Annotated in this window: 53 protein-coding genes, 2 tRNA genes and 1 other RNA gene (2 of these 56 cut by a window edge); 27 read left to right on the top strand and 29 right to left on the bottom strand. The window is 67.5% G+C overall.

Features of this window, described 5'->3' with window-relative positions; translation table 11 throughout:
• A tRNA-Ser gene (locus G8760_RS05655) sits at nt 1–52 on the bottom strand; it reaches 33 nt to the left of the window's first position.
• Between the two features lie 115 nt (nt 53–167).
• Here G8760_RS05655 and ffs point away from each other — a divergent pair.
• The 7 genes from ffs to G8760_RS05620 all read left to right on the top strand — a co-directional run bounded on the left by ffs (nt 168) and on the right by G8760_RS05620 (nt 6,745).
• Nucleotides 168–265, top strand: an RNA gene (gene ffs, locus G8760_RS05650) — signal recognition particle sRNA small type.
• A 95-nt stretch (nt 266–360) separates the two neighbouring features.
• The gene (locus tag G8760_RS05645) at nt 361–2,562 is read left to right on the top strand and encodes a DNA polymerase III subunit gamma and tau (RefSeq protein ID WP_207782045.1); all 2,202 of its coding nucleotides are present in this window, start codon (nt 361–363) and stop codon (nt 2,560–2,562) included.
• A gap of 133 nt (nt 2,563–2,695) precedes the next feature.
• The gene (locus G8760_RS05640; RefSeq protein ID WP_166347696.1) at nt 2,696–3,106 is read left to right on the top strand and encodes a YbaB/EbfC family nucleoid-associated protein; all 411 of its coding nucleotides are present in this window, start codon (nt 2,696–2,698) and stop codon (nt 3,104–3,106) included.
• A 14-nt stretch (nt 3,107–3,120) separates the two neighbouring features.
• A complete protein-coding gene (gene recR, locus G8760_RS05635; RefSeq protein WP_166347693.1) occupies nt 3,121–3,720 on the top strand; it encodes a recombination mediator RecR in 600 nt (199 codons plus the stop codon).
• Nucleotides 3,713–4,312 (top strand): DUF5063 domain-containing protein, encoded by a 600-nt coding sequence (locus tag G8760_RS05630; protein ID WP_166347690.1) that lies wholly within the window; start codon nt 3,713–3,715, stop codon nt 4,310–4,312. The genes recR and G8760_RS05630 overlap by 8 nt, the downstream gene beginning before the upstream one ends.
• Nucleotides 4,313–4,406: 94 nt before the next feature.
• A complete protein-coding gene (locus G8760_RS05625) occupies nt 4,407–5,684 on the top strand; it encodes an aspartate kinase (RefSeq protein ID WP_166347687.1) in 1,278 nt (425 codons plus the stop codon).
• The gene (locus G8760_RS05620; RefSeq protein WP_166347684.1) at nt 5,681–6,745 is read left to right on the top strand and encodes an aspartate-semialdehyde dehydrogenase; all 1,065 of its coding nucleotides are present in this window, start codon (nt 5,681–5,683) and stop codon (nt 6,743–6,745) included. The genes G8760_RS05625 and G8760_RS05620 overlap by 4 nt, the downstream gene beginning before the upstream one ends.
• Nucleotides 6,746–6,855: 110 nt before the next feature.
• Here the strand turns inward: G8760_RS05620 and G8760_RS05615 are convergent, their stop codons facing one another.
• Nucleotides 6,856–7,311 carry a GatB/YqeY domain-containing protein gene (locus tag G8760_RS05615; RefSeq protein ID WP_166347681.1) on the bottom strand — a complete coding sequence of 152 codons (456 nt, stop codon included), beginning with the start codon at nt 7,309–7,311 and terminating at the stop codon, nt 6,856–6,858.
• Nucleotides 7,312–7,331: 20 nt separating this feature from the next.
• A complete protein-coding gene (locus tag G8760_RS05610; protein ID WP_166347678.1) occupies nt 7,332–8,834 on the bottom strand; it encodes an MFS transporter in 1,503 nt (500 codons plus the stop codon).
• Between the two features lie 70 nt (nt 8,835–8,904).
• On the opposite strand from G8760_RS05610, the gene G8760_RS05605 reads away from it, so the two are divergent.
• The 4 genes from G8760_RS05605 to G8760_RS05590 all read left to right on the top strand — a co-directional run bounded on the left by G8760_RS05605 (nt 8,905) and on the right by G8760_RS05590 (nt 12,219).
• Nucleotides 8,905–9,795 carry a metallophosphoesterase gene (locus tag G8760_RS05605; RefSeq protein ID WP_166348208.1) on the top strand — a complete coding sequence of 297 codons (891 nt, stop codon included), beginning with the start codon at nt 8,905–8,907 and terminating at the stop codon, nt 9,793–9,795.
• A gap of 75 nt (nt 9,796–9,870) precedes the next feature.
• Nucleotides 9,871–9,944, top strand: a tRNA-Pro gene (locus G8760_RS05600).
• Between the two features lie 440 nt (nt 9,945–10,384).
• Nucleotides 10,385–11,071, top strand: coding sequence for a hypothetical protein (locus G8760_RS05595; RefSeq protein WP_207782044.1), 687 nt, complete (start codon nt 10,385–10,387; stop codon nt 11,069–11,071).
• Nucleotides 11,072–11,739: 668 nt separating this feature from the next.
• Complete coding sequence (locus tag G8760_RS05590; protein ID WP_166347672.1) at nt 11,740–12,219, top strand: hypothetical protein; 480 nt, start codon at nt 11,740–11,742, stop codon at nt 12,217–12,219.
• A 36-nt stretch (nt 12,220–12,255) separates the two neighbouring features.
• On the opposite strand, the gene G8760_RS05585 is transcribed toward G8760_RS05590, so the two are convergent.
• From G8760_RS05585 to G8760_RS05510, 16 genes are all read right to left on the bottom strand, one after another.
• Complete coding sequence (locus G8760_RS05585) at nt 12,256–12,555, bottom strand: hypothetical protein (protein ID WP_166347669.1); 300 nt, start codon at nt 12,553–12,555, stop codon at nt 12,256–12,258.
• Nucleotides 12,552–12,851 (bottom strand): hypothetical protein, encoded by a 300-nt coding sequence (locus G8760_RS05580; RefSeq protein WP_166347666.1) that lies wholly within the window; start codon nt 12,849–12,851, stop codon nt 12,552–12,554. Before G8760_RS05580 ends, G8760_RS05585 begins: the two co-directional genes overlap by 4 nt.
• A gap of 90 nt (nt 12,852–12,941) precedes the next feature.
• A complete protein-coding gene (locus G8760_RS05575) occupies nt 12,942–14,630 on the bottom strand; it encodes an alpha-amylase family glycosyl hydrolase (protein ID WP_166347663.1) in 1,689 nt (562 codons plus the stop codon).
• Nucleotides 14,627–15,985 (bottom strand): amidohydrolase family protein, encoded by a 1,359-nt coding sequence (locus tag G8760_RS05570; protein WP_166347660.1) that lies wholly within the window; start codon nt 15,983–15,985, stop codon nt 14,627–14,629. The genes G8760_RS05575 and G8760_RS05570 overlap by 4 nt, the downstream gene beginning before the upstream one ends.
• 4 nt (nt 15,986–15,989) lie before the next feature.
• Complete coding sequence (locus G8760_RS05565) at nt 15,990–16,943, bottom strand: 2-hydroxyacid dehydrogenase (RefSeq protein ID WP_166347656.1); 954 nt, start codon at nt 16,941–16,943, stop codon at nt 15,990–15,992.
• Complete coding sequence (locus G8760_RS05560; RefSeq protein WP_166347653.1) at nt 16,940–18,142, bottom strand: enolase C-terminal domain-like protein; 1,203 nt, start codon at nt 18,140–18,142, stop codon at nt 16,940–16,942. Before G8760_RS05560 ends, G8760_RS05565 begins: the two co-directional genes overlap by 4 nt.
• Nucleotides 18,139–19,005, bottom strand: a complete 867-nt coding sequence (locus G8760_RS05555; RefSeq protein WP_166347651.1) for a carbohydrate ABC transporter permease — start codon at nt 19,003–19,005, stop codon at nt 18,139–18,141. Before G8760_RS05555 ends, G8760_RS05560 begins: the two co-directional genes overlap by 4 nt.
• Complete coding sequence (locus G8760_RS05550; RefSeq protein WP_166347648.1) at nt 19,002–19,934, bottom strand: carbohydrate ABC transporter permease; 933 nt, start codon at nt 19,932–19,934, stop codon at nt 19,002–19,004. Before G8760_RS05550 ends, G8760_RS05555 begins: the two co-directional genes overlap by 4 nt.
• A gap of 51 nt (nt 19,935–19,985) precedes the next feature.
• Complete coding sequence (locus G8760_RS05545) at nt 19,986–21,317, bottom strand: ABC transporter substrate-binding protein (RefSeq protein ID WP_166347645.1); 1,332 nt, start codon at nt 21,315–21,317, stop codon at nt 19,986–19,988.
• Between the two features lie 17 nt (nt 21,318–21,334).
• Nucleotides 21,335–22,699 (bottom strand): amidohydrolase family protein, encoded by a 1,365-nt coding sequence (locus tag G8760_RS05540; RefSeq protein ID WP_166347642.1) that lies wholly within the window; start codon nt 22,697–22,699, stop codon nt 21,335–21,337.
• Nucleotides 22,693–23,811 carry an NAD/NADP octopine/nopaline dehydrogenase family protein gene (locus tag G8760_RS05535; protein WP_166347639.1) on the bottom strand — a complete coding sequence of 373 codons (1,119 nt, stop codon included), beginning with the start codon at nt 23,809–23,811 and terminating at the stop codon, nt 22,693–22,695. The genes G8760_RS05540 and G8760_RS05535 overlap by 7 nt, the downstream gene beginning before the upstream one ends.
• Entirely contained in the window at nt 23,808–24,737 is a 930-nt protein-coding gene (locus tag G8760_RS05530; RefSeq protein WP_166347636.1) for an LLM class flavin-dependent oxidoreductase, read from the bottom strand. The genes G8760_RS05535 and G8760_RS05530 overlap by 4 nt, the downstream gene beginning before the upstream one ends.
• A 20-nt stretch (nt 24,738–24,757) precedes the next feature.
• Nucleotides 24,758–25,606, bottom strand: coding sequence for an FAD binding domain-containing protein (locus tag G8760_RS05525; RefSeq protein ID WP_166347631.1), 849 nt, complete (start codon nt 25,604–25,606; stop codon nt 24,758–24,760).
• The gene (locus G8760_RS05520; protein WP_166347628.1) at nt 25,603–26,058 is read right to left on the bottom strand and encodes a (2Fe-2S)-binding protein; all 456 of its coding nucleotides are present in this window, start codon (nt 26,056–26,058) and stop codon (nt 25,603–25,605) included. The genes G8760_RS05525 and G8760_RS05520 overlap by 4 nt, the downstream gene beginning before the upstream one ends.
• Entirely contained in the window at nt 26,055–28,316 is a 2,262-nt protein-coding gene (locus tag G8760_RS05515) for a xanthine dehydrogenase family protein molybdopterin-binding subunit (protein WP_166347625.1), read from the bottom strand. The genes G8760_RS05520 and G8760_RS05515 overlap by 4 nt, the downstream gene beginning before the upstream one ends.
• Nucleotides 28,313–28,990 carry a GntR family transcriptional regulator gene (locus tag G8760_RS05510; RefSeq protein ID WP_166347622.1) on the bottom strand — a complete coding sequence of 226 codons (678 nt, stop codon included), beginning with the start codon at nt 28,988–28,990 and terminating at the stop codon, nt 28,313–28,315. Before G8760_RS05510 ends, G8760_RS05515 begins: the two co-directional genes overlap by 4 nt.
• A gap of 64 nt (nt 28,991–29,054) precedes the next feature.
• Between G8760_RS05510 and G8760_RS05505 the strand changes: the two genes are divergently transcribed.
• Entirely contained in the window at nt 29,055–30,356 is a 1,302-nt protein-coding gene (locus G8760_RS05505) for an MFS transporter (RefSeq protein WP_166347619.1), read from the top strand.
• A gap of 301 nt (nt 30,357–30,657) precedes the next feature.
• Here the strand turns inward: G8760_RS05505 and G8760_RS05500 are convergent, their stop codons facing one another.
• Nucleotides 30,658–30,951, bottom strand: coding sequence for a WhiB family transcriptional regulator (locus tag G8760_RS05500; RefSeq protein WP_166347616.1), 294 nt, complete (start codon nt 30,949–30,951; stop codon nt 30,658–30,660).
• A 225-nt stretch (nt 30,952–31,176) separates the two neighbouring features.
• Between G8760_RS05500 and G8760_RS05495 the strand changes: the two genes are divergently transcribed.
• On the top strand, nt 31,177–33,654 hold the full coding sequence (locus G8760_RS05495; RefSeq protein ID WP_166347613.1) for a transglycosylase domain-containing protein: 2,478 nt from the start codon (nt 31,177–31,179) through the stop codon (nt 33,652–33,654).
• A 787-nt stretch (nt 33,655–34,441) separates the two neighbouring features.
• Here G8760_RS05495 and bagB read toward each other — a convergent pair.
• The 4 genes from bagB to G8760_RS05475 form a co-directional block, all read right to left on the bottom strand.
• On the bottom strand, nt 34,442–35,587 hold the full coding sequence (bagB, locus tag G8760_RS05490) for an ArsA family ATPase (protein WP_166347610.1): 1,146 nt from the start codon (nt 35,585–35,587) through the stop codon (nt 34,442–34,444).
• Nucleotides 35,584–36,564, bottom strand: a complete 981-nt coding sequence (gene bagA / locus G8760_RS05485; RefSeq protein ID WP_166347607.1) for an ATPase BagA — start codon at nt 36,562–36,564, stop codon at nt 35,584–35,586. Before bagA ends, bagB begins: the two co-directional genes overlap by 4 nt.
• Nucleotides 36,565–36,786: 222 nt before the next feature.
• Nucleotides 36,787–38,445: an ABC transporter permease gene (locus G8760_RS05480; RefSeq protein WP_166347604.1), complete on the bottom strand. Its 1,659-nt coding sequence runs from the start codon at nt 38,443–38,445 to the stop codon at nt 36,787–36,789.
• A gap of 11 nt (nt 38,446–38,456) precedes the next feature.
• Nucleotides 38,457–39,392 carry an ABC transporter ATP-binding protein gene (locus G8760_RS05475; RefSeq protein WP_166347601.1) on the bottom strand — a complete coding sequence of 312 codons (936 nt, stop codon included), beginning with the start codon at nt 39,390–39,392 and terminating at the stop codon, nt 38,457–38,459.
• A 205-nt stretch (nt 39,393–39,597) separates the two neighbouring features.
• Here G8760_RS05475 and G8760_RS05470 point away from each other — a divergent pair, with 205 nt between their 5' ends.
• Both G8760_RS05470 and G8760_RS05465 read left to right on the top strand, forming a co-directional pair.
• Entirely contained in the window at nt 39,598–40,209 is a 612-nt protein-coding gene (locus tag G8760_RS05470) for a GbsR/MarR family transcriptional regulator (protein WP_207782043.1), read from the top strand.
• Nucleotides 40,210–40,303: 94 nt separating this feature from the next.
• Nucleotides 40,304–41,884 (top strand): cation:proton antiporter family protein, encoded by a 1,581-nt coding sequence (locus G8760_RS05465; RefSeq protein ID WP_166347598.1) that lies wholly within the window; start codon nt 40,304–40,306, stop codon nt 41,882–41,884.
• Here G8760_RS05465 and G8760_RS05460 read toward each other — a convergent pair.
• Nucleotides 41,881–42,768 (bottom strand): DMT family transporter, encoded by an 888-nt coding sequence (locus tag G8760_RS05460; RefSeq protein ID WP_166347595.1) that lies wholly within the window; start codon nt 42,766–42,768, stop codon nt 41,881–41,883. The genes G8760_RS05465 and G8760_RS05460 overlap by 4 nt on opposite strands.
• Before the next feature lie 103 nt (nt 42,769–42,871).
• Between G8760_RS05460 and G8760_RS05455 the strand changes: the two genes are divergently transcribed.
• Nucleotides 42,872–43,477: a GbsR/MarR family transcriptional regulator gene (locus G8760_RS05455; protein WP_207782042.1), complete on the top strand. Its 606-nt coding sequence runs from the start codon at nt 42,872–42,874 to the stop codon at nt 43,475–43,477.
• A 63-nt stretch (nt 43,478–43,540) separates the two neighbouring features.
• Here G8760_RS05455 and G8760_RS05450 read toward each other — a convergent pair whose 3' ends face one another.
• Both G8760_RS05450 and G8760_RS05445 read right to left on the bottom strand, forming a co-directional pair.
• Complete coding sequence (locus G8760_RS05450; RefSeq protein ID WP_166347592.1) at nt 43,541–44,533, bottom strand: alpha-ketoacid dehydrogenase subunit beta; 993 nt, start codon at nt 44,531–44,533, stop codon at nt 43,541–43,543.
• Nucleotides 44,530–45,651 carry a thiamine pyrophosphate-dependent enzyme gene (locus G8760_RS05445; RefSeq protein WP_166347589.1) on the bottom strand — a complete coding sequence of 374 codons (1,122 nt, stop codon included), beginning with the start codon at nt 45,649–45,651 and terminating at the stop codon, nt 44,530–44,532. Before G8760_RS05445 ends, G8760_RS05450 begins: the two co-directional genes overlap by 4 nt.
• A 168-nt stretch (nt 45,652–45,819) precedes the next feature.
• Here G8760_RS05445 and G8760_RS05440 point away from each other — a divergent pair, with 168 nt between their 5' ends.
• The 5 genes from G8760_RS05440 to G8760_RS05420 all read left to right on the top strand — a co-directional run bounded on the left by G8760_RS05440 (nt 45,820) and on the right by G8760_RS05420 (nt 48,617).
• Nucleotides 45,820–46,377, top strand: coding sequence for an Lrp/AsnC family transcriptional regulator (locus tag G8760_RS05440; RefSeq protein ID WP_166347586.1), 558 nt, complete (start codon nt 45,820–45,822; stop codon nt 46,375–46,377).
• A gap of 55 nt (nt 46,378–46,432) precedes the next feature.
• Complete coding sequence (sp36, locus tag G8760_RS05435; protein WP_166347583.1) at nt 46,433–46,591, top strand: Sp36 family protein; 159 nt, start codon at nt 46,433–46,435, stop codon at nt 46,589–46,591.
• Nucleotides 46,592–46,627: 36 nt separating this feature from the next.
• A complete protein-coding gene (locus G8760_RS05430) occupies nt 46,628–47,116 on the top strand; it encodes a RidA family protein (protein WP_166347580.1) in 489 nt (162 codons plus the stop codon).
• Entirely contained in the window at nt 47,113–47,841 is a 729-nt protein-coding gene (locus G8760_RS05425; protein WP_207782040.1) for an NUDIX hydrolase, read from the top strand. The genes G8760_RS05430 and G8760_RS05425 overlap by 4 nt, the downstream gene beginning before the upstream one ends.
• Nucleotides 47,842–47,912: 71 nt before the next feature.
• Nucleotides 47,913–48,617 carry an MBL fold metallo-hydrolase gene (locus tag G8760_RS05420; RefSeq protein WP_166348196.1) on the top strand — a complete coding sequence of 235 codons (705 nt, stop codon included), beginning with the start codon at nt 47,913–47,915 and terminating at the stop codon, nt 48,615–48,617.
• Here the strand turns inward: G8760_RS05420 and nhaA are convergent.
• Nucleotides 48,552–49,982: a Na+/H+ antiporter NhaA gene (gene nhaA, locus G8760_RS05415; RefSeq protein ID WP_207782038.1), complete on the bottom strand. Its 1,431-nt coding sequence runs from the start codon at nt 49,980–49,982 to the stop codon at nt 48,552–48,554. The two genes, G8760_RS05420 and nhaA, sit on opposite strands and share 66 nt — an antisense overlap.
• 5 nt (nt 49,983–49,987) lie before the next feature.
• Complete coding sequence (locus G8760_RS05410; RefSeq protein WP_246222441.1) at nt 49,988–50,665, bottom strand: Crp/Fnr family transcriptional regulator; 678 nt, start codon at nt 50,663–50,665, stop codon at nt 49,988–49,990.
• A gap of 254 nt (nt 50,666–50,919) precedes the next feature.
• Between G8760_RS05410 and nth the strand changes: the two genes are divergently transcribed.
• From nth to G8760_RS05380, 6 genes are all read left to right on the top strand, one after another.
• A complete protein-coding gene (gene nth / locus G8760_RS05405) occupies nt 50,920–51,630 on the top strand; it encodes an endonuclease III (RefSeq protein ID WP_166347577.1) in 711 nt (236 codons plus the stop codon).
• Nucleotides 51,627–52,295 (top strand): NUDIX hydrolase, encoded by a 669-nt coding sequence (locus G8760_RS05400; protein ID WP_166347574.1) that lies wholly within the window; start codon nt 51,627–51,629, stop codon nt 52,293–52,295. Before nth ends, G8760_RS05400 begins: the two co-directional genes overlap by 4 nt.
• A 28-nt stretch (nt 52,296–52,323) precedes the next feature.
• The gene (locus G8760_RS05395) at nt 52,324–53,517 is read left to right on the top strand and encodes a MarP family serine protease (RefSeq protein WP_166347571.1); all 1,194 of its coding nucleotides are present in this window, start codon (nt 52,324–52,326) and stop codon (nt 53,515–53,517) included.
• 226 nt (nt 53,518–53,743) lie between these two features.
• The gene (mbhE, locus tag G8760_RS05390; RefSeq protein WP_166347568.1) at nt 53,744–56,536 is read left to right on the top strand and encodes a hydrogen gas-evolving membrane-bound hydrogenase subunit E; all 2,793 of its coding nucleotides are present in this window, start codon (nt 53,744–53,746) and stop codon (nt 56,534–56,536) included.
• The gene (locus G8760_RS05385; RefSeq protein WP_166348187.1) at nt 56,533–56,862 is read left to right on the top strand and encodes a sodium:proton antiporter; all 330 of its coding nucleotides are present in this window, start codon (nt 56,533–56,535) and stop codon (nt 56,860–56,862) included. The genes mbhE and G8760_RS05385 overlap by 4 nt, the downstream gene beginning before the upstream one ends.
• Nucleotides 56,859–57,526, top strand: the start of a protein-coding gene (locus tag G8760_RS05380) for a monovalent cation/H+ antiporter subunit D family protein (RefSeq protein ID WP_207782037.1). Its footprint extends 829 nt past the window's final position; the window shows 668 of its 1,497 coding nt (coding positions 1–668); its start codon is at nt 56,859–56,861; its stop codon lies off the right edge, out of view. The genes G8760_RS05385 and G8760_RS05380 overlap by 4 nt, the downstream gene beginning before the upstream one ends.

Below are 57,526 nucleotides of genomic sequence, written 5' to 3'. Positions count from 1 at the left end.
GCTCCCAACACGCTTTCCAAGCGTGCGCCCTAGGCCACTAGGCGAATCCTCCGCCGAAGAGCGTATCCGACGAGCCCGCTCCAGCTGAAATCGGCTGGCGCGGCCGGCCCCGGTCCTCAAACGTGGAGGCCCCGTTGGTTCTCGCCGAGTCATGAGTACACTGGGTGACCGACCCCTCGTGTGGCGGTATCCCTGCCGAACTCCCCCAGGGCCGGAAGGCAGCAAGGGTAGGTGGGCTCTGCCGGGTACGCGAGGGGTCCTTTCTTTTCCCGGCCGTCCGTCCACAACGGGTGGCGTCTGTCCACAGCGTGCGACGTCCACGGATGCGCGGTGCCGGTCCGGGCGACTATGGTTCCCAAGGTGTCGTCCCTCGCGTTGTACCGCACCTATCGGCCGGGGCAGTTCTCCGACCTCGTCGGGCAGGAACATGTCACGGTGCCGCTCATGCGCGCGCTGGAAAACGACCGCATCCACCACGCCTACCTGTTCTCTGGTCCCAGGGGTTGTGGCAAGACGTCGTCGGCGCGCATCCTCGCCCGCTCCCTCAACTGTGACGAGGGCCCGACGCCGCAACCGTGCGGCACCTGCCAGTCCTGTGTCGCACTGGCTCCGAACGGCTCCGGCAGCATCGACGTCGTCGAACTCGACGCCGCCACCCACGGACTCGTGGACGACGCCCGAGAGCTGCGTGAGAAAGCGCACTTCGCACCCGTGTCGTCCCGCTTCAAGATCTACGTCATCGACGAGGCGCACCAACTCGGTCCGGGCGCGGCCAATGCCCTTCTCAAGCTGATCGAGGAGCCGCCGGCCCACCTGAAGTTCATCTTCGCTACCACCGCACCGGACAAGATCCTCGGCACTATCCGGTCGCGCACGCACCACTACCCGTTCCGGCTGATCCCCAACAAAACTCTTCAACAGAACCTGGCCTGGATCTGCGAGCAAGAGGGGGTCACCATCGAGCCGGGCGCGCTGGCGCTGGTAGCCCGGGCCGGCGCGGGTTCGGCGAGAGATGCCCAGTCGGTGCTCGGCCAGCTGATCGCCGGCGCTGGGGACGACGGAGTCACCTACGATCTCGCGGTGCAGTTGCTGGGTTTCACCGATGCCGCCCTGCTCGACGAGGTCGTCCAGGCCATCGCCGATCACGACCCCGCCACCATGTTCACCGCCGTGGACCGCGTGATGGATTCCGGCCATGATCCCCGGCGTTTCCTGACCGACCTCCTGGAACGGCTCCGCGACTTGGTGGTCGTGCGGGCCGCTCCCGACGCCGCCACCCACGGACTCATCGACGCACCGGAAGACCAGGCCGAACGGATGGCAGCCCAGGCCGCCCGCTTCGGTCCCGCCGATCTCATCCGGTTAGCCGACGTCGTCGACGAAGGCATCACCGCCATGAAGGGCGCCACCCCCACCCGGCTCCAGCTCGAGCTGGTCTGCGCCCGGTTGATGTTGCCCGGCGCGGACCACTCCACGTCCGGCGTGCAGGCTCGCCTCGACCGCATCGAGCGCCGTTTGGCCGGCGCCGCGGGTACCGCGGTCGCACCAGCCGCTCCTGCCTCTGCCACCCCGACGAGCACTTCGGCCGCAGCCGCCCCAGCGGGTCCCGCCCGGCCGTCGCGGCCCACCGAACCAGCGCCGCCGGCTGACCCGGTTCCGCCGGCGGAACCGGCGCCGCCGCGAGAGCCAGTGCCGCCGGTCGAGCCTCCACGGCCCACCGAGCCGGTACCACCGGCCGAACCGCAGCCACCGGCCGAACCGATCCCACCTCGCACGTCCTCCGGCTCCACGACCACCACGCCGGAGCCCACCACAGCGGCCGCCGGTCCAGTCACTACTCCAGTCACTACTCCGGCCGCCGGTCCAGGAATCGCCGACGTCCGGCGCATGTGGCCGGAGGTCATGGTTCGGCTCCGGGAGATCAAACGAACCCCCTGGAGCCTGATCTCGCAGGAGTCCGCCGTCATGGAAGTGGCCGACGGGGTACTCACCTTGGCCTTCCGGCAGCCCACCTTGCGCGATACGTTCGCCCGGCGGGAAGACTTTCAGGCCAACCTCCAGCAAGCCATCAAGGACGTGCTGCTGGTCGACCTCCGAATCAATGCCATCGTCGATCCTTCGGCCGATCCTTCGGCCGCGACGGGCCCAGGAACCGCTGGTAGCCGGTCAGGTCCGGCGCCGACGCCACCGCCGCAGGCTGCGACCACGGCGGCCCCGGCGTCGGCCAGCCACGACGCTCCCGCTCCCGGCCCGAGCACCCCTGGCGCCGGCGCCTCTCCGGACCCCGCCGAGCGGCCGGGCCCCGCACCGACCGCACCAACGCCGGATGCCGCGGCCTCCGTGCAACCCACCGGTGCGGCCGCCGCGCGGGCCGCGATCCAACAGCGCGGGACCGGGCCGGTTGAGTCCAGCGAGCCGACGCCACCGACCGACCCGTACGACGCCCGCGGACAGGGTGCCGACCTCGACGACGAGAACCTCGACAGCTCCGGTGAGTCGGAGCAGGAACTGCTGGCTCGAACCCTAGGCGCCACCGTTATTTCCGAGTCCGATCCCGCCTGACGACACCGGCCGCGCGCCGACACCCGGTTCGCTTCAGCGCGGAGGACCCGCGTGCCGTAGGCTCGAACCGTTCGGCATGCCCGTATGGAGGAGTTCCACAGTGTTTCCGTCTGGTGGTTCGGAAGGTATCGACATGAGCCAGCTGCTGCAGCAGGCTCAACGGATGCAAGAACAGCTGGTGTCCGCGCAGCAGGACCTGGCTGAGAGCGAGATCACCGGCACCGCCGGCGGTGGGCTGGTACGCGCCACCATGACCGGTGGCGGGGAGCTGACGGCCCTGCAGCTCGATCCTTCGGTGGTCGATCCGGAAGACACCGAGACTCTGGCCGATCTGATCGTGGCCGCTGTCCGCGACGCTCATGCCGAGATCCAGCGGCGGGCCAGTGAGCAACTCGGCTCGATCGGAGCGGGCGTGGAGGGGTTGCTCGGTGGTGGCGGACTCGAAGGACTGCTCGGTGGCGCGGCCATCCCCGGCGCCACCGTCGACGATGACGACGACACCCCGCCTGGTGGTCCTGCGCAGCAGCGCGATCACGGCGCGTAGAACGCGGTCCGGGCATGTACGAAGGTGTCGTCCAGAGCCTCATCGACGAGCTCGGGCGGCTGCCGGGCGTCGGCCCTAAGAGTGCGCAACGCATCGCGTTTCATATTCTTGCCGCCGACGCCGACGACGTTCACCGGCTTGCTACCGCGTTGAACGAGGTCAAGGAGAAGGTGCGGTTCTGTGTGGCGTGCGGCAACGTCGCCGAGGCCGAACAATGTCAGATCTGCCGAGATCCACGCCGTGACCAGTCGATACTGTGCGTGGTGGAGGAGCCCAAGGACGTCGTCGCGATCGAACGGACCCGTGAGTTCCGCGGTCGCTACCACGTCCTCGGCGGGGCGATCAGCCCCATCGAGGGCATCGGGCCGGATGAGCTGCGCGTCAAGGAGCTGATGACGCGGCTGGCCGATGGCAGCATCACCGAACTCATCATCGCCACCGATCCGAACCTCGAAGGTGAGGCGACGGCCACCTATCTCGCCCGGTTGGTCAAACCGATGGGACTGCGTGTGACACGCTTGGCGAGTGGACTACCGGTCGGAGGCGATCTCGAATACGCCGACGAGGTCACCCTAGGCCGGGCTTTTGAGGGTAGGAGGCAGCTCGATGTCTGACGATGTGACCGCCGAAGCCGGCACCGGCGACGAATACGCCGAGTTCGGTGCCGAGATCGCCGACCAAGTGGAGAGCTTTCTGCTCGCCCTACGTGAAATCGCCCGGGGCGACGACCCAGCGAGCACCCTGTCGCTGCTGCTCCTGGAGGTCAGCCAGCTGGCGCTGGCCGGTGGTCGGCTAGGTGCCATCAGCGATGTTGTTCCGCATGGCCATTTCGAGCCCGACGCCGGCCCTGACGCCGACGTCGACGAGCTACGCGAACGCCTGGCCAAGCTGCTCGATCCCGTCGATCCTTACGTCGAGGTCGTCGACCCCATCGATCCTGACCGTGGTGTCACCGGATTCCGGCTGTCCGACGATCTCGCCAGCATCGCCGCCGAGCTCCTCCATGGGCTGTCCCATTACCGGGATGACCGCACCGTGGAGGCGTTGTGGTGGTGGCAGTTCTCTTACCTGTCGTCGTGGGGGTCTACCTGCGGCGCGGCCCTGCGTGCGCTGCATTCGCTGATCGCACATACCCGGCTGGATCATGAGCGAAACGACGCCCGAGGGGACGAGGAACGTTCGCTGCTGGCCGAGGTCGACACCTGATCGCGGCGTTCCGCGATCCGGACAGTCGCCGGTCTCGTCGATGCCTCGAATAGACTGCCAAGGCACGAATCGACGCTGACACAAGGAGCACGCCGTGGGCCTCGTCGTCCAGAAGTACGGCGGATCGTCCGTCTCCGACGCCGCGGCCATCAAGCGGGTGGCTCGGCGGATCGTCGACACAAAAAAGTCCGGCCACGAGGTCGTGGTCGTCGTGTCTGCGATGGGTGATACCACCGACGAGCTGATCGATCTGGCCAAGGAGGTTTCGCCGGTCCCGGCCGGTCGGGAACTCGACATGTTGCTCACCGCGGGTGAACGCATCTCCATGGCGGTCCTGGCGATGGCCATCGGCGATCTCGGCCACGAGGCCCGGTCGTTCACCGGGAGCCAGGCCGGCGTCATCACCGACTCCACGCACGGCAAGGCTCGTATCATCGACGTCACCCCGGGGCGGATCAGGCAGGCGCTCGACACCGGCGCCATCGCTATCGTCGCCGGCTTCCAGGGCGTCAGCCAAGACAGCAAGGACATCACCACGCTCGGGCGCGGCGGATCGGACACCACGGCGGTCGCGCTGGCCGCGGCGTTGAACGCCGACGTGTGCGAGATCTACAGCGACGTCGACGGCATCTTCACCGCCGACCCCCGCATCGTCTCGACTGCGCGTCGTATACCGCGCATCAGCTATGAAGAGACCCTGGAGATGGCGGCCTGCGGCGCTAAGATCCTCCACTTGCGGTGTGTGGAGTACGCCCGCCGGTACGGCATCCCCATCCATGTGCGCTCCAGCTTCTCCACGCTGGCCGGCACTTGGGTTTCAGATCAGAACGAAGGACGTGACACCACCGACATGGAGCAGCCGATCATCTCCGGAGTCGCCCACGATCGAAGTGAGGCGAAGATCACCGTCGTCGGCGTGCCGGACAAGGTCGGCGAGGCCGCGACCATCTTCCGTGCCGTCGCCGACGCAGACGTCAACATCGACATGATCGTGCAGAACGTGTCCGCCGCGGACACCAACCGCACGGACATTTCGTTCACGCTGCCGGCCACCGACGGACCCAGCGCCATGTCCGCACTGACCGCCGTTCAGGGCGAAGTGGGCTTCGAGGCGCTGCGGTATGACGACGGAGTCGGCAAGGTCTCCCTGATCGGAGCCGGGATGCGCAGCCACCCCGGGGTCAGCGCCAAGTTCTTTGGCTCGCTCGCCGAGGCCGGAGTGAACATCGAGATGATCTCTACGTCGGAGATCCGTATCTCTGTGGTGGTCCGAGGCGAAGACGTGGACACTGCTGTAGGGGCCATCCACCACGCATTCGATCTCGACGTGGCGGAGGTCGAGGCTGTCGTGTACGGAGGAACAGGCCGATGACCAACCAGAATCTTCCCACTCTCGCCATTGTTGGCGCTACCGGCGCGGTCGGCACCGTGATGCGACAGATCCTCTCTACCCGGCAGAACGTATGGGGTGAGATCCGTCTGATCGCCTCGGCGCGGTCGGCCGGGCGCAAGCTGTCGGTGCGCGGCACGGAGGTCGAGGTCCAGGCGCTCGCACCAGAGGTATTCGACGGCGTCGACGTCGCGATGTTCGATGTGCCCGATGAGGTCTCCGCCGAGTGGGCGCCGGTGGCCGCCGCGCGAGGCGCCGTCGCGGTGGACAACTCCGGGGCGTTCCGGATGGACTCCGAGGTGCCGCTGGTGGTGCCCGAGGTCAACGCACCAGCAGCGCGCAACCGGCCCAAGGGCATCATCGCCAACCCGAACTGCACCACCTTGTCCATGATCGTGGTGTTGGGTGCGTTACATGCCGAGTTGGAGCTGACGCAGCTGTTCGCCGCGTCCTATCAGGCCGCGTCAGGTGCTGGCCAGTCCGGCATCGACACCTTGCACGACCAACTGAGCAAGGTTGCCGGCAACCGCGAGATCGGCTCTCAGCCGGGTGATGTCCGCCGAGTGGTGGGCGATGATCTCGGGCCGTTCCCGGCGCCGCTGGCCATGAACGTGGTGCCGTGGGCGGGTTCGCTCAAGGACGGCGGCTGGAACTCTGAGGAGCTCAAGATCCGCAACGAGTCGCGGAAGATCCTCGACCTGCCCGACCTTTCGGTCTCGGCGACGTGTGTCCGGGTACCCGTCGTCACCACTCATTCAGTGGCTATGCATGCCACCTTCCAGCGCGAGGTCTCCACCGAACTGGCCTGGGAAATCCTGCGTGACGCCCCGGGTGTGGTGTTGTACGACGATCCATCTCGTGGCGAGTTCCCCACCCCGGCCGACGTCGTCGGCACCGATCCGACCTGGGTTGGCCGGGTCCGTCGGGCGCTCGACGACCCGCACTCACTGGACCTGTTCGTCTGTGGCGACAACCTGCGTAAGGGCGCGGCCTTGAATACGGCCCAGATCGCTGAGATCGTCGCGGCCGAACTCGTCTCCTAGTGTGTCGGATCGGGGATACGCGACCCTAGCCGGCCACCGGTAGTTGACTACTCCGGCGGCCGGCGCGGGTCGATCATGGCGGGTTCTTCCGGCGTACGTCGGGAAGACCGTCAGGAGGTCAACCGCTGTTTGACGGCGTCGGCCACCATTCGACCTTCGGCGCGGCCGGCCACCTTGGGCTGCAGGAGTTTCATCACCGTGCCCATGTCGCGTGGTGTCGTGGCGCCGGCTTCGGCCACCGCCTGCTCAACCAGCTCGGCGAGTTCGGCCTCGGACAGCTGGGCCGGTAGGTACTCGGCGATGACGGCGGCCTCTGCCTCTTCCCGTTCCGCGCTCTCGGCCCGGCCGCCGGTGCGGAACGCTTCGGCGGCTTCACGGCGACGCTTGACCTCTCGGGTGAGCACCGTAATGATCTCGTTATCGCTGAGCTGCTTAGCGGTGTCTCCGGCTACCTCAGCGGTGCCGATAGCGGCCAATGTCATACGCAGCGTGCCCTTGCGGAGATCGTCACGCGCCCGCATGGCGGCGGTCAGATCGCTCTTCATCCGATCCTTGAGGGAGGTCATGGCCCCAGTGTCGCGTATAGTCACCGCCCGTGCACGGGCGGCGTGCCGGGAGCCGTACAAGGAGCAACGGTGTCAGGCACCTCTTCCGCCTCGGCAGCTTCGGCGAGGTCCGACGCTGGCCCGGCCGTCACGCGGGGCAACAAGACACCCGCGATCACGCCGCCGGACGCCAAGAGACCCGCGCAGATCACCATGGCGCTGCGGTAGGCGTCGGTCATCATGGTGGGGTCGGCATAACCATCTCCGCCTAAACCAACCACGGCGGGGATGGCAGCCACCGCGATCAGCCCTGCGGCTCGCGACACGCCGTTGTTGATGCCGCTTGCCACGCCAGCTTGGTCACCGGGCGCCGCTGCCATCACTGTCGCGGTCAACGTCGGGACCAGGATCACCAGGCCAATGCCGAGCAGCGTCACCCCGGGTAGCACGGCGGGAACGTAGCTGTCTCCCGGGCCGACTCCGCTGAGCAACGCCACGCCGGCGCCGCCGACTAGGGCGCCCACCACGAGCGGGGCTCGTACCCCCAACCGGGTGGCGAGATCGGCGCTACGACCGGAGAGGACCAGCATCAGCAGTGTCGCGGGCACGCTGGCGAGCCCGGCAGCGAGTGGGCTCCAGCCGAGTGAGGTTTGTAGCTGGATCACGAGGAAGAACATCACCGCGGACAGACCGGCGTACACGACGAAGGTCATCACGTTGATCACGCTGAACGTCCGATGGGCGAACAATGACAGCGGCACCATCGGCGAACGGGCCGTGGCCTCGCGACGCAGGAACGCCGCCACCGCGGCCACCGTCACAACTCCGGCGATGATCACCGGCTGGACCATGTCCGCGTCGGCTACCGCGATCAGCGCGTACGTGCTAGCCGCGAGCGCCAACGCCCCGAGCGCCGCCCCCGCCCAGTCGAATCCATGTTTGCCGCGGCCAGCTCGGGTCTCCGGAGCGCACCGCAGCGTGAGGTAGATGGTCAGGAAAGCGAAGGGGACGTTGATCCAGAAGACGAACCGCCAGTCGAACTCCAACAACCACCCTCCCAGCAGTGGCCCCAGGATCCCGGACATGCCGGTCAACCCGGCCCAGGAACCGATGGCCGTAGCTCGGTCATCCGGATGGATGGACGTCTGCAGGATGGCCAACGCCCCTGGGGTAAGTAATGCGCCACCAACGCCCTGCAATGCCCGGGCCGCGATGAGTATCTCCACCGTCGGCGCCAAGGCACACAGCACCGAGGCGACGGTGAACCACGACGCGCCGATGACGAAGATCCGGCGGCGGCCGAACCGATCCCCCAGCGCCCCACCCAGCAGGATCAAAGCGGCCAGCATCAGCGTGTAGGCATTCACCGTCCACTGCAAGGCTGCCAGCCGGGCGTCGAATTCCCGCCCGATGGTGGGCAGGGCGACGTTGACCACCGTGCTGTCCAGGAAGGCCATACCCGACCCGAGCGCCATGGCGGCCAGCAGACCGCGGCCCCGGCCGCTCCGCAGTCGGACCGCCTGCTCCACAGTCCCGCCACTCATGGCGAATGCCCTGGCAACGTGCACGCGTATGATGCGCGTGTGGGACGCTTGGCTGGTGTTTGCCAAGAAGATGACGCTCGGCCTGACTGGCCTAGCCCTGGGTGGCCTGGTCTATGCGGCCGGCTATGAGGTGCGGTCATTCCGCCTCCGACGGTTCGAGGTGCCGGTTCTGCCGTCTGGGACCCGGCCGATCCGAGTGTTGCATGTGTCCGATCTGCACCTGACTCCCAAGCAGCGCGGCAAGATCGAGTGGGTTCGCGGCTTAGCCGCCCTCCAGCCCGACATCGTTGTCGACACCGGCGACAACCTCGCACATTCCGATGCCGTCCCGGCAGTGCTCGACGCCTTCGAGCCGCTGCTCTCGACTCCCGGAGTGTTCGTCTTCGGCTCCAACGACTATTACAAGCCGCAGCCCAAGAACCCGGCCGCGTATCTGCTGCCGACCCGCGGCAAGGCCCGCGTGCACCAGCCCAACCTTCCCTGGGCCGACCTGCAAGAGGGGTTCAGCACCGCCGGCTGGCTCGACCTGACCAATACGCGCGGCACGGTCGATCTTGGCGACCTCCGCCTCGACTTCGTCGGCGTCGACGACCCACACCTCGGCCGGGACCGCTACGACCGCGTCGCCGGCCCGGCCAGTCCGGAAGCCGACCTCACCGTCGGTGTCACCCACGCGCCGTATCTTCGGGTACTCGACGCAATGGCGGGCGACGGCTGCCAGTTGCTGCTCGCCGGCCATACCCACGGCGGACAGCTGTGTGTCCCCGGTTACGGCGCGCTAGTGACCAACTGCGACCTCGAACCGGCCCGGGTCAAGGGTGTATCCCGGCATCCCGCCGAGGGCGGTCCTGGCGCCGCCTGGATGCACGTCTCGGCCGGACTAGGCACCTCGCCGTACACCCCGGTGCGGTTCGCCTGCCCACCCGAGGCAACCCTGCTGACCCTCGTCGCCGCACCCTAGTGCGCCGCCCGGCACACTAGCGACCAGCCGATTTCGGGTCTGGCGCGGATCTCCGATATGCTGACTCGGCGACTTCGGGGTGTGGCGCAGCTTGGTAGCGCGCTTCGTTCGGGACGAAGAGGTCGCAGGTTCAAATCCTGTCACCCCGACACTGTGATGTCTCAGGACATCGCGGACAGCCGGACCTACGATTTTGTAGGTCCGGCTTTCTGTGTTTTGGGTTGTGGGCCGGGTGGGCGTCCGGTGCGCTGGTAGATCTTGGTCGGGTCGAGGGTCGGCGGGCCTGGTGCGCTGAACGCTCGCTGGAAGCCGCTATCCGGCTCGATCGAGCGAGCACTCACCGCACCAGGCCGGCTGCTGCCCAACGAGACACACTTATGCCGGTCGTCGATGCGGACCGACGACGAACAGAGGCTCATCGCTTGTTGTTGGTCCGCCGGAGCACCAGAGCGCGGAGGCGACAGCACAAACCGCCGTATCCGCTCACGATGTGCAGGCCGTGGCGCCATGGCAGGCCCGGCTGGTGCGGCTACAGTAACCAGGTGACGACCGTGCGGCCGATCGATGGAGCGACACTCCTATGCCCTCGTTGCCTGTTCTGACTCTGGAGCTTTTCCATCAGGCAGCGACGGAGTTCGCCGACGGGCTGGCGGCTACTCCCCTACCCGAGCTGTACGCGGTCACCGACGACAAGGCGGTCGGGACGAAGGTCGAGGCCCTGTTCAAGGAGTACCTGATCGAGCGGTTCGAGCTCGAGGCCGGGAACGCGGCGAATGGGCTCGACTTTCCTTCCTTGAACCTCGATCTGAAGGTCACCTCGCTGCGCCAACCACAGTCGTCGTGTCCGTTCCGGTCGGCTACGCAGAAGATCTATGGCCTGGGCTACAACCTGCTGGTGGTTGTCTACGTCAAACGAGACGAGCCGACCAAAGAGGTGGCATACCTCGATATCCAGCATGTCATCTATATCGACCAGGCCAGGACGGGCGACCATACCCTCACCAGGCTGATTCGCGATCTCGTCATGCAACTGCCCCAGGATCCGGGTGGGCGGGAGGCCGTCATCGAGGATCTCGACGCGTTGCTCCAAGACAAGAACGTGCCGCTGGACGAGGCTGGTCGCCGCCGGTTGGCTGAGCAGTTGATCGACGACGTCCCCAAGCAGGGCGTCCTGACCATCTCGAACGCTCTGCAGTGGAGGCTCCAGTACGGCCGTGCGATAGGGGTCGCCGACGCTGGGAATTTCGCGTCCGAGGTGCTCGATCTGCGTGCCTAACAACGAGTTCGGCGACTTCCAGACTCCGCTTCCGTTGGCTCGTCGATGCCCCGGAGTTGCTCGACGTGCCGCCGGATGCCCGCATCCTGGAACCCACGTGCGGTCAGGGGTCGTTTCTCAAGGCTAGCGCCGAGATCGCACCACGTTCAGAGCGGCTGGGCATCGAACTGCAACCCGACCATGCGGCGGCTGCGTCCGCACACGGCACGGTGCTGAACCCCAACATCTTCCGGATGAACCTGTCCAACGACCTCGCGTGGACGACGGAAGGTGAACTATTCGTCGTCGGAAATCCACTGGGTGACATCGGCCGAACTACGCCGGATGAACTCGAACAATGTGCCACACAAGGAGAACTTCAAGCAGGCCCGCGGGCTCGACGCTATTCTCGGCTCCGCCGGTTTCGCCATCACCGGGTCGTCGCTCCACCGGATCGACGCGAAGAAGTGGTTCGATGCAGGCGTCGACGCGTGCTGGTTCGTCGTTCGCGTGGACCCTGCGGGGACGACGGAGTACACCACGTTCGTCCATGACGATCTGAATCCGCCGTCGGCGACGGCTCCACGTTTCGGCATCGTGGACGGCCGGCTGGTGTCTGACGTCGACCGCTACCAACTCGTGCGCGACGGAGACGGCACCTCTGGCGCTATCTCCACTCCCATGCGACAGTGCTCGACGCACGGAAGTCCTCGATCTACCGCAACCGCCCACGTTTCTCCGTGTTCGGCCACGGCAGCTATACCTACACGCCCTACAAGGTCGCCATCTCGGGCCTGCACAAAGAGCCGGCCTTCCGGCTGGTCGCACCGATCGCGGAGCACCCGGTGGTGCTCGACGACACCTGCTACTTCCTGCCGTTCGACGACGCCACCGAAGCCGCCCTGACGTGGGCGATCCGCACCAGCCGGGCCAGCACCGATCTGATCCAGTCGCTGGTGTTCTGGGATGCGAAACGGCCGATCAACAAACGGATCCTCTCCCGGATCGAGCTGTTCAAGCTGCCGTTCGACCAGCTCGACGTCGTGGAGGCGGCCGCCAAGGAGGCGGCCCGGATGGGCATCCCGTTCGACGAGCGGAGAGTGCACGGTTTCTTCGACCAGGCCGGCCCCCGCACGGCTCCGTTCTTGTTCGGCGGCGCGGCGTCCTGACCGGCCCAGACCTGCGGCGAGTTGTGCCAGCGATGGCTACTCGGTCTCTCCGCCTTCGGTGACCACGTATCCCACGAGTTCGTCGAGCATCTCTTCGACGTCGACCCCCGACGTCGTGGCGACGGCGCGGGTGAGGTCAGCGGTGAGGAACACCAGCTCTTGCACCACGTGCACGTCGACGCCGCCGTGGTCGTTGGTCAGCAGGTCGATGGACAACTGCGCGGGCTCGTCGCGAATACACAGTCGGACGAGCGCCAGAGCGGCGAGTTGAGCAGCAGTGACGTCGGTCTCGCGCTCGATCCCGCGGTCGTCGCCCGACGGCTGGTGGTCGGTCACCGCTGCTCACCACCGGCGTCGGAGACCGCACCCCGGACAAGTCCGTCGAGGATCTCCTCTGATTCGGTGCCAGAGATGTCGGAGAGGGTGTGAACCAGGTTGGCCGCGAGATTGACCAACTCCTGGATAACCCCGATGTCGATGGATCCATCGTCGTCGGTCAGCAGGTCGACGGAGAGGTGAGCCGGCTCGTCCCGGATGCACAGGCGCACCAGAGCCAGCGCAGCCAGCTGCGTCGCCGTGATGTCGGCCGGCTCGATGCCGCGATCGTCGCCGGAAGACTGGTGGTCCGTCATGGTTCCTACTCGTCGGGCGGTCTCTTTCGAGTGTCCATCAAACACGTTGGTTCATACCATGAATTGCTGACGTGCGGCACAACGATCACGCTACTCGGCGGCGGGCTGGAACCACCGGTACGTGTGGGCGCCGAGCTTCAGCGGCCCGTTCTCCTGCCGGCCGGAGAAGACGTCCACCCGGGCTGCCCAACGCGGTGGGGGGTCAAGGGCGACCACCTGATCGGAGACATTGGTGACGCACCAGACCTCACTGCCGCGGTGCCGCCGGATCACGGAGAACACCCGTGGGTCCAGCGGCTCGACGTGATGGGGCGTGTAGGGGTCGAACGCGTCGTTGGCTCGACGGGCCCGCAGGAGGCGGCGGTGTCCAGCGACGACGCGGGCCCGCAAGCCGTCGGGATCACCGAGTTCGGTGCGCAACGGTCCGAGCGACAGCCGCTCCCGATTGATCGACCGCTTCTCACCGGTCCGTTCCGGGCCGGCCAGCCACGATCTGGACCCGAGGTGGCTGTGGATGTACACCCCCGGCACACCTTGCAGTGCGAACTGGATCGACGCCGCCGCCAGCAGCCGCTGGGCCAGCTCAGGGACAGGATCGGCAGCACCACCGGCGAGGATGTCGACCAGTCCGATGTTGAGCTCGTACGGCACCGTCGATCCGTCGCTCGTGGTCCGGCCGGACCAGTCGCCGCCGCGGTCCCGGGCTCTCCGGGCCAACTCCTTGACCCGCTCGGGGCCCAGGATGGGATAGGCCGGGGTCATGCCGATTCCGTCGTGCGACGCGAGGAAGTTGAAGAACGTCGTCTCTCCGGATGTGGCGAGTGTGGCTGCCCACGCGGATAGGTCTGCCGCGCTGCCGCGGGCGAACGCATCCACCACCAGCGGTGGCAGCGAGAAGTTGTACACCATCTGTGCCTCGCCGTGACCGTCGCCGAAGTAGGAGATGTTGTCCTCGTGCGGCACGTTGGTCTCGGTCACGATCTGGGCGTCGGGTGCGATCCGGTCCAGGAAGGCCCGGATCAGCTGGACGATGGCGTGTGTCTTGGGATGGTGCAGGCAAGGTGTGCCGAGTTCCTTCCAGGCGAAACCAACCGCATCGAGACGGATCACCCGGGCGCCGTGGGCCACGTAGCCGGCCAGCACGTCCAGGACGGTCTCCAGCACCGCGGGTTCCGAGAAGTTCAGGTCCACTTGATCGGGCGAGAACGTCGTCCATACGTGTGCCGGTCCGTCGGCGGTGTCGTATCGAGTCAGTAGGGGATGGGTGCGCGGCCGGAAAACGGCGCGTAGATCAGTGCCGGGATCGACGGTGTGGAACCACTCCGAATATCGGGAATCCCCGGCGAGAAAACTCTGGAACCAATCAGAGGCCGACGACACGTGGTTGAGCACGAGGTCGACCATCAGGCGCCGGCGTGCACCCAGCGCGGAGATGTCGTCCCAGGATCCGTGCGCCGGGTCTACTGAGGTGAAGTCCACGATGGAGAAACCGCCGTCCCCCGACGCGGGGAAGAACGGCAACAGGTGCAGATGGGTGTACTCGTCCGCGTGCTCGGCGACGATCTTCCCGAGGGTCCGCAGCGGCGGGGCCCCGGCATCGTCGCGGACGGTGTCGGCGTAGCTGATGAGCACGGCGTCCGCGCTGGTGAAGCGGCGCCGGCCGGGAGCACCTGCGGCCGGCGGGTGACGTTGCTCGATGCGGTGGCCAAGTTCGTCGGCCGCTTGCTCGTCGTAGATGTAGGTCAGCAGGGAACGAACGCGGTCCGTCGCCGTGGTCATGTCATGAGGCCTTGAGTCTGGGTGTGGTGTTCGGTCAACAGTGTGTCCATGTCCACCGTGTTCAGCCGGCCGTCCTCGACGATTCGGCGGCCCTGCACCCACGAGTGGTCGACGGTCGCGACGGCGCAGAAGACCAGCGCCGCCACGGGATCGTGTACGCCGGCAAACGCTGGTCGGCGCAGGTCGACGGCGACGATGTCGGCGGCCTTGCCGGCTTCGATGGACCCGATGTCGTCGCGGGCCAGAACCTCGGCGCCACCACGAGTGGCCAGGCGGAGGACGTCCCGGGCCCCCAGCAAGGTGGGAGTGTCGGCGCCCGGGCCCAGTGCCTCGGCTACCCGCGCGACCAGCATCGCCTGCCGTGCCTCCGCTAGTAGGTGCCCGGTGTCGTTGGACGCCGATCCGTCGACCCCGAGTCCTACCGGGACCCCGGCGGCGCTCAGCGCACGCAACGGAGCGATACCCGACCCGAGCCGCATGTTGGACGTCGGGCAGTGGGCGACCCCGGTGTGGGTTTCCGCCAACCGCGCGATCTCCGCGGTCTCCAGGTGCACCGCGTGCGCGAACCAGACGTCGCGACCAGCCAATCCGAGTGCGCTCAGATGGTCCAGTGGACGACGGCCCGTCGCCGCGAGGCAGCGTTCCGCCTCGCCCGGTGTCTCGGCCAGGTGGGTGTGCAGGCCGATGCCGAGTTCACGGGCCAGATCGGCCAGCTCTCGTAATGCACCGGCCGGCATCGACAGCACCGCGGCCGGCCCGGCGCAGACTCGCAGCGACGAACCGGGCTCGGGGTCGTGATACTCCGCGACGGCGTGTTCGACGGCGGCCAGCACGGCATCGTCCTGCTCGGTCAGCGGATCCGGCAACACGCTGCGACCGCTACCTTGCGTGATGGCACCGCGGGTCAGGTGCGCCCGCAGGCCCACCGGCCCGATCCCCTCGACCAGGTCGTCGATGCGGCAGCCGTTCGGCCACACGTAGTGGTGATCGGCCACCGTGGTACATCCGGACAGGGCAAGCTCGGCTGCCCCCAACCGGCTGGCCACCCGGATGGCGTCCGGAGTGAGCCGCTCCCAGAGCGGGAAGAGCGCCCGCAGCCAGCCGATCAACTCGGCGTCCTGGGCCGCCGGCACCGCCCGGGCTAGGGTCTGCCACAGGTGATGGTGGGTGTTGACCAAGCCGGGCAGCACCACGTGCCCGGACAGATCGACCGACTCGTCCGCGACGCCGGACACCTCGGTTGAGGTGCCGACCTGCTCGATCCAGCCGTCGCGGATGAACACGGCGCCGTCCCGGATCTCCGGTCCAGCCATGGTGGCCAAGACGTCGATCGAATGCAGCCGGAGGGTCGTCATCGGCTCACCTCACCTGCCCGTTGACTAAGTTCAGGATGGCCCGCCCCGACAACACCCGACGAAGGTTCTCCGCGACCAGTTCGTGCAGCCGGGCCCGGACCTGCGCGGTACGCGCGGCGACGTGTGGACTGAGCAGGACTTGGTGGCTGCGTCTGAGCGGCGAGTCCGGTGCGAGTGGTTCCACGGCGAAGACGTCGAGGGCGGCCCGCCGCCGCGGACCGGCCTCCAGCCACGCCACCAACGCCGCTTCGTCCACCACCGCACCCCGGCTGCTGTTGATCAAGATGGCGTCCGGCCGCATCGCCTGCAACTCCTCAGCCCCGAGCATGCCGCGTGTCGCCGCCGAGAGCGGCACATGCACACTCACCACGTCGCTGCGGCGCAGGAGATCGTCCAGTGGTACCTGCCGTACTCCGGCTGGCAGGTCGACGGCCGGCCGGTGATGGTGTGCGACGACGGTGCACCCGAACCCGTCGAGCAGCCGCGCCACCGTCCGCGCGACGTTGCCCAGGCCGATCAGACCAACGGTCGACGCACCCAGCTCCCGGCCGGGCTCCGGGTCGGGCCAGCCACCACTGGTCATCGCCGTGTGTGAATGGTGTGCCCCGCGCAGCAACGTCAGCGCCGCCAGCACCACCCATTCGGCCACCGCCTGGCTGTTGACCCCGGCGGCGTTGGCCACCGCGATACCCCGAGCCGTGGCCGCGGCGACGTCTACGGTGTCCACGCCGACGGCGGGTTGCTGGATCAACCGGCAGCGTCCCATCGTGGCGATGATGTCGGCGGGCAACGGCCGCAGCCCGGACGGATCGGCGAGAACCACGTCGGCGTCCCGGACCAGCTCTTCGGTGGCCACTCCGCGGCCCGGCACCCGGACGTCGACCGGATGGGGCGCCGCCATCGCCGCTACGGCGGGTGGGTCGTAACGCCAGAGCGCGGCGACGATCGGCACGCTCATTCGGCGGCTCCACCCAACGGTTCGGCCGCCAACACCCGGTCCGGATCCAGCTCCATACCCAGGCCCGGCAGGGTGGGCACCTCGATCACCCCGCCCGTCGGTACAAGAGGGTGCGCCAGAAAGTGCTGGTACAGCGGCGCGAGCTTGTCCAGGTACTCCATCCGCGGGGTCAACGCCGGCGACGAGGAGAACGCCAGGGCGGCATTACATTGCATCGACTGCCCGTGCGGGATCATGACCGCGCCAGCCGCACTGAGCAGCGTCCCGATCTTGGCGACCTCGCTGATGCCACCGGCCCAATGCGGGTCGGGCTGGTAGACGTCGAACACCGCGTCGGCGGTCAGCGCCGCGAAACCCCACCGCCCGTACTCGTGTTCTCCGCCGGCTATAGCGACATCGCCGCCCAGGTGGTCTCGTAGCCGCCGATACCCAGCGGCGTCGTCGGTGTTCAACGGCTCCTCGATCCAGCACACCCGCGCATCGCGCACCGCACGAGCGACGTCGACGGTGAACATGACGTCCCACGAGCTCCACGCGTCGAGCATGATGTCGAGGTCTTCGCCGCCCTCGTCGCGGACGGTCTCCACGAGTTCGGCAACCGCGCGCACCCCGGCCGCACCGTCCGGCGGCCCCACCCGGGGAAACCATTTGATCCCGGAACCGCCGGCCCCCACCACCGCCCGGGTCGCGCGCCGCACGTCCGCCTCGCCCAGCCCGGTGCCCAGGGTCGACACGTAGATCGGCACCTCGGTGCGGGTGGGGCCACCCAGGAGCACGTGTGCGGGCACGCCGAAGTGCTGGCCGCGGATGTCCCAGAGGGCGCAGTCCACCGCGGACAGCGCCAGCATGCCGGCACCACGACGAGCATGGATCGACGAGCGGTAGGCCACGTCCCAGATCCGCTCCGTGGCCAGCGGGTCGGCACCGACCAACAGCTCCCGCAGGGTGCCCTGGATGATGTGCGCCTGGTCGGCCGAGATCTGCGCGGTGGAGCCGGTGATTCCGGCGTCGGTATCGACGTGCAGGAAGGTGCTGCGTACCTCGTACCGGTCGGGACCTAGCCGGCGCAGGTCGGCAGCGCCGATGCGGGCGAACTCGGGATAGACATCGGTCGGCCGGCGCAACCGGTCGGTCCAGAACGGCTCCGGATGCTTCAGCTCGCCGACGTAGGTGACGCACCGGACGTCGGTGATCCTCATCCTTTGACTCCCCCTCCAGCGATCTGGGTCAGGTAACGCTGCAAGACGGCGAAAATGATCACGACGGGCAGCACCATCAGGACCCCAGCGGCCATCAGGCGCCCCCAGTCGGTGGTGTACTCGCCGATGAGGGAGTACAACCCCACCGACAACGGCCGACGCGAGTCGGTGTCGATGAACGTGTTCGCGTACAGGAACTCCTCCCACACGTTGATCACGCAGAAGGCCGCGGCAGCGGCGATCGCCGGCACCGTGGGCGGCAAGACCACCCGCCACAACGCCGTGAACCGGTTGCACCCATCGATCAGCGCGGCCTCCTCCACCTCGATCGGCACGGTGAGGAAGTAGTTGCGCATCATCCAGATGCAGAACGGCAGCGCGAACGTCACATAGACCACGACGAGCCCAAGTTGGGTGTCGAGCAGCCCGGCCGTGCGCAACATCTTGTAGAGCGGGACCGCCAACAGCACCGCCGGGAACATCTGCATCGTCACGATCGCGATCAGCAGCATCTTCCGGCCGACGAACCGGAACCGGGCGAAGCCATACCCGGCCAAGACGGCCACCACGATCGCGATCGAGGTGGTACCGGCCGCGATGAAGAGGCTGTTGGTGAAGTACCGAAGGAACGGCGTATCTCGCAGACCCTCGTAGTTCTCAACGTAGGGCCGTTCGGGCAGCCAGTTCTCCGTCACCCCCTGGATCTCGCCCGGGCTCTTGAAGCTGGACAACACCATCCAGAGGAACGGCGCCAGCACGACGCCGAGGATCAGCACCACCAGCAGGTACAGCCCCAGCCGGCGCAGCCGGTGGCCGAATCTGGCCGGGCGTGGACGGCGGGCCCGCGTGATCTGGACGCTCACTTCCGCCTCCCCTCGACGATGTAGAAGTAGACGCAGCTGACGATGAACACGAAGACGAACAGGACGAACGCCACCGCCGCCGCCTTGCCGAAGTCGAATTCGGCGAACGCGTACCGGTAAGCCAGCGTGGTCAGGGTCTCCGTGCTGCCCGCCGGACCACCACGGGTGAACAGCCAGATGCCGGCGAAGTTGTTGATCGAGTAGGCGATCGTCAGGACGCTGGCCATGGCGATGCTCGTGCTGATGTGCGGGACGATCACATAACGGAACCGCTGGAAGGAGGTCGCTCCGTCGATCAATGCGGCCTCGCGGACCTCGTCCGGCACTGTCTGCAGCCCGGCCAGCAGGATCACCGCCACGAACGGCGTCCATTTCCACACGCTGACCAGGATCAGCACGGGAAACGCCCAGTCGGTGTCGGCGAGCCAGAGCGGCGGTTCGCTCATGATGCCGGTGGAGCGCAGCACGTCGTTGAGCGGTCCGGACGTGGGGTCCATGATGAAGCGCCAGATCAGCGCGACCACCACGGTAGGAACCACCCACGGGATGATGACGATGCTGCGCACCATGGCCCGAGCCCGCAGCCGCTGGTTGAGCACCGACGCGATGATCAACCCAATGGTCAGCTGGAGTACTAAGTTGGCGAACGCCCACACAGCACTACGCATGGCGGCGCCGGCGAAGGCGCGATCGGCGAAGATCTCTCGGAAGTTGCCCAACCCGGCGAACTCACGTGCGTCCGGGGCGGTAGCGACCTCGTAGTTCAGGCTGGTCCAGATCGCGTTGGCCACCGGGTAACCCAGGACCACCAGAAGAACGATCACCGCGGGTGCGATGAACGCGAGCGGCGTCAAGCGCCGGCCCAGCGGCGGCCGGTAGCCGGTCGCCGCTGGGATCCGGGTGGCGGATTCACGCACAGGTGTCTTCATGGTCATGCTCGTGCCCCGTCATGGAGTGCGGTCAGGGTCGGCGTGCCCGGATCAGCTGTCTCCGAGGATCGCGTCGACCTCGGCAGCGGCCTCGTCGAGCGCCTCCAGCGGGGAGGCCTGCTCGTGGATGACGCGGTCCCAGGTCTCGGCCATGACCCCCCACTCGATCTGACCCCAGTTGGGGATCGCCGGGCGGGCGACGGTGATCTCGGCCTGGGTGGCGAAGGTGAGCCGGACCGGATCGTCTTGTACGTAGTCGGTGTCGACGACGTCCCGCCGGGCGGACAGGCGGGCCATCTCCTCGACGACGACCTGCTGATCGGCGCTGACCAGATGTTCGATCAAAGCCCACGCGGCGTCGGGATCGGCCGAGTCGGCGGAGACGGCCAGCGCGTTGCCACCGAGTACGGTCGCGGCGCGATCACCCGTGGGTAGCGGCGCCACGGCATACTCGAGGTCGGGGTTCACCGCGTCGATGGAGCGGATACCCCAGTCGCCGATGGTCATCATCGCCACCTCTTCGGTGACGAACGGGCGTACGTAGTCGTCCCACGATTGCGTCACCGTGAGGAACGTGGGCGGCACCACACCGTGAACCAGGTTGAGGTCGGCGTAGAACTGCCAGGCCTCCCGCCCCGGATCCTGGTTGAACGCGGCAGCGGTCAGGTCTTCGGTGAGGATCTCGCCACCGTTCTGCCACAGCCACGGCCACCAGAGGAACGCACCGTACCCGAGCGCACCCATCATGAATCCGTACTGTCCGTCGTGGGTGAGCTCGAGAGACGTCTGCAACAGCTCGTCCCACGTCTGCGGCGGGCCGTCGATGCCAGCCTCGTCGAACATCCGCTGGTTCCAGAACAGGCCGACGTTGCCGGTGTCGTAGGGCACCGCGTACTGGCGGCCCTGGTACTGCCCGGAGCGGACGTTACCCTCGAAGAACTCACCGGCGATCGGCTGGAAGCTGTCGGTCACGTCGGCGAACAGGCCGGAAGCCCCGAACTGGGTCACCTGGCTGACGTCGAGCAGGACGACGTCCGGTCCACCGCCACCACTGATCGCCGTGGTGACCTTGTCGACCAGCTCGTTCGCCGGGAAACCCTGGAACCGAACGTCGGCGCCTGGATACTCTTCCAACGCTTGCACGAACGCCGAACCCGATTCGCCCCACGCGGTGCTGGCCCAGACCGTGACGGGTCCACCTCCGCTGCCGTTGCCCGCACCGTTGCCGGCGCCGGAGGCATCCGTGGTGTCGCCCGACCCGTCGTCGCCACCGCAGCCGGCGAGGGTGGCACCGGCGAGTGCCCCCACCCCCAGGCCCAGGAATCGGCGCCGGTTCAAGCTCGGTGTCCGGCGATGGCCGGACGGTGTGAACATGCCTGTCATGGTGGTGCCTCCTCGTGTCAGCGGGAAGCTCGGTCGCTCCCGGAACGGCTGGAGCCGGGGGTGGCGGATGATCCGCCCTGGTACGGGGGGAACTCGACGCCGGCCGCGGCGGCGAGAGCTGTCGTCGCCGCCGTCGCCTTCTCGACGAGTTCGGACGGGTCGACGCGGACCAGCCGTCCATCGCGGACGACGGGCTGGCCGTCGACGAAAACATCGGTGACGTCCGTGCCACCGGTCCGGTGCACGAGTGTCCACAGCGGATCGGCGACGGGCTGCAACCCGGGGCGATCCACCGCGACCACAACAACGTCGGCTCGATCTCCCACCCGCAGATCACCGGTGAGTCCGGCGATGCCGAGCATGCTGGCCGGCACACTCGTCGCCATCCGGAACGCCTGCTCGGAGCTGATTGCGCCGGTATGGCCGGTGGCGGAGCCTTGCGCGTAGATGGCCTGCCGCATCTCCGCGAAGCCGTCGGCCATCCCGTCGATGCCCAATCCCACTGGAACACCCCGGTCGAGCAGGTCACGTACCGGAGCGAAACCTTTGGCGAACCTGAGATGGTTCGACGGACAATAGGCCACTGCCGTGCCGGTGCCGGCCAGCAGCTGCCGGTCCCGCTCGTCGAGATGGACACAGTGGACGACGATGGTGCCCGGCCGCAGAAACCCGAAGGAGTGCAGGAGCTCCACCGGCCGCATTCCGTGTTCGGCCAGGCAGCGCTCAACTTCGGCCTCGGACTCCGCGATGTGTGTGTACAGCCGTGGCCCCAGCCGGTCGGCCGCGTCGACGGCGGCGCGGTAGGCGGCCGGCGTCGACTGACGCAGTGACACCGGGGCAAGGAACAACCGTTCGGCCGGCAGGATGTCGTCGATGAGCCGCGCCGCCTGGGTGATCGTGGTGTGGGCATCCTGGGCGACACCGGGCCGGCCGACGTCCATGAGCCCAACCGCCATCGACGCTCGGACACCTACTGACTCGTGCCCGGCCACGGCCGCCTCGACCATACCCGGCCGATGTACCGGGTAGATGTGGTCGATCACGGAGGTGACACCACCAAGCACCAGCCGGGCGGCGCCCATGGCCGACAACGTTCTGTAGTGTGCGGCCGTCGCCGACCCGCTGGCCGCGGCCGCCCGGTCGACGACGGCCGACAGAGTCAGCGACTCACCCGCACGGGTGGCCGGAAGCAGGGATCTCAGGTGGTCGTGGACGTTGACCAGGCCCGGCAGGACCAGCCGGCCAGAGATATCGACCACCGGCAGATCGGTAGCCGTCGACGGCGCGGCGAGCCGTCCGTCCGCCATGACGACGTCGGCCGTCGAGGTGCCTGCCGACGAGTCGAGCACCGTGCCGCCGACGAGCCGGGCGCCGGCTACCACCAGCCCTCCCGCACGGCCGTCATGAGGCCCGCCCGTCCTCGGCCAGCCAGCCCGAACTGGTCGAGGGTGCGTCCCTCGGCGAACAGGTCTCGTTGGACCGCGATCGACGTCAGGTGGATCAGGCTGTCGACGGTGGGGGTGGCGACACCTACCTCCCGACCAATCGAGGAGAACAGCACCAGCGCGTAGGGGACGTCCTCGGTGATGTAGCGGCTGGACAGCGCGTCCGGTCCACACTGGAAGGTGCTGTCGGCGAACGAACTGGCCCGCAACAATTCGTAGAACGACGGAGTGCCTGGTGGGGCGAACCCCTGCTCGACGAGGTAGTCGGCATAACGTTTGGTGTTGCGCACCCCGAGGGCCTGCCGCAGGGTGAACAGCTCCGCGTCGAGCGTCTCGATGATCCGGGCGACCCCCGGCGAGGCTCCCTCGCCCCACAGCAGCATCTTGCCGTTGCGGCTTTCAACCGTGCCCAAGTTGCAGATGATGGGCGGAACATGGTCGATGGCGTTGAAGTTGAGCAGCACGGTCTCCCAGACGCTCTCCGCCGGGGACATCCAAGACCAGATCGCCTGGGCCATGTCCACCAGGTCGCCGTCCGCGCCCAGGGATGCCACCAGTGTCCCGCCGGCCTTCCGTGAGGCGCTGACGACACCTGGTCCACGCACCCGCGCACCGTACGGAAGGCTGTTCGTCTCGCCGATCTGGACATCGGGTCGGCGGCCGGCGCGCCGCAACGCGTCGACGAGAACCAGACTGCCGCCACCTTCGCCCACCCACAGGACCCGCTGGCCGTCCAGCAGAACCGGCGCTAGCAGCTCGGCGAACGTGTCGTGGCCGAACGCGGGAACACAGACCACCACGAGGTCCGCGCCGGCCACCGCGTTGGCCGGGTCGGTACTGGTGGCGGCAACCGGGGCGGTGACCAGGCCATGCCACGGCGCCTTGAGGGTGACCTGTCCGGTACCTGCGACGGCCTGAACGGCGGTCCCGAACTCCGGGAGGTCGGCGAGGGTGACCCGGCTACCGTGCTGGGCGAGCTCGAACGAACAGGCCAGAGCACCGGCGCCGGACCCGAGCACGGTCACCTTTCCGGGCAGCGCGCCGTTCATGCGATCACCGCCTCGGCCAGCCGGGTCATGGCACCGGCGATGCCATCCGGATCGGTGCCGCCGACGGAGAGGATGACCGAGTCGACGCCACGGGCCGCCAACCGGTCCAGTTCCTCCCGGACATGCGCGGCCGGGCCGGCGATCCCGAACGCCGCGGCCATGTCGTCGGTCACCAGCGCGGCGGCTTGGTCGCGGCCCTCCAGCCGCAACGTGGACCGCAGCTGACGCACCTCGTCGCGAGGCAGGCCGTATACGTCGATCAGCTCGTCGGCGTAGGACCCGCCGGCCATCATCAGGCAGCGGGGCCGAAGCCGCGCATAGGCCGCCGCTTGGTCGTCGTCGACGTCGACGTCGAGCATCAGGCACACCTGCGCACCGCCGCCGGTCTTCTCCTGGACGTAGGCGATATGCCGGTCGGAGATACCGTGGGTGATCACGCCATCGGCGATGTCACCGGCCAGGGCGAGCATCTTCGGTCCACGGGCGGCCAGGTAGACCGGGGTCGGAGCGGCCGGCCACCGCAAGGCCGCACCACGGGCGCTGAACACCTCCCCGGTGACGTCCGCCGGGCCGGCCAACAGCTCACGCACCACCCGGGTGGACTCGGCGATCGCGGCCAGCGGCCGTTTGATGGCGATATCCATCTCCTGCGGGAACTCATAACCACCACTGCCGAGCCCGAGCACGAACCGCTGCCCGGCCAGCTCGGTGATGGTGGCCGCGAGGCTCGCCAGCAACGTCGGATGGCGCAGGAAGGGGCTGGCCACCGCGGTTCCGAGGGTGGCCGTCTCGGTGTGCTGAGCCATCAGGGCCAGGGCGACGGACGTGTCCCGGTTGTAGTAGTGATCAGCCAGCCACAACTCGTCGAAGCCCAGCTTCTCCGCGTGTGCGGCCAATCCGCCGACGCTGGTGATCGGCTGGTTCAAGGGGATGGTGATGCCACATCTCATAGCCGTTCGGTCTTCCCTCCTCGGTGGGCGGCGACCATCGGCAGCTCGCATACGAGGCCGGCGAGGGCGCCGGCCCGGTAGTGGGCGCTGGCGCGGAGGTCGTCGATCGGGGTGATGTCGTCCTGGATGGCCCGGGCCGCGGCGCCGACATCGTCGGGCCGCAGCGACCGCAGAGCAGCCTCGGCTCGAGTGCAACGCACCACCGTGGGTGCGACGGCGCCGGCCGCGAGCCGTACGTCGGCCAGCTCCGGACCGCTGCCCGGTCGGGTCCACGACCACGCGAGGCTCACCACGGCGATGGCGAGCGCCCGGCGGTAGCCGAGCTTGCGGAACCCGGAGTGGTGAACCGGGGCGAGGTCTACGTACTCGATCCACTCCCCTGGGGCGAGCGTGGTTCGCCCGGGGCCGACGAGGAGGTCACCGATCGGCACGTCACGCCGGCCGCCGCTGCCGCGGACACCCACGATCGCGTCGCATACCACCAGCGGCGGCACCAGGTCGGCCGCTGGAGAGCCATTGGCGATGTTGCCGCCGATGGTGGCGCGGTTGCGGATCTGTGGTGATGCGAACTCGGCGATGGCGTCGGCCAGCGCCGCGGGAACCGGCACGTCGGCGCTGGTGATCACGCTCAGCGGCGCGGTGGCCGACACCCGGATCGAGCCATTGGGCAACCGACTCACCGGCCGACGGCGGCCAGCCAGCCGGGAGAGGTCGACGAGGTTCACCGGGGCGGCATCGAGCCCGTGCACCAGCAGATCGGTGCCGCCGGCCACCGGCCGGGCGGTGGCACAGAGGCGGTCGGCGGCGGACTCAGTGGCGGCCGACAGGAGGATACGCCCGCTCATGAGTGAGCTCCGGTATCGCTCGCGGCAGTGAGCACCGCCGACACCAGCTTGGTGTAGCCGGTGCAGCGACACAGGTTCCCGGAGATGGCGGTCCGCACGCTCTCCTCGGTGACCTCCTCGGTCCGGCTCAGGTGTGCGGTGGCCGACACCATCACCCCGGGAATGCAGTAACCACACTGCAAGGCCTGGTGATCGACGAGCTGCTCCCGCAACCGCGCACCGGCCGGGCAGGACGCCAGCCCTTCGACCGTCGTCACCTCGCGGCCCTCGGCCTGACCGGCGAGCACCAGACACGAGCAGACCGGCTCGCCATCCAGCAGGACGGTGCAGCTGCCGCATTCACCCACGCCGCAGCCTTCTTTGGTGCCGCGCAGGCCCAGGTGTTCCCGGATGACGTCGAGCAGGCGGGCCCCGGCGTCATACCCGGTCACCGCGGTTCCGTTGACGTTCATGCGGCGACCACCCCGTCGGCGGCGCGCAAGGCGGTCCACAGGCGTTCCGGTGTGACCGGAAGATGCTGTGGCCACACACCGGTGGCGGCGCCGATGGCCGCGGCGATGGCCGGGGCCGTCGGCACAACGACCACCTCCGACATACCTTTCGCTCCGAACGGTCCGGTGCCTTCGTATCCGGGGACGAGGATCGTCTCGATGGGAGGTGTGTCGACCGCGGTGGGAACGAGGTAGTTCTCCAGGCCGGTGGTCACCGGCCGGCCCTCGTGGACGCGATATTCCTCGAACAAGGCGAAGCCGATACCTTGCGCCACCCCACCTTCGGCTTGGCCGATGGTGGCGCCGGGGTTGATGGCGACCCCGGCGTCGACCGCACACACAACACCATGCAGGCGGACCTCACCGGTGAGCCGGTTCACTTCGAGCCGGACCACCTGGGCTGAGCAGCCGTAGACGGCATGCGGCGCGTACTCGGCCAGCGCTTCCGGCGGGATCCGCCCGGGGTCGGCGACGTCGGGGAGTGGGAACTCCGCCTCGTACTCGGCCCGGCCGGCGGCCACGAGCTCGGCCGCGACCTCCTGCAGCGGACGGCCGGCGCCAGCTTCGTCGAGTGCGGCCCGCAACTGGGCGCAGACCCGCTCCACCGCCGCCCCACCGGCATACATGCTGCGAGAAGCGGCGGTGGCACCCGATTCCGGAACGAGCTCGGTGTCCCCAACGTGGACCCGGATCCGGTCGGCGGGTAGGCCCAGCACATCGGCTGCCACCTGCCGGTAGGAGGTCTCGATGGCCTGACCGGTGTGGTTCGGGCCGGCCCAGATGTTGATCTGGCCGTCAGTGGCGACGATGAGCCGCGCCCGCGCGATGTCGCCCCGGCCGCTGCCCATGCCGACACCCTTGATCGCCAGAGCGATGCCGGTTCCTCGCCGCCATGGTCCGACCGACCCTGCCGCCCACGCCTCGCGCTCGCGCCAGAAGGGGTGCTCCGCGGCGGCATCCAACGTCTCTACCGCGCGGAATCCATGGCCCACCGGGTGCCCGTAGAGGCTGTGCCGCCCGCCTGCTCGCAGCAGGTTGCGCCGGCGCAGCTCGGCGGGGTCGAGTCGGAGCCGCTCGGCCGCTCGCGACATCGCCAGCTCCAACCCGAAGGCCACCTGGGGCACACCAAAGCCGCGGAAGGCACCGGCATTGGCGTTGTTCGAGTAGGCCACGGTGCCGTCGAACCTGGCGTTGGGTGTGGCGTACGGTCCCACCGACATCTCAGCCGACGTCTTGAGTACATACCGTCCGGAGGTGACATACGGTCCGGTGTCCGCGATGGCCCGGCTGTCGATCGCGGACAGCATCCCGGCACCATCGACGGCGATCCGGACCCGCGTACGGTACGGGTGCCGCTTCGGGCCGGCTACCGTCGTCTCCTCCCGGCTGAGATGGAGGTGAACCGGACGCCGGGTATGCCACGCCAACAACGCGAGGTAGACGGGGACGGGGTCGTCGTTGCGGGAGCCGAACGCACCACCAACCGGGTTGCTGATCAGCCGGACGTCGTCGGCGTCGAGGCCGAGGGCGTGGGCGACCAGCCGCCGGTGTAGCCCTGGGTTCTGCGAACCACACCAGATGGTGACCTTGCCGAGATCCCATTCGGCCATTCCACCCGGTGTCTCGATGGCGACGTGTTCCTGCGCCGACGTCACCGTGTCCATCTCGACGACCAGCTCAGCGGTGCCGAGTGCGGCGTCGACATCACCCGACCGGAAGCCGATGGTGCCGGCGACATTGCCACCTGGGTGCAGCGACACCGACGCCACCTCGTCCGGGGCGGTCACCGGCCCGGAGACCACTGGCAGCGGTTCGTACTCGACCTGGATCAGCGCGGCCGCCCGCCGCGCCGTGGCCTCGTCGACCGCGGCGACGAGCGCAATCGCCTCACCGACCTGCCGCACGACCTGGTCGGCGAGCACGGGGCCGTTGGCCGGGTCCGACCCTAGGTGATTGTTGGGCACGTCAACCCCCGTGAGCACGGCGATCACGCCCGATTCGGCGACGGCACGCGAGGTGTCCACCGACCTGAGGTGGGCGTGTGGGTGTACCGACCGGTGTACGGCCGCCCACACCATGCCGCTGGCTCGGCGGTCGGTGACGTACGAGAGAGCGCCGGAGACGATCGCCCCGGCGTCGTCGGCCGGCACCGACCTGCCCACCATCGGCACCGCCGGGGTGGAGGTGCGGGCGGCGTGGGTGGTGTCGGGAGTGGTCATGACGGTGCTCTCTCGCCTTGCAACTGACGCACCACCACGTCGCCGAAGCTGAGCCAGTTACGTTCCACCAAGCCACATAGCGCGGCGACGTCGCGTGCCTGCGCTGCCTCGACGATCTGGTCGTGGTCATGGGCGGAGGCGTGCCCGGCGGCATCGTCGAACAGGGCGTACTCGTACCGACGTACCCGGGGGGTGAGCCGGTCCAGCAGATCGGTGAGCACCGGATTACCGGCCAGCTCGATGAACACGTCGTGGAACTCGGTGTCTGCCGCGATCATCGCGTCTTTGTCGCCGGCGCTCGCCGCCTCGAGGAGTTCGTCGTTGCATCGGCGTAGCCGATCGATGTGGGCAGGCTCCAGTGCTTCGACGGCCAGCCGCGCCGCGAGGGCGTGGAGGTGCGCGACCACCGGAAAGACGGCGGCGGCATCACCGGCATCCATCTTGGTCACCCTGGTCATCGCTCCGGGAACAGCCTCGACCAGACCAATGGCCTGCAGGTGCTGGAGAGCTTCCCGCACCGGCGTGCGACTGACACCGAGCTGCTGGGCGAGCTCGGAGTCATGGAGGCGCTGCCCGGGGGCCAGCGTGCCCGACACGATGTGCCCCTGAAGGACATCGAGCACGCGGTCACGCAGCGACACGCGGTTGAGCCGATCAAGCTTCACTCCTGCCACGAGCGGCAACATATCACATTCATGTGTTCTGCATATAGAGACCAATATATTGGTTTACAATGACGTGACCTTCTCCGCAGGACCCCACGAGCGAGTTGAGACGTTGACGCCAGAAGTACAAATCAGCGCCCCGCCGACCAAGGTGATCATCACCGTCGGCATCGGCCTCGTCCTCCCCGCGCTGCCCGCCTTCCTGGTTGGCGCCACCGCAGCACAGGTCCGGCTGGACGTTGGACTATCCGAGACCGCCCTCGGCGCGATGGTGGCAGTGCTGTTCGTCGCCAGCGCCCTCAGCGCACCCCTGACCGGCCGGTTGGCCGACCGGCGTGGCGCGCGGTTCACGATCACCGTCGGGACAGTGCTGAGCTTCGCCGCCCTCAGCGGAATTGGCCTCTACGTCCGCAACTGGCTCGAACTGGCGATACTGATGGCGTGCGCCGGAGTAGGGCTCGCGTTCGTGGACCCAGGCCTGAATCGGCTGGTGGCCAGCTGGGTACCCGACCGGCGCAAAGGAGTCGTCTTCGGCATCAAAGAGGCATCGATACCGCTGGCCACCATGGCCGCCGGGTTCGCCGTCCCGGCCATCGCGATGACCGCCGGATGGAGATGGGCGTTCGCCGTCGGAGTCATTCCGTTCGTAGCGGTCATGCTCCTTCTCGCCGCTGGTGGCGCCGGCCCATGGCGGCCGCAGCCCGACTCACCCTCCAGCCAGTCGGGCATCGATGGTTCCACGGCACAGCCGGCCGGTCTCCGCGCCTCGTCGCCCACAGTTCTCCTGCTGGCCGTGGGCGCCGCACTCGCCTCGATGGCCGCCACCGGCATCAGCGTGTTCCTGACCGATAGCGCGGTTGCCATCGGCATGTCACAAGCCCACGGGGGCATCCTGCTGGGCGTTGCCAGCATCGCCGGCGTGGTGGTACGGATCGGCTCTGGCGCCCTGGCCGACCGCCGTCCCGGTGCGGCGGGGCGGCTGATGCCATGGATGCTCGCCATCGGTTCGGTCACCATGTTGCTGGGTGCCACCGGGACGGCCCTGCTCTTCGGACTCGGGACCGTGGGCGCACTTGCGGGCGGCTGGGGTTGGACCGCCCTGTTCTTCCTCACTCTGGTTCGATCCGCGCCCGGACGGCCAGGCGCGGTGGCTGGAGTGGGCCTGTCCGGACTCACCGCCGGGAACGCACTCGGGCCCATCGTCTTCGGCTCGGTGGCACAGTCGGTGTCTTTCTCGGCAGCTTGGCTCCTGGCCGCCGTGGCCACTGGGCTGGCCGCCGCCACCATCTGGTGCGGGTGCCGGTTGCTGGCCAAGGCCACGCGGACCACGGGGGTGGCTACGCGGAGAACAGAGGTGGAGCCGCCGCGCGGGTGATCGAGCCAGGCACGGCCTGCCGTACTACCCGGTTTCGGCCATCGGTGAGCAGTCCCGTCGGACTCGGGCGCAACCCCTGTGGCATCGAAGGCCGCCACGATCCGCGACTAGGCGTTCTCGCTGATGGACGACCGGGTTCGTGGTCTTGCTCGCGCCCATGCTCTCGTAACCTATCGACGCCAAACATGACCCAAGACGCACACCAACACCCGGATACTCAGAGGTCCCGGCACCTGGGCATGGGACCTCTAGGTCGCGAGCGACAATGGACGAACTCGCGCCCCCGCGCCAGCGGCAACCCTCAGCCGGCCTCGCGCATGGTGTCGTAATCGTCTCGAGCGGCCTCCAGGAGCGCCTGCCATGACGTGACGTTGGGCCGGCGCCGCAGCAGCGCCCGACGCTCCCGTTCCGTCATGCCGCCCCAGATGCCGAACTCCGTGCGGTTGTCCAACGCGTCGGCGAGACACTCGGTCCGCACAGGGCACCCGAAACACACAGCCTTTGCGCGATTCTGGGCTGCCCCCGGTACGAACAGGGCGTCTGGCTCAGCGGTTTGGCAAGCTGCCTCACTGAGCCAATCCTTAACCAATGTCATCTCGTAACCACCCCCGTGACCTGGCACTGCGCCAGATCGCTCACCCTTACTTGATAGGTGTGACACTATGCAAAACACATAGTCACAGGCTAGACCTGATCGCACATATTGGAATCGTCCGGTCGGCCTATTGCTCTGATCTAGCGATATGTGGTATCGCACGTGCGCGGGCGTGGAAGCTGTGGAAGCTTTGGTGATGTCGGACCGAGCGGCTAGTCTGCTTTCATGGCGTTCCGTCCCTCTGCCATCGCATCTGGTATCCGCAGACTCTTCCTAGTCATAGGCGTCAGCGCTCTGTGTGGAGTGCTCATCGCTGGCCTAGCCCTGCCCGTCATGGGTGCGCTCGGCCTCGGTGCCCGCGAGAGCGCCGACTGGTTCCGCAACATGGAGCTTGACTTCGAGCCCGGCGAACTCTCCGAGACGTCACGCATCCGAGATGCCGACGGCCGGACCCTCGCTACGTTCTTCGAGGAGAACCGCCGCTACGTCGACCTCGACGACATCGCCGACGTCATGCTCGATGCCATCCTCGCCGTCGAAGACGATCGCTTCTTCGAGCGTGGCCCCATCGACTTCCAGGGCACTATGCGTGCTCTGATCCGCAACGTCGAAGCCGGGTCAACTCAGGGTGGTGGGTCCACGCTGACCCAGCAGTACGTCAAGCAGGTCCGGCTGTCACAGGCCACCAGCGACGAAGAACGGATCGAGGTCCTCGCCAGCCAGGGTGTCGAAGGCTACAAACGCAAGCTCGAGGAGCTGCGGATGGCCATCGGTGTCGAGCAGGAGATGACCAAAGAGGAGATCCTCGAGCGTTACCTCAACATCGCCTACTTCGGCTCCCGCGCCTACGGCGTCCAGGCCGCTGCGCGCACCTACTTCTCCACCTCGGCCGAGGATCTCACCCTCGAGCAGGCCGCGACCCTCGCCGGGCTCGTCCAGAGCCCCAACCAGTACGACCCCAACCGCAACCCGGAAGCCGCCCTGGGCCGCCGCAACGTCGTATTGGGCCGGATGGCGGAGACCGGGCGGATCACCGAGGCCGAAGCCGCCGAGGCCCGCCAGACCGAACTCGAACTCGACCCCACGTCGATCTCCGACGGCTGTGTCTCGGCCTGGGCCGGGTACTTCTGCGACTACGTGGTCAACGAGCTGCTCACCATGGAAGAGCTGGGCGAAACGCGCGACGACCGCCGGTACATGCTCGACAACGGCGGGCTCACCGTCGAGACCACCCTCGACCGCGATGTTCAGCGGACGGCGGACAAAGCGGTGTCCAAGGCGGTCGCTCCGACCGATGAAGCCGTCGCGGCGCTCGCCTCGGTGGAGCCGGGTACCGGGCACATCAAAGCGTTGTCGAACTCCCGTACCTACGGCGTCTCCGGCGAGGGTGTCAGCGCGGTCAACTTCGCCGTAGACCGTGACATGGGCGGCAGCGTCGGGTTGCAGCCCGGATCGTCTGCCAAGACGTTCTTCCTGGCCGCGGCGATCAACCAGGGCGTCAGCCTGAACACGGCGTACGACTCGCCTGGTCAGCTGAGCCTGCCGATCAACAGCTTCTCCAACTGCGACGGACCGATCCGAGCCAGCGATACCTGGAGCCCCCGCAACTCCACCGGCAACGGCCGGTTCAACCTCGTCACCGCCACCGAAACGTCGGTCAACACCTACTACGCGCAGCTCGTCCAGGAGACCGGCCTGTGTGACGGCATCACCCTGGCGGAGAGCATCGGCGCTAACCGTGCTGACGGCCAGCCGTATCAAGCATTTCCAGCGACCGTGCTGGGCAGCAACGAGGTCTCACCGCTGGGTATGGCCGAGGCGTATGCAACGTTCGCCAACCGAGGCGTGCACTGCGAGTCCACGTCCATCCTCCGGGTCAAGGACCGCAACGGCGACGTGATCGTGGACAACACCGAACCCAACTGCGAGCGCGCCCTCGAACGGCCGGTAGCCGACACCGTCAACATGGTGCTCGAAGGGGTTGTCCACAACTCCGGCGGAACTGGCCGCCGGATGCAGCTGGAAGGCGGGCGTCGCTCGGCAGGCAAAACCGGCACCACCAACGGTTCGATCGCGGTGTGGTGGGTCGGCTACGTTCCGCAGCTGTCGACAGCGGTAGCCGTCGGCGACGTCGACGGAGACCCAGACACCGGACGGCTACGCACCCTGAACGGCATGAGCTTCAACGGGCAGCGCATCGCCGACGCCTGCGGTGGTTGTATCCCCGGGCCGATCTGGAAGGAGATGATGGACACGTCGCTCGACGGCCTGCCCAACGAAACCTTCACCAAACCCGACGGATCCGTCATCCAAGGCATCAGCACCACCGTGCCAGACGTTCGGGGCATGAGTACCGGTCAGGCCACCGAGACACTGGAGGAATCGGGTTTTAACGCGTCCGTGTCGAGTCGGATCAACTCAGACTTACCCGAGGGTCGGGTAGTTCGCACCGACCCTGGCGCAGGCTCACAAGCACCATCCGGTATCACCATCCGACTATTCGTCAGCAACGGCGTCCCACCAGGCCGTGACGACGGTGACGATGATGATGATGACGACGATGACGACGACGATGACGGCTGGCGTATCCCCAGGGAGCGCGAGCCTGAGCGACCGCCCCAGCGCGACGGCGACGACGACAACGGGAACGGCAACGAGCAAGGCGGCGCCGACGACGACGAGAACGGCGGCTGGCGCGACTAACCCGTTGTGCACCTGATCTCCGTTTGTGCGCCTGATCGTTTCTATGGCGACGATCAGGCGCACAAACGTCGGTGACATCGCAGGGCGACGAGCGGCGGCATACATCTGATCGCATCCCACGACGCGAACACCTCAGCGATCAGATGCGTCGCAAACGTGTGCGGTACCGAGGCGTGCATCTGATCGCCCGCGCGCCCACCGCGCCCACCGCGGGCATCGGTCTCGGCGTTGACGATCAGATGCGTCGCAAACGTGTGCGGTAACGAGACGTGCATCTGATCGCCCGCGCGCCCACCGCGCCCACCGCGCCCGGCGGCGGGCATCGGTCTCGGCGTCGGTGTCGGCCCCGTTCTGGCGACCCCCACCCCTCGGCTGGGCGCAACAAGCTTCCATATGGCGCCGTTGTGTGCAGTAAGCCTCCTTGTTGTCGCCCTAGCGACAACAAGCCTCCTTGTGCCCGGGGCGGACGCCGCAGTAAGCCTCCTTGCTGTGGCCCGGACGGCGACATGTTGTCTGTGCGGTGAGCACCGGGCGGCGTGCCCCGGACTCCGCTACCGCCAGATGGGGTTAACCGCCGGATTCGGGCGTTAACGCCATCTGGCGGTAGCGGAGTGCGCGGCATCGCTCTGGGATCTGGCACTCATCCGGCTCAAGCTTCGCCACAGTGCGGCTATCACTATCGTCGGTGCCCCTTTTGAACGGGTGACGACGCAGCCCTCCCACCCCGAAGGGGGGACGGCAGGCCGGCCGCGGTGCGGACAGCTCATGGCCACCGGTGAGGCCCGGCCTACCCACCCGTCGACAGCAGGTCGCCGATCTGTCTCAAGCCGTCGAGATCACTGACGTCCACCGCCAGAGCAGGCACTCGCGTGACCGGAACGTCGGGATGGGCGGCGGCGAACCGGTCGCCAGCCCGGCGGTCGCGGGCCGCGGCGGCCAGCCGGTCGGCGTGGAGCCGCAGCAGTGCCGCGGTCAGGTCGTGCCCACCGGTCGCTTCCAGCCGCTCCGCCCCGGCGATCGCCTGTTCTTCCCCGATGCCGCCGGGCCCGTCCTGGTGGATCCGGTTGAGAGCCAGCCCGGCAAGGGGCATTCCGTCCTCGGACAGCCGGTCGACGAAGTACGACGCTTCTCGCAGCGCGTCCGGCTCCGGCGCCGCCACCACCACGAATGCTGTCTCCGGACGTTGGAGGAGGGCATACGTCTGCTCCGCCCTCTCCCGGAACCCACCAAACATGGTGTCCAGTGCGTTCACGAAGGTCTGGACGTCCTTCAACAGGTCGCCACCGAGGACCTTCGTCATGGCACCGGTGACGACGTTGAAGCCGGCCTGGAAGAAGGCCCGGTAGGCGCGGCCACCGGCCCGCACCGGCCCACCGAGCAGGCGGATCAGCCGACCGTCAAGAAATGAGCCCAGCCGCTCCGGTGCGTCGAGAAAGTCCAGTGCGGACCGTGACGGGGGTGTATCCACGACGATCAGGTCCCATTGGCCGCGGCGGCGGAGCTGGCCGAGCTTTTCCATGGCCATGTACTCCTGGGTGCCGGCGAACGACGACGACAGTGCCTGGTAGAACGGGTTGGCGAGGATCTGCCGAGCCCGCTCGGGGGTGGTGTGCGCCTCGACCACCTCGTCGAAGGTTCGTTTCATGTCCAGCATCATCGCGTCCAGCCGTCCACCCTCGGGGGCGGTAATGCCGGGGACCTCGCGTGGGCTGTTGTCGAGCTCGGTCAGGCCCATCGCCTGGGCTAGGCGGCGGGCGGGGTCGATGGTCAGTACCACGACCTGCCGGCCCCGTTCGGCTGCCCGCAGCCCCAGGGCGGCGGCGGTCGTGGTCTTCCCGACGCCGCCCGAGCCACAACAGACGATCACGTGCGTCCGCGGATCGTCGATGAGGTGGTCGACGTCGAAACGGGGACTGCGCCGGGCTGCGCTCATGCTGCTCCCTGTTCTCGCAACATCTCGGCCAGCTCGTACACGGCGGTGGGGTCGACCCCCTCCGGCAGCCGCGGCAGGTTATAGGTGGGCCGGTCTAGTGCGCCGAGGCTGGCTCGGGCAGCGCGCTCCGCGTCGAGGCGCTCCGCGTGTTCGGCCGCCTCGACGCGGAGCCGCTCGACGATGGCCGCGGAGTCGGGCAACGCGGCAGCGCTCAGGCCGGCCCTGATCAGCTCCGGGTCGAGCTCGCCGGCTCGGGCGGCCTGCTGGTGCACGTCGTCGAGGTGGGGCTGGCGCACCTGGTTGATCACCACGGCGCCGACCGGAATACGCGCCTGCCGCAGTTCTTCGATGGTGTCCACGGTCTCTTGGACCGGCATGTCTTCGAGCAAGGTGACGACATGGACCGCGGTGCGAGGGCTGTGGAGCAGAGAGGTGATAGCGGTTGCTTGCCGGTGGATCGGCCCAACTCTGGCCAGCGACGATACCGACGTATTGACGTCGAGGAAACGGGTCACCCGGCCGGTGGGTGGCGCGTCGAGCACAACGGCGTCGTACTGGAACTCACCTTGCGGGTCCTTTCGACGGGTCGCCTCGTAGGTTTTGCCGGTCAGCAGGACGTCGCGCAGACCGGGTGCGATGGTGGTAGCGAACTCGACGAAGCCGACTTTGTCGAGCGCGCGGGCGGCTCGGCCCAGACGATAGAAGATGGCGAGGTACTCGTGCATCGCCTCGCGGGCGTCGACGGCCAACCCGTGGACCTCACCGCCGCCTGGTGCCGACGCGATCCTCCGCTCGGTGTAGTCGAGTGGGCCGACGTCGAACAGGTGTGCGAGGCCCTGCCTCTCCTCGACCTCGACGAGCAGGATCTTGTGGCCGTCGCCGGCAAGCGCCAGAGCGAGCGCCGCCGCCACCGTCGTCTTCCCGGTGCCGCCTTTGCCCGTGACGACGTGCAGGCGTACCCCTTCCCAGTCGCTCATAGATGCTCAAGCCTACGCGGTGGCCGGCCTGCTGAATCAGGGCGATACGGCGGTGGGCGCAGGAAAGATGCCGGGTGCTCTCCGGCGGCGCGGACCACAGCCGGGCGGCGCCGAGGTGGACACTCGGCCCAGCTAGACGGCAGCCGGGCTGGGCTGAGGTCGTTACTCAGCCCAGCCCGAAGGGGAACCATTTAAAACGCTCAGGCCGCCGCGTGGCTCGCCCTACTTCGTCTCGAGGTCTCGTCGCCGGAAGCCTGCCAGGCCAACCAACGTCAATACCACCGCCACCGCCAGCAGAATGAGCAACGGCAAGACCTCGAAGTCGGCCGCCGGGAGCTCGGGCACATGGCCGAACGGCGAGTAGTTCTTCGTCGCCGGATCCAGCCCCAGCACACCGCCCATGTAGACAATGACCAAGCCGTAGATGGGAATGATCCATGCGACGCTGCCCAACCGGGGTAGCACACCAAACAGGGCGGCGGCGAGCCCGACCGCGACCCAGATCGCCGGTATCTGTGCCGTGGCGGCCAGGAGCATGTCTGCGAACAACGCCCCGTCCTCGGTCACGATAGCGCCGGTTGCGCCGAAGCCAATTCCGGCCGCCAACATGACGATCGCACTACCCACAAACGCCACGGTCAAATGGCTGGCCATCCAATCCCGCCGGGATACCGCGGTAGCAAGCACCGGCTCGGCCCGTCCACGGCTCTCCTCTACCCGAAGCCGGTGCACAGCAAGGATCGCCTGAATCGACACGATCATGGCCAGGAAGCTCATGACCGTCGCTACCCAGGACTCGACCAGACCGGCACCTTCTACGTCGGCAACCATGTCTTGCAAGGCCGAGATCTGCTCGAACATTTCGTCGGCACCGTCGAGGATGCTGCCGTACATCAGCCCGAACAGCGCGAGTCCGACGGCCCAACCGAGGACATTGGCCCGTTGGAGCCGCATCGCCAGCCCTAGCGGTGAGCTCAGCGAGTCCGGTGCCGACGGAGATCCTAGCCGCGGCGGACGCAGGCCAGCGCCTACGTCACGGCGAGTGCTGAGGTAGACAGCAACCACGATCATGATTGCCGCCACCGCTACCAGCAGCAGCAACGGCCACGCGCGCTCGGAGCTCGAGAAGGACCTGGTGGTGAAACCCCAATACAGCGGGGACAGCCAAGATAGGCCATTGTCTCCGACGTCACCCACCGCACGCACGGCATACGCCGCTCCTAGCACGGCCAACGCCATTCCCGATGCTCCGCGGCTGTACTCGGTGACCTGCACGGTTACCGCCGCGATCGCCATAAACGTGACTCCGACCAGCGCCAACCCCATGCCGAAGATGAAGGCGCCGCTGGTGGTCACCCCCTCGGCCGAGGACCCACTAATCGCAAGGGCGGTGAGCAAGCCGGTTACCACGTTGGTGCCGCCGACGACGAGCAGGGCGGCAGCAGTCTGGGCGTGGCGGCCCAACACACTCGACCGGATCAGCTCGGACCGTCCGGCCTCCTCCTCTGCCCGCGTATGCCGCACGAAGAGCAAGACGCTCATCAGCGCAAAGACGGCCGCCATGAAGATGAACATCTGGTGGCCCAACATCGCGCCGAAGGTGTACTCATCCGCCGCGTAGTTGGGCCCGACCATGGCCACCATCGCCGGCAGCTCAAGCAGATCGACCGCCGACTGACGATCAGCCACGGTGGAGTAGGTCTGCTCAAAGTTGGCCAGGGTGGACACCGCGGCGAAAGTCAGGGCAAGGATCCAGACCGGAATCCGAACCCGGTCTCGGCGCAACATGAACCGAATCATGGTGGCCGTGCCGGTCAAGGAATTCCCCCCGCGCCGAACGGCCTGCTCCGGCGCTGCCGGGGGAGCCGTTGTTGTGGTCATCGGGTGTCCTCTCAGTTCTGTTCGGCGCCGGACGCGGCATGGCGCCCACCGTTGGATGCTTCGAGCTCGTCACCGTAGTGACGCAGCATCAGCTCCTCCAGCGTCGGCGGGTGGCTGATCAGGCTCCGGACGCCGAGCTGAGTGAGCCCGCGCAGCGCGCCATCGAGCTGGTCGCCGTCCACGGCGAACCGGACCCGGCCGTCGTCGTGCTCGAAGTCGTGGATCCCGGGCAGCTCAGCGAGACTGTTGGCCGGCTGCGTCGTGGTGGCCTCGACGGTGGTCCGGGTGAGGTGTCGCATCTCGGTCAACGTGCCGGACTGGACGACCTCACCGAGCCGGATGATGCTGATCTTGTCGCACAACTTCTCAACCTGGGCCAGGATGTGGCTGGACAGCAGCACCGTCTTCCCCTCGGCCTTGGCCTGCAGGATGAAGTCTTGGAACACCGTCTCCATCAACGGGTCTAGCCCGGCGGTCGGCTCGTCCAGGATCAGCAGCTCCACGTCCGACGCCAAGGCCGAGATGATCGCGACCTTCTGCCGGTTGCCTTTGGAGTAGGTGCGGCCCTTTTTGGTCGGGTCGAGGTCGAACCGCTCGATCAACTCCTTCCGGCGGGCCTGATCCAGCCCGCCGCGCAGGCGGCCCATCAGATCGATGGCTTCGCCACCAGTGAGGTTGGGCCACAGCTCGACGTCGCCGGGAACATAGGCCAACCGTCTATGCAGCTCCACAGCGTCGTTCCAGGGGTCGCCCCCGAGGAGCGACACCTCCCCGGAATCGGCGCGCAGCAGGCCGAGGAGCACCCGGATGGTGGTCGACTTCCCGGCCCCGTTGGGCCCGAGGAAGCCGTGCACCTCGCCCGTCTCCACCTGGAGGTTCAACCCGTTCAAAGCCCGTGTCTGGCCGAAGGTCTTGACCACGCCGGTCACGTCGATTGCTCGTGTCATGCCGATCACACTACACAGATTTCATAGTTTTGTGAAAGAAGTGAATGGAAGTATTCTCGACTCCTGAGACAATGGACTCGGGACACGTGGCAAGACCAAGCCACGGCCCCAACACCGGGAGCCTCCGGGGTTCTACCGAACCACGGATATCACCACCGCGGCCACCGGTTTCGTGAGCCACAGCGTCGTCATTGGGGGTTCGGTTTTGCCAGCGACACCTGACGTCACCGGGGATGGGTTTCCCGCCGCTGACCGGGGTGAGACGCACCAGGAAGCAGTGCTCAGGTTCGTCGAGCAGCTCGCCATGCTGCTGAACGAAGCCGGCCTGCCACGGATGTCCGCCCGGGTGTTCGCTTTCGTCTTGGCCGACGATGCCGAGAGCTACACCGCCCGCGAGTTCGCCGAAGGCCTACGGGTCAGTCCAGCGGCGATCTCCGGCGCGGTGCGCCAGCTCGTCCAAGCTGGCTTGCTAGCCAAGGAACGCGCCCCAGGTGCGCGAGTAGACCACTACCGCGTCTACGACGACGACATCTGGAGCGCCATCATGGCGCAACGCCGTCCCTTCATCACCCGCACACTCGCCGTCCTGTCCGACGGCCTGGCCACCATCGGCGAAGACCGGCCTGGCGGCCGCCGCATCCGCGAGACCATCGAGTTCTACCGCTTCATCGAAGAACACACCTGGACCGCCATGCAGGAATGGCAGAAGTACCGCCTCCAATGGGCCGATGACGCCCCCGCACAACAAGACACCCCGAGCCAGGGCTCACTCGGCCACGCGACCCCGACCCCCGATCCGTCGGCTTCATCCCAGTAGGCTCGGACCGCGCCAGTCCGGCGCGTCCGCGTCCAGTCACCCGCCTAGCCCTGGCCACCCGGAGCCAGCCAGCACTGCCCGGAGCGCTCACCACATGGACCCCGCCTTCATCCTGGTACCGTTCCTCGGTGGCCTTGCGGCCATGTCTATCCGGCTCCCTCCGTTGGTCGGGTTCCTCGCCGCCGGCTTCGTCCTCAACGCCATGGGTTACGAGCTCACATCAGAGCTGGACACCATCGCCGGGTTGGGAGTCACCCTCCTCCTGTTCACCATCGGGCTGAAGCTGAACGTACGGACGCTGCTGCGCCGCGAGGTCTGGGGCTCGGCCACCGTGCACATGGCGGTCTCTACCGGGCTCTTCGTCGCCATGCTGGCCGGCCTCAAACTCGTCGGACTGTCGATGCTGAACAGCGCCGACTGGAGCACTTTCGTGTTGCTGGCGTTCGCCCTGTCATTCTCCAGCACAGTGTTCGCCGTGAAGATCCTCGAAGACCGGAGCGAGAGCCGCTCCTTGTACGGCCGGTTGGCCATCGGCGTACTCATCATGCAAGACATCTTCGCCGTCGTCTTCCTGACCGCGTCCACCGGCGAACTGCCCAGCCCATGGGCGATCGGGCTGGTGCTGCTGATCCCGGCGGCACCGCTGTTGCGCCGCCTCCTGGCGCGCATCGGGCATGGTGAGATGCAGATCCTCTTCGGTGTGGTTCTCGCCCTGGTGCTCGGCTACGCACTCTTCGAGCAGGTCGGCATCAAAGGTGACCTCGGCGCACTGATCATCGGCATGCTGCTAGCCCCCCATCCGGCGGCCAATCGGCTGTCCAAATCGCTGTTCACCATGAAAGAGCTGTTCCTGGTCGGCTTCTTCGTCTCGATCGGGCTCACCGCACTGCCCACGCTGGAGACCGTGGGTATGGCCCTGCTGTTGGTGGTCATCCTTCCAGTGAAGTCTGTGCTGTTCATGGCCATTTTCAACGGCTTCCGGCTACGACATCGCACCTCGTTTCTCGCCGCCCTCAGCCTCAGCAACTTCTCCGAGTTCGGACTGATCGTCGCGGCCCTCGCCGCCGGGCTGGGCTGGCTCGACGACGACTGGCTCGTAGTTCTTTCGCTAGCGGTGGCGCTGAGCTTCGTCGCCGCCGCGTTGCTCAACGCGCGCAGTAGTCGCCTGCTCGGCCGCGCCGAGGCCCGGCTGCCCCACCAGGATCCAAGCCGGCTCCATCCGCAGGATCGCCCGATCGATGTTGGCGACGCGCAGGCCATAGTGCTGGGCATGGGGCGAGTCGGACGTGGCGCCTACGACCAGCTCGCGGCCGGCCACGGCCTACGCGTCCTCGGCGTCGAGACGGACGAGGCCAAGGTCGAACAACTCCGCGCCGACGGATATCACGTGGTCGAGGGTGACGCCACAGACGCCGATTTCTGGGACCGGATCGTCATCGCGGATCACGTCCGGCACGTCCTGCTCGCCATGCCCTACCACGCCGGCAACCTCTTCGCCCTAGATCAGCTTCACGGGCGTTCGTTCAGTGGGCGGGTGGCGGCCGTGGTGACCCACCTCGAAGAGGTCGAACCACTGCGCCAGCTCGGCGCCCATGCCGTCTTCCACTTGTACGACGAGGCAGGTACAGCACTGGCCGACAGCGCCGTGGCGATCGACCGTCCCCCCGAACGCTAACGGACTGCCGTCAGCGCCTCATCCCGCCGTCGTGCGGTGACGGCAGCACGATTGCGGGCGAGCAGCACTACACCACACGCCGCCACGACGGCCGCTAGGCCGGCGACCACCGCACCTCCGACCCCGGCCTGGAACCGCTCGTCGAGCATCTGGAGGCCGATGACACCGGCGACGATCGGATTCACGATGGTCAACGTGGCCAGCGGAGCGCCAACCCCGGCACGATAGGCGGCCTGCGCCAGGAGCAACCCACCGAAGGCCAGCGCTACCATCACGGCAGTGGCGGGGGTGAGCGCCTCCGACCAACCGTGGTCGGACATCCGGATGGTGACGGTTCGGGCCATCGCCGACGCGATGCCGAAGCAGATTCCGGCGGCGGCGGCGTGCATGAGACTGCGCACTACCAAGCGGCGTGCCCCCATGGCGGAGAACACGAGCAAGGCGGTCCCGGCGACGGCCAGAACACTGAGGGCGAGGACCTCGTCGGGGCTCAAGGCGACCCGTGGCGCCTCGGCTGTGGTCAGGTGCAACAGAAGGGCCAGCCCCGCCATGGTGAGTGCGACGCCGAGCCATTCTCCCCGGGTCACCCGGCGCCCCGCGAGTGCGGCGGACAGAGACAATGCGAGCACTAGAGTTAATGCGCCCAGCGGCTGCACGACGGTGAGTGGACCGAAGTGGAGCGCTACGAGGTGCAGGCCCGAGGCGATCCCCGTCAGCACTACCGCCCACCACCAACGGGGCTTGCTGAGCAGCCGGAGGGTACCTAGGCGTCGTCCGGGACCGCTTACGTGGCTGCCGGCCATCCGCTCTTGGAATACCGCGGCGGAGGCGTGGAAGGCGGCAGCCGCGACCGACATGGTGACGGCGATCCCCCAAGCATTCACGCACAGATCCTTGCATTAGAACCCGGCGGGCTGGTAGTCCGCCCTTGTCGAAAAGCATGTTACAGGGAATTCACAAAGTTGTGAAAGTCAATAGACTGTCCGCATGACGTCCCCTCACCAGCTAGGCGGCACCCAAACGAACACCGACGACCGGCTTCCCCAAGATCTGCGCAATGCCGGCCCCCCTCACCTGTCAGACGCTGGTTCCCCAGATATGCCCGGCGACGATCCGGCATCGTGGTGGCGGGTGGTCGACCGGTTGTCCTTCGTGTTCACCGAAAGCGGATTGCCCAGAATGGCCGGGCGAGTGTTCGCCTACGTGCTGGTCAATGACGCCGAGGGGTACTCCGCCCGCGAACTCGCCGACGCCCTCCACGTCAGTCCTGCCGCCGTCTCCACCGCCGTTCGGCAACTGGTCAGAGCCGGAATGCTCACCAGAGTACGGGAACCGGGCTCCCGCGCGGACCACTACCGAGTCCGCGACGACGACGTCTGGTGGGCCATCTTCCAACAACGTGACGCCGTCATCCAACGTCATGAGCACACCCTGCGTGAAGGGGCTGCCACGCTAGCGCCCAGCACCGGAGCCCGCAGGCTGCTCGAGAGTGCCGAGTTCATCCGGTTCAGCCGCCTGAAGGCCCGCGAGATGATGCAGCGCTGGAACGATCACCGGCGCGCACTCGGCCGACACCCCGACACTGCCTCCTAGTGTCGTGCAATAGTGCCCTGCAATAGTGGGTCGTTCGCGGAGGCAGGCCGGCGGACGTCGCCGCTATACCGCCCGATTCGGCAGCTCGTCCCATTCGAGCTGGTCGACGACATCGAGCACACGATCAACGCTGGGCAGATAGAGGTGTTCGTACAGCGGAGGCGGATACGGGATGTCGAGCCCAGCCACCCGCAGCACTGGCGCCTGCAGCGAGTAGAAACACCGCTGCTGGACCCGCGCGACCAACTCGGCCGCGATTCCGGCGAAGCTATGAGCTTCGCTGATGACAACACACCTGCCGGTGCGGTTCACCGAGGCTTCGATGGCGGCGTCGTCGAGCGGCACCAGCGAGCGCAGGTCGATCACCTCGATGTCCAATCCCTGTTCGGTGGCAGCCTCGGCCGCGTCGAGCGCCACCGGGACCGACGGCCCGTACGCCACGAAGGTGACGTCACCGCCAGGGCGGGCGATCCGGGCCGCCCCGAGGCCCGGCGCACGCACCGGCAGTGCGGTATCGCTCTTCGACCAGTACAGCTTCTTCGGCTCCATGAACACGACGGGGTCGGGGTCGTCGATCGAGCTCCGCAGCAGCGAGTACGCATCCTCCACGGTGGCCGGCGTGACGACCTTCAGCCCCGGGAGATGCGCGTAGTGGCTCTCCGAGGAGTCACTGTGGTGTTCTACGCCGCCGATGCCGCCCCCGTAGGGGATCCGGATGACCATCGGCAGCTCAAGTGCTCCTCGCGTCCGGTTGCGGAGTTTGGCGACGTGGGAAGCTACCTGCTCGAAGGCGGGGTAGGCGAACGAGTCGAATTGCATCTCGATGACCGGCCGGAAGCCGCGCATTGCCATACCGATGGCAAACCCGGTGATCCCGCTCTCGGCCAGCGGGGTGTCGAAGCAGCGATCCGCACCGAACTCGTCGGCAAGGCTGTCGGTGACCCGGAAGACACCCCCGAGTACACCGACGTCCTCCCCGAACACCACCACGGACTCGTCGGCCCGCATGGCATCGCGCAGAGCGGTGTTGAGCGCCTGCACCATCGTCGTCGTCATCGGTCCTCCCCCGCCAGCAGATCGGCCTCGGCCACGACCATGTCTCGTTGGTCGATCAGCTGGGCGGTCGGTTCAGCGTAGACATGCTCGAACATGGCCGCAGGGTCGACCACCGGATCCACGTTCATCCGTGGCCGCATCCACGTCACGAGTTCCTCGGCGGCGTGTTCGGCGGCCTGGACGTCGGCGTCGCTCAACTCGCCCGCCGCCCGCAGATACCGCTCCAGGCGCCGCAGTGGATCTCGCTCCACCCACTCGGCTACCTCACTGGCATCGCGGTATCGATCGACCGGGTCGGCATTGGTGTGCGCCTCCATCCGGTACGTATGCGCTTCCACGAGCATCGGTCCGGCGCCGGAGCGCACGGACTCGACGGCGGCCGACAGCACCGCCATGAGGGCCACCGCGTCGTTGCCGTCGACCTGCTCGCTGCGGATGCCGTAACCGATGCCTTTATGGGCCAGCGACGGCGCCGCCGACTGACGCGAGAGCGGCACTGAGATGGCGTACCTGTTGTTCTGGACCAAGAAGACGACGGGCGCATCGAACACGGCGGCGAAGTTGAGCGCTTCGTGGAAGTCGCCCTCACTGGTGCCACCGTCGCCGACGAATGCCATCGCCACCAGATCCTCACCGCGGCGCCGGGCGGCATAGGCCAGCCCCACGGCATGTGGCAGGTGGGTGCCCAGCGGTGTGCACTGCGGGGCGGTGCGGGTGGCGACGGGATCGTAGCCGCAGTGCCAATCGCCACGCAGCAGGCCGAGCGCCTCGACCGGGTCGATGCCGCGGGTCACCAACGCGACGGTGTCGCGGTACGTGGGGAACAGCCAATCCTGGGCGCCCAACACGGCTACCCCGGCCACCTGGCATGCCTCCTGGCCACGTGAAGATGGATACACGGCCAGCCGGCCCAGCTTGGTCAGGTTGGTGGCTTCGGTATCGAAATGCCGTCCCACCACCATCTGGTGATACACGGTAGCCAGCCGCTCAGCCGGCGGGAGTTGGTACCCGCCATGCTCGTCGAGCTCGGTCAGTTCACCGTCGACGGTCAAAAACCGCACCGGCGAAACCGAGGGCAACAAACCTCTCGGACCGCGTTCATCGGTCGGCGCCACCATCCGTCCTCACCCTCTCCAACTGTCATCGCGCCATTCGCGTCGACCACCGGAAGGCAAGAAGATCACAACCTTTTGCTGATCCGGTCTTGACTTCAAATCCTGCGCTCGATGGGATGGTCTTCTCCACATTGGCGGCAATTCGATGACAGTCGGCTGAGGAGACGGGGCATGGGTGACAGAACTTCTCAACGTGAAGCACATCACACATGGCGAACGGGCCAATCGTCTCCGAGCGCCCTCGACGAGATCGACCGGTCGATCCTGACCGAACTCCAGAAAGACGGCCGCTTGTCGATTCGGACCTTGGCCGAGCGGGTCCACGTGTCCCGCGCCAACGCCTACGCACGGATCAACCGGCTGTTGTCGGACGGCGTGATCACCGGTTTCACCGCTGAGATCAACGCCGAGCGAGCCGGCCTCGGAACCAGCGCGTACGTGCTGCTCTCCATCCAGCAGAACACCTGGCGCGAGGTTGCCGCGGCGTTGAGCGCACTGCCATACATCGAGCACTACGCCCTCGTCGGCGGCGACTTCGACGTTCTAGCGCTCGTCCGGGCGCCCAACAACGCCGAGTTGCGACACGTGGTGTTCGAGCGCATCCAAGATGTACCCGGCGTCCGTAGCACCCGGACCTGGCTGATCTTCGATGAACAGGACGGCCAGGGGGCCACCTGGACGCGGAACGCAAACACCGACGCGAAACCCGAAACACCCCGCCGCGAATGAAGGCACTGCGGGGTGCCGGAAGACGCGTGCGCCGCCACGCCAGTAGGCTCGCGCCATGACCAAGTGGGAATACGCGACCGCACCGATCCTCGTGCACGCGACAAAGCAGATCCTGGACAACTGGGGCGACGACGGCTGGGAGCTGGTCCAGGTCGTTCCGGGAATGAATCCGGAGAACCTGGTGGCGTACTTCAAGCGGCCGAAGTCAGAGTGAGCCGGTGACCAACTCGTCGACAACAAGGAGGCACCTGTGAACGGCGAACCAGCGGACACCGGCACCACGACCCCCGAACAGCGGCTGGCCCAACTCGGCATCGAGATCCCCGTGGTCGCCGCGCCGGTCGCCTCATACGTGCCGGCCTTGCGCACCGGATCGTACGTCTACACCTCCGGCCAGTTGCCGCTGCGCGATGGCGACCTGATCCGGACCGGCAAGGTCGGCGCCGAGGTCAGCCCCGAGGAGGCCCACGAGTGCGCACGCCAATGTGCACTCAACGCGCTGGCTGCCGTACGCGCCGAGATCGGTGAACTCTCGGCCGTGGTCAGGGTGGTGAAGGTGGTGGGCTTCGTGGCGTCCGCGCCGGGCTTCACCGCCCAGCCACAGGTGATCAACGGCGCCAGTGAGCTGCTCGGCAACGTGTTCGGGCCGGCCGGCCAGCACGCACGGAGCGCGGTAGGAGTGGCCGTCCTACCGCTCGACGCCCCGGTCGAGGTCGAACTGGTCGTCGAGGTCCGTTGAACGGGCCTACCAGCCGACGGCTGCCGGCCGCCGCTGCCGCCGAGGCCCGCACATTCGTAGCGGAGGGCCGCACGCCGGCACCAGCGCGGCCGGCATCGTCGGTGGTACTGGTCCGCGACGGCGAGACCGGCATCGAGGCCTACGTACATCACCGGCACCCGAACATGGCCTTCGCCGGCGGCATGATCGCCTTCCCCGGCGGCGGCGTCGATCCGGCCGACCTCCAGCCAGACAGCTCCGTCGACGCGCAGATGTGGGCGACCCGCCTGGAGACCACCACCGAATCCGCGCGCGGATTCCTTGCGGCGGCGTTGCGCGAGACGGCGGAGGAGACGGGTGTCCGGCTGGCTCCGGACGACCTCGTCCCGTGGGCGCACTGGATCACCCCGCGGTTCCAGCCTCGGCGGTTCGACACCTGGTTCTTCCTCGCCCGCCTCCCACCCGGCCAGCAACCCCGCGACATCTCCGGCGAGACATCGACGGTGGCATGGGTCGCGGCCGCTACCGCGACGGCGAAAGCCGAGCGCGGCGAGTGGGTCATGCTGCCACCCACCCGCGTCATCCTCGACGAACTCGCCGCCTACCCGTCGGTGGCGGAGCTGCCGACCTCCAAGCCGGCGATCGAGGCCATCACCCCCGGGTGGATCGACGTCGGCGACGCGGTCGTCGCGTTACTGCCCGACGACCCGCGGTATCCAGGCGACGACCGATCGGAGAACCGGTGAATCCGGCCGAGCCCGACCCCGTACCGCTGCCGGAATGGTGCCAGCTGGTCCGCGCCGCCAATCCGGGTCCTATGACCCTCGAGGGCACCAATACCTACGTGCTGGCCACGACACGAGGCAACATCATCGTCGATCCCGGACCCCTGATCGAAGAGCATCTCTGCGCGGTCAGCGGGCTCGGGCCGGTGTTGTTCACCGTGCTCACCCACCATCATCTGGACCACACCGAAGGTGCTGCCTGGTTCCACGAAGTGACCGGGGCACCCGTCCGGGCGCAAGATCCGAGCCTGTGTATCGACGGCGACCCGTTGGCTCCCGACGGCGCCTACCTCGATACTCCTGACCTCCAACTACGGCTCATCCACACACCGGGGCACACTGCCGACTCCATCTGCCTGGAGATCACCCGTGGCACCTGGCGGGGTCTACTCAGTGGCGACACCCTGCTGGGCCGGGGAACCACGGTCGTGGCCCATCCCGATGGACAGCTCGGTGCCTACCTGGAGTCGTTGGCCAAGCTCCGTGCCGTCCTCGGTCCCGACCACGTGTTGCTGCCCGCACACGGGCCGGTCCGAGCCAGCGCCGCCGCCGTCGTCGAGCAGTACATCGCGCACCGGCAGGCCCGGCTCGACGAGGTACGCGCGGCGCGGATGGCCGGCGCTCAGACGGCTCGGCAGGTCGTAGAGATCGTCTATTCCGACGTCGACCCGTCATTGTGGCCGGCGGCCGAGCGGACCGTCGCCGCCGCCCTCGACTACCTCGACGCCGCTGGATGAGCCGCGCTCACGCCGGCGGCTGACCACGATCAAGATAAGAGCGCCCAGCGTGGCGGCTACGATCGACGCACCCAACACTCCGACCTTGGCCTCGTCCGCGACCGTCGCTCCCGGACCGAACGCCAGCCCGGTGATAAACAACGACACCGTGAAACCGATGCCTGCGACCATCGACAGCCCGCTGAGCGTGGACCATGACGTGCCTTCGGGAAGCCGGCCCAAACCACACTTGACCACCAGCCACGACGTCGCGAAGACACCGATGGTCTTGCCTACCACCAACCCGGCCGCCACCCCCAGCGTCACCGGCGAATGCAGGGCATCGCCGAGTACCCCACCCCGTAAGTCGATCCCGGCGTTGGCCAAAGCGAACACCGGCAAGACGACATAGCTGCTCCACGGGTGCAGCGCACGTTCGAGCCGCTCCGCCATGGAGACCGACTCGCCGAGCAGGAACCGGAAGCGCCGCAGCTCATCCGGATCGAACTGGTCTGGTGCCGACGCACGCGCATAAGCCCGCGCCTGGTCGTGGTCGAGTAGGGGCAACGCCGGTGTGAGAACACCCAGCACCACACCCGCGATCGTGGCATGGACACCGGACTGGAAGGTGGCGATCCAGACGAACAGTCCCAGGAGGATATAGACGTAGAGAGACCAGACCCGCATCCGGCGCACCACGATGACCGCGAGAATACCCAGCAGCGCCAGCCCCAGCCATGGCAGCGAGAGCTGCTCGGTATAGAAGATGGCGATAACGCTGATGGCCCCGATGTCGTCGACGATCGCCAGCGTCAACAGGAACACTCTGGCCGCCGGCGGAATCCGGCGACCCAGCACGGCCAGCACACCCAGCGCGAACGCGATATCGGTGGCCATCGGGATACCCCACCCGTCGGCTCCGGCGCCGCCGGCGTTGATCGCGGCGTAGATCGCCGCGGGCACGGCCATACCACCGAAGGCCGCGACGATAGGCACCGCGGCGGAGCGGGGGTCCCGCAGCTCACCGCGGGTCAACTCGTACTTGATCTCCAACCCGACGACGAAGAAGAACAACGCCATCAACGCGTCGTTGACCCAATGGCGGAGATCTTCGGTCAGCTCGAAATCGCCGACCCGGATGGTCAACTCGGTGCTCCAGAGCGCCTCGTAACCTTCCGACCAGCCAGAGTTAGCCCAGATCAGCGCTACCGTCGCCGCGAGGAGCAGGAGAACGCCACCGGCCGCCTCGATCCGTAGGAACGCGGCGACCGGGCGACCAACCAGCCGAGCCAAGGGGCGGTCACTGGCCATCCAGATCGGGCCGGCCCGCCAGATTCCGGCCTCGTGAGCCCGCCGACGCTCGCCGTCGAACGGACTCCAGGGCATCTGCTTCAGCGGGCTCGGCGACGCAGCCGCTCGACGTCCAGCAGGACGACCGAACGCTGCTCGAGCCGCAGCCAGCCTCGACCGACGAAGTCGGCCAGCGCCTTGTTGACCGTCTCGCGGGACGCACCGACGAGTTGAGCCAGCTCCTCCTGGGTGAGGTCATGCACGACCCGGACACCCTCGTCCGAAGGGACGCCGAACCTGGAGGACAAATCGAGCAACTGCTTGGCCACCCGGCCTGGAACGTCGGAGAACACCAGGTCGGCGAGGGTGTCGTTGGATCGGCGCAACCGGGACGCCAGCTGCAACAACAGTCCCCGGGCCACTTCAGGGCGGCCGCTGAGCAGCGGCACCAGATCGGCGTGCCCGAGGCCGAGCAATGAGGTCTCGGTGACCGCGGTGGCGGTGGCCGAACGCGGCCCGGGATCGAACAACGACAGCTCACCGAACATCTGGCCCGGACCCAGCAATGCCAGCAGGTTCTCCCGCCCATCCTGCGCGGTGCGGCCCAGCTTGATCTTGCCGTCGGTCACGACATAGACCCGGTCCCCCTCGTCGCCCTCACGGAACAGGATTTCACTACGGTCGAGGTGGACCTCGACCATCGACGCCCGCAAAGCCGCGGCGGCTTCGTCGTTTAGCTCCCGGAACAGCGGTGCACTCCGCAGTGCCTCGTCAACCACTACCTGGCTCCTTCTGTTCAGCCGACCCGTCGTCCACGCTAGTGTCGTGGCAGGCTCGGACTACGACAGGCGAAGTGTTTCGTCTCACGTTCTCGCCTCACCTATTGTGCCCGGCCACCATGATGGCCCATTATTCGGCCCCACGGGTGCCGGTTTGAGCGGTCCGGCCAAGTTGGGCCGGACCCGCCGGTGTTTCCACCGTGATGACCTCCGGCTGAGGAGGTTCTGTCGGCCTTTGAGCATAAGGTGAGCGTGTGCCTCTGGACCAAGCAGAGTCGCGGCTGGCGCTCGTGCGCCGGGCGCGACGAATCAACCGCGAGCTCGCGGAGCTCTACCCGGACGCCCATTGCGAGCTCGATTTCACCACGCCGTTCGAGTTGCTCGTGGCGACCGTCCTGTCCGCCCAGACCACCGACGTCCGGGTCAACTCCGTGACCCCGGCACTGTTCGCCAGCTACCCCGACGCACCCACGCTGGCGGTCGCCGACCCCGCCCACGTCGAAGAGCTGATCCAGCCCACTGGGTTCTTCCGGGCCAAGACCAAGTCCATCATCGGCCTGGCGCAAGCACTAACCGACCGATTCGGCGGGGAGGTGCCCGGAAAGCTCGCGGATCTCGTCACTCTCCCCGGAGTCGGCCGCAAAACCGCGAACGTCGTCCTGGGCAACGCCTTCGATGTCCCCGGCATCACGGTCGACACCCATTTCAACCGCCTGGTGCGGCGGTGGAAGTGGACCGACAAAACCGATGCGGACACCATCGAGGCCGACATCGCCGCCATCTTCCCCAAACGCGACTGGACGATGCTGTCGCACCGGGTCATCTGGCACGGCCGGCGACGCTGCCACGCGCGCAAGCCGGCCTGCGGGGCCTGCCCACTGGCCCGGTTGTGCCCCGCCTACGGCGAGGGCCCCACCGACCCGGTAGCGGCGGCCAAGCTCGTCCGAGACGGCCCCCGCGGATGACCGTTCCAGCATGGCTGCGACCGATGGTCGACGCCGCCAAAGACCTCAGCACACATGAGCGTTTGGCGATGCCGCCGCCGGTGGATGGTTCCGCGCGGAATTCGGCCGTCCTCCTCCTGTTCGGCGAGTCGGACGCCCAACCCGACGTCCTGCTCACCGAGCGGGCGGCCGGCCTGCGCAGCCATGCCGGTCAGGTCTCGTTTCCCGGCGGCACCATCGATCCGGACGACACCGGCCCCGAAGGGGCCGCGCTGCGTGAGGGCGCGGAGGAGACCGGCCTCGACCCCACCGGCGTCGACGTCCTGGCGACGTTGCCGCCGCTGTGGATTCCGGTCACCAATTACGCGGTGTCGCCGGTGCTCTCCTGGTGGCGGCGGCCCTCGCCGGTCCGGGTCGTCGACCCCCTCGAGGTCGCGTCGGTGCACCGGGTACCTCTCGACGAATTGCTCGATCCGGCTCACCGGTTCCAGGTGCGGCATCCGAGTGGGCACACCGGACCGGCTTTCCGGGTCCGGAACCTGCTTGTATGGGGGTTCACCGCCGGCGTGCTGGCCCGGCTGTTCGAGATCGCCGGCATGGACCGCCCATGGGATCGTGACCGGGTGGAGGAGCTGCCGTCGTGGCGCGCGGCGACACCACGCACCGAAGGACCGCCCGCGGCCTGACCGCCGCGGCTTGAAGGGAGCTTGATCCGTGATCTTGGGGTTGAACGCCGTCGACTTCATCATCATCGCTCTGGCGGTCGTGGTCGGCTACACCGGCTGGGTGCATGGCTTCGTCGTCGGGCTGCTCTCCTTCGCCGGCTTCGTCGGCGGCGCCGTCGCTGGCCTGCTCCTCGTTCCGTTGCTGCTCGGTGGACTCGAACCAGGCGTTGGCGTGTCGGTGCTGGCCGCCCTCCTCGTCCTCGGCATCGCCTCCATCGGTCAAGGATTGCTGGCCTGGGCCGGTGGCTGGGTCAGATCCAAAGTCTCCGCGCGGCCCGCCCGCCACGTCGATGCCGCCGGCGGCGCACTTCTCGGCGTCGTGGGGCTACTCGTCGCCGCCTGGGCCATCGGCCTGGCCGTGTCCAACGCCGCCATCCCGCATGCTTCCAAGGCCATCCGGGAATCGGCCATCCTGCATGGCGTCGACGATGTCGTGCCGGTGTCGCCGGACCGGTTGCGCGATGCCTTCAACGACGTCATCGTCGCGGGCGGGTTCCCGGAAGTGGTCGCGCCGTGGGTCAGCGAGCCGATCGAGAACGTCGATCCGCCGTCCGGCATGCTGCATCGCGACCCGGACGTGCAGCGCGCCGCCGGCAGCGTCGTGAAGATCACTGGCCGGGCCCCGGCCTGCTCGCGGGTGCTGACCGGCAGCGGGTTCGTCATCGCTGCCGAACGGGTCATGACCAACGCACACGTGGTGGCTGGGGTCCAAGACCCCGTCATCACCTTCCCCGGCGGCGACCCCATGGCAGCCGAGGTCGTCATGTTCGACCCCGACACCGACGTCGCCGTGCTGGCCGTGCCCGACCTCCCACACGACCCCTTGGAGCTGGCCGAAGAGGCGCCGGGCAGTGGCGACGACGCCGTCGTCATCGGCTTCCCCGGGAGTGATCCGCTCACCGTGAGCCCGGTCCGGATCCGCGGCCAGCACGAACTACTCGGACGCGACATCTACAGCACCGAACAGGTCAGCCGGGATGTGATCGCGATGCGCGGCAGCGTCCGCCGAGGCAACTCAGGAGGACCGGTCGTCTCCACCGACGGCGAGATATACGGCGCCGTCTTCGCCGCCTCGCTCACCGACCCCAACACCGGGTACGCGCTGGCCCGCGGGGAGATCGAGCCGTTCATCACTCGGGCCCCAGATGCCACCGAACCAGTCTCCACCGGACCATGCGCATGAGAGCCGTTCCCAAACCTTGCCGCCCGGCACGGCCAAGGCCAGCCATCAGGGCAACGCCACCCAGCATGTAGAATCGTGCCGAAATCGCAGCAGACCAGGCGCCAAAGCTGGCGCCTGGTAGCTATTTATGCCCGATAAATGGCCATCGCAGGCAACTTGACGACGTGCATCGACCCCGCGGAGGTATCGTTCTGGTGAGCCAGCAAGCAATGGCTGAGTCCGGTCTATGATCCTTCCGGTAACGCTGGGCACGCTGGCAGCTACGGCGTTGGCGGCTCCTGCCCTCACGACCAGGCTCGGCCGCAACGCCGGCTACCCGATCGCTGCCATCTTCCTCGCCCTGGCCGGCCTCATAGCGGCCCAGGCAGCCGAGATCACCGATGGCGGTTCGGTATCCACGAAGGTGGACTGGATTCCCAGCATCGGCGTCAGCTTCCACCTGCACCTCGACGGTTTGTCCTTCCTATTCGCCATGTTGGTGCTCGGCGTCGGCGCACTGATCATGGCCTACAGCCCGCGCTACCTCAAGGCCGAAGGCGATCACGGTCGCTTCTACTCGCTGCTGTCGTTGTTCGCGATGTCGATGCTGGGCCTGGTGCTGGCCCGCGACCTCGTCCTGCTGTTCATCTTCTGGGAGTTCACGACCCTCTCGTCGTTCCTCCTCATCGGCGGAGGGGGCCTCAGGGCCATCCAGCCGGCCACCCGCGCGTTCGTCGTAACCGCCAGCGGCGGCCTGGCACTGCTATCCGCCATCGTGCTCATGTCCGTGGCGGCCGGCACCACCGACATGACGGTCATCATGGCCAACCCCTCGGTGGTCACCGACTCTCCGCTGGCCGTGGCCATCGCCATCCTCATTCTGGCCGCCGCGTTCACGAAGTCCGCCCAGTTGCCGTTCCACTTCTGGCTCCCGGACGCTATGGTCGCCATCACCCCGGTGAGTGCGTACCTGCACGCCGCCACCCTGGTCAAGGGCGGCATCTATCTGCTGATGCGGTTCTCTCCGCTGTTCAACGACTGGCAGATGTGGCAGGTCACGCTCATGACCGTGGGCCTCACCACCGCCGTCATCGGAGCTCTGTTCGCCCTCAAGCAGCATGACCTCAAGGCGTTGCTCGCCTACTCGACCGTCAGCCAGCTCGGCTTCCTCATCGCCCTGGTTGGGGTGGGCACTCCCGCCGCGCTCGCGGCCGCCGCTCTACACACCTTCGCCCACGCCTTGTTCAAAGCCACGCTCTTCATGCTGGTGGGCATCATCGACCGGGAAGCCGGCAGCCGCGACGTACGCGAGTTGGGCGGACTACGCCGGGTGATGCCCGTCACGGCCACCTTGACCGGGCTCGCCGCCATGTCCATGGCCGGTATTCCGCCGTTCATCGGCTTCGTCAGCAAGGAAGAGGCCTACAGCGCGCTGCTCGACACCCCCGGTCCGGAGTGGACGGGGTGGCTGGCCGCGCTCACCGCCGTCTGCGCCGCCGGACTCACCTTCGCCTACGGCTTCCGCATCTTCTACGGGGCGTTTGCCGGACCAACCACCCAGCGGCGCCTATACGAACCCAGTCCTGCCTTCCTGACCCCGGCGGCGATCCCCGCGGCGCTGGGACTGATCTTCGGCTTGGCCGTCGGGGTACTGACCCCCATGATCAACCGCACGGTCGCCGACACCGTGATGACCGACACCGACGCCAAGTTGAGTCTGTGGCACGGGTTCAGCGCGCCGCTGGCCCTGTCCGCCATCACGATCATGATCGGTCTCCTGCTGTTCTTCGGCCGTTATCCAGTCGACGGCCTGCTCCACCGGCACCGGCTGCCGATTACCGGGGCGGGGGCGTTCGACGCCATCTACCAGGGCTGCCTACGCCTCGGTGCCTGGATCGGTGCCCCAACGAAGGCCAGCACCATTGGAGCGCACCTGGCCTGGCCACTCGCCGGCGTGTTGGCACTCGGCATCGTCGGGGTGCTGATGTGGCCAGACGTCCCGGACACTCCGGTATCGCCCACCCGCCCCGAGGATTGGGCCGTCGTCGGCGTGCTCGCCGTCGCTGTCGTGAGCCTATGCCTCGTCCGGTCCCGGATCAGCGCCATCGTTCTCCTCGGTGTCGTCGGATTCGTGGTCGGCATCTGGTTCCTCATCGCTGGGGCACCCGACCTCGCCCTGACCCAGCTGCTCGTCGAGATCCTCACCGTCGTCGTGGCGGTCCTGGTGTTGCGCCGCCTACCACCGTTCTTCCAACAGGTCCGGCGTAGCCGCAAGGCGGTTGCCGCCGTGGCCGCCGTCGCCAGCGGGCTCGTGGCCGGGGCTGCCACCTTCCTGCTCACCGGCCGGCGTGAGCAGTCACCAGCGGCCCAGTACCTCATGCGTGAAGCGGAGAACAACAGCGGCGGGCGCAACGTCGTCAACACCGTGCTCGTCGACTTCCGGGCGCTGGACACCCTCGGCGAGGTCACTGTGCTGGCCATCGCCGGGCTCGGGCTACTCACACTGCTCCGGCACACCGCGCCACCCGGCGCGGAGCTCAGCAACCTGCCCACCGTGCGCCCACCCGACCGGGCCGGCAACATGGTGATCTACCAGTTCACTGCCCGGCTCCTGTTCCCAGGCATCGCCGCTATCGCCACATTCCTGCTGCTCCGCGGCCACTACGAACCCGGTGGAGGCTTCATCGCCGCGCTGGTCGCCGCCGTCGCGGTCGGGGTGCTGCAGATGCCCCATGGGCCATCACACCCGCCCCGGATAGCCGGGCTGCCCCTGATCCGGGTCGGGCTCACCTTGTCAGTCCTCGTCGGCGTGTGGGGACTGGCGGACGGCTCGTTCCTTCGACCACTCCGGGGGTACCTCACCATCGGCAGCCTCGACATCGGACTGTCCTCGTCCCTACTGTTCGACGTAGGGATCCTCCTCATCGTGCTCGGAATGGCGGTGGTGGCATTCGAACGGCTCGGCCGAGGGAGCCTCCACCCAGCGGAGCGTTCTGTCGCCGAACCCGTATTGCAGGGCCAGGGGGGTGAACGACGATGAGCGCCGCAGTGATCGTCGGCATCCTGATGGCCGGGGGTGTGTACCTCGTACTCCAGCGCGGCCTAGTCCGCGTCACCATCGGTTTCGTCCTCATCGGCCACGCGCTCAACTCGCTGCTCGTAGCCGCCGGTGGGATGGGCTTCCGGGCCGTTTCGTTCATCTCCACCTCCGATCCCGCCGAGGCCGCCGACCCACTGCCGCAGGCGTTCGCCCTGACCGCCATCGTCATCACGTTCGGCATCACGATCTACCTGTTCGGTCTGGCTCGCTCCGGAGCCGAGGACATTCCGGCCGACGACGTACCGGACGAGGAGCGAGCATCGTGAACAACCTCCTTCCCCTGGTCGTCGGTGTCCCGCTGCTCGCCGCGGCGGTGTCCCCCATGACCAAACGCCGGCTGGTCTTACGCCGGCTGCTCCTGCTCGGCACCCCAGCCGCCGTTCTCACCTTCGGCGTGCTCCTAGTGATCGAGACGCGGGACGGTGACGTCGTCGCCGAACAGGTCGCCAGCTGGGATGCCGGCATCTCCATCGCCTTCGCCGCCGACCTGTTCAGCGCGCTAGTGCTCGTGGTGATGTCCCTGTTGACGCTGGTGTGTTCGATGTTTCTGTCGGCCACCGGCGAAGACGAAGACCCACTGATCGTCCCGCTGGTGCTGGTGCTCTCCGGTGGTGTCTTCGGCGCCCTCCTCACCGCCGACCTGTTCAACCTCTTCGTCATGATCGAGGTTGCGCTGCTCCCCAGCTACGTACTGATCTCGAAGTCGCTGAAGACGCCGGCGCTGGCAGCCGGCCGCATCTACCTGACGGTCAGCCTCCTCGGGTCGTCGATCCTGCTCGGTGGCATCGCATTCGTCTACGCGGTCAACGGCAGCGTTCACCTCGGCGAGTTGGCCGGTGCCGGCCACGAGTCAGGTGTCGCGGCCTTCGCCGGCGGAGTCATCTTGATCGCGCTGGGACTCAAGGGTGCCCTCGTGCCAATGCACGGCTG

It is taken from the genome of Phytoactinopolyspora limicola, assembly GCF_011320225.1.
Classification (GTDB): domain Bacteria; phylum Actinomycetota; class Actinomycetes; order Jiangellales; family Jiangellaceae; genus Phytoactinopolyspora; species Phytoactinopolyspora limicola.
This window is presented reverse-complemented; position numbering and strand designations above follow the sequence as displayed.

Excerpts from the sequence above, each read along its gene's own strand:
- G8760_RS05535 (WP_166347639.1), bottom strand. The coding sequence starts at position 23,811 with ATGAACGGCGCGCTGCCCGGAAAGGTGACCGTGCTCGGGTCCGGCGCC.
- sp36 (WP_166347583.1), top strand. The coding sequence starts at position 46,433 with ATGACCAAGTGGGAATACGCGACCGCACCGATCCTCGTGCACGCGACA.
- G8760_RS05495 (WP_166347613.1), top strand. The coding sequence starts at position 31,177 with ATGGCGTTCCGTCCCTCTGCCATCGCATCTGGTATCCGCAGACTCTTC.
- G8760_RS05385 (WP_166348187.1), top strand. The coding sequence starts at position 56,533 with ATGAGCGCCGCAGTGATCGTCGGCATCCTGATGGCCGGGGGTGTGTAC.
- G8760_RS05565 (WP_166347656.1), bottom strand. The coding sequence starts at position 16,943 with ATGAGCGTGCCGATCGTCGCCGCGCTCTGGCGTTACGACCCACCCGCC.
- mbhE (WP_166347568.1), top strand. The coding sequence starts at position 53,744 with ATGATCCTTCCGGTAACGCTGGGCACGCTGGCAGCTACGGCGTTGGCG.
- G8760_RS05610 (WP_166347678.1), bottom strand. The coding sequence starts at position 8,834 with ATGAGTGGCGGGACTGTGGAGCAGGCGGTCCGACTGCGGAGCGGCCGG.
- G8760_RS05455 (WP_207782042.1), top strand. The coding sequence starts at position 42,872 with ATGACGTCCCCTCACCAGCTAGGCGGCACCCAAACGAACACCGACGAC.
- G8760_RS05515 (WP_166347625.1), bottom strand. The coding sequence starts at position 28,316 with ATGACCACTCCCGACACCACCCACGCCGCCCGCACCTCCACCCCGGCG.
- G8760_RS05400 (WP_166347574.1), top strand. The coding sequence starts at position 51,627 with ATGACCGTTCCAGCATGGCTGCGACCGATGGTCGACGCCGCCAAAGAC.
- G8760_RS05580 (WP_166347666.1), bottom strand. The coding sequence starts at position 12,851 with ATGACGGACCACCAGTCTTCCGGCGACGATCGCGGCATCGAGCCGGCC.
- G8760_RS05640 (WP_166347696.1), top strand. The coding sequence starts at position 2,696 with ATGAGCCAGCTGCTGCAGCAGGCTCAACGGATGCAAGAACAGCTGGTG.
- G8760_RS05630 (WP_166347690.1), top strand. The coding sequence starts at position 3,713 with ATGTCTGACGATGTGACCGCCGAAGCCGGCACCGGCGACGAATACGCC.
- G8760_RS05545 (WP_166347645.1), bottom strand. The coding sequence starts at position 21,317 with ATGACAGGCATGTTCACACCGTCCGGCCATCGCCGGACACCGAGCTTG.
- G8760_RS05500 (WP_166347616.1), bottom strand. The coding sequence starts at position 30,951 with ATGACATTGGTTAAGGATTGGCTCAGTGAGGCAGCTTGCCAAACCGCT.
- G8760_RS05420 (WP_166348196.1), top strand. The coding sequence starts at position 47,913 with ATGACCCTCGAGGGCACCAATACCTACGTGCTGGCCACGACACGAGGC.
- G8760_RS05440 (WP_166347586.1), top strand. The coding sequence starts at position 45,820 with ATGGGTGACAGAACTTCTCAACGTGAAGCACATCACACATGGCGAACG.
- G8760_RS05525 (WP_166347631.1), bottom strand. The coding sequence starts at position 25,606 with ATGAGCGGGCGTATCCTCCTGTCGGCCGCCACTGAGTCCGCCGCCGAC.
- nhaA (WP_207782038.1), bottom strand. The coding sequence starts at position 49,982 with ATGCCCTGGAGTCCGTTCGACGGCGAGCGTCGGCGGGCTCACGAGGCC.
- G8760_RS05570 (WP_166347660.1), bottom strand. The coding sequence starts at position 15,985 with ATGACGACCCTCCGGCTGCATTCGATCGACGTCTTGGCCACCATGGCT.
- G8760_RS05450 (WP_166347592.1), bottom strand. The coding sequence starts at position 44,533 with ATGACGACGACGATGGTGCAGGCGCTCAACACCGCTCTGCGCGATGCC.
- bagA (WP_166347607.1), bottom strand. The coding sequence starts at position 36,564 with ATGAGCGACTGGGAAGGGGTACGCCTGCACGTCGTCACGGGCAAAGGC.
- G8760_RS05620 (WP_166347684.1), top strand. The coding sequence starts at position 5,681 with ATGACCAACCAGAATCTTCCCACTCTCGCCATTGTTGGCGCTACCGGC.
- G8760_RS05520 (WP_166347628.1), bottom strand. The coding sequence starts at position 26,058 with ATGAACGTCAACGGAACCGCGGTGACCGGGTATGACGCCGGGGCCCGC.
- G8760_RS05575 (WP_166347663.1), bottom strand. The coding sequence starts at position 14,630 with ATGACCACGGCGACGGACCGCGTTCGTTCCCTGCTGACCTACATCTAC.
- bagB (WP_166347610.1), bottom strand. The coding sequence starts at position 35,587 with ATGAGCGCAGCCCGGCGCAGTCCCCGTTTCGACGTCGACCACCTCATC.
- G8760_RS05560 (WP_166347653.1), bottom strand. The coding sequence starts at position 18,142 with ATGAGGATCACCGACGTCCGGTGCGTCACCTACGTCGGCGAGCTGAAG.
- G8760_RS05465 (WP_166347598.1), top strand. The coding sequence starts at position 40,304 with ATGGACCCCGCCTTCATCCTGGTACCGTTCCTCGGTGGCCTTGCGGCC.
- G8760_RS05480 (WP_166347604.1), bottom strand. The coding sequence starts at position 38,445 with ATGACCACAACAACGGCTCCCCCGGCAGCGCCGGAGCAGGCCGTTCGG.
- G8760_RS05445 (WP_166347589.1), bottom strand. The coding sequence starts at position 45,651 with ATGGTGGCGCCGACCGATGAACGCGGTCCGAGAGGTTTGTTGCCCTCG.
- G8760_RS05605 (WP_166348208.1), top strand. The coding sequence starts at position 8,905 with ATGACGCTCGGCCTGACTGGCCTAGCCCTGGGTGGCCTGGTCTATGCG.
- G8760_RS05550 (WP_166347648.1), bottom strand. The coding sequence starts at position 19,934 with ATGAAGACACCTGTGCGTGAATCCGCCACCCGGATCCCAGCGGCGACC.
- G8760_RS05475 (WP_166347601.1), bottom strand. The coding sequence starts at position 39,392 with ATGACACGAGCAATCGACGTGACCGGCGTGGTCAAGACCTTCGGCCAG.
- G8760_RS05615 (WP_166347681.1), bottom strand. The coding sequence starts at position 7,311 with ATGACCTCCCTCAAGGATCGGATGAAGAGCGATCTGACCGCCGCCATG.
- recR (WP_166347693.1), top strand. The coding sequence starts at position 3,121 with ATGTACGAAGGTGTCGTCCAGAGCCTCATCGACGAGCTCGGGCGGCTG.